This window comes from Streptomyces sp. NPDC007084 (genome assembly GCF_040703595.1).
Classification (GTDB): Bacteria; Actinomycetota; Actinomycetes; order Streptomycetales; family Streptomycetaceae; genus Streptomyces.
Window position 1 is genome coordinate 123,531 of record NZ_JBEYFY010000003.1, and the last position, 45,205, is coordinate 168,735.

The 45,205-nt window shown below is 69.5% G+C and carries 37 protein-coding genes and 4 pseudogenes; 23 read left to right on the forward strand and 18 right to left on the reverse strand.

Annotation, left to right across the window (positions count from 1 at the left end; translation table 11 throughout):
• Nucleotides 1-42: 42 nt before the first annotated feature.
• Nucleotides 43-732 (forward strand): hypothetical protein, encoded by a 690-nt coding sequence (locus AB0912_RS04110; RefSeq protein ID WP_366696379.1) that lies wholly within the window; start codon nt 43-45, stop codon nt 730-732.
• 89 nt (nt 733-821) lie between these two features.
• On the opposite strand, the gene AB0912_RS04115 is transcribed toward AB0912_RS04110, so the two are convergent.
• Both AB0912_RS04115 and AB0912_RS04120 read right to left on the reverse strand, forming a co-directional pair.
• Nucleotides 822-1,931, reverse strand: a complete 1,110-nt coding sequence (locus tag AB0912_RS04115) for a glycosyltransferase (protein WP_366696380.1) — start codon at nt 1,929-1,931, stop codon at nt 822-824.
• Complete coding sequence (locus tag AB0912_RS04120) at nt 1,928-2,467, reverse strand: WcaF family extracellular polysaccharide biosynthesis acetyltransferase (protein ID WP_366696381.1); 540 nt, start codon at nt 2,465-2,467, stop codon at nt 1,928-1,930. The genes AB0912_RS04115 and AB0912_RS04120 overlap by 4 nt, the downstream gene beginning before the upstream one ends.
• Before the next feature lie 122 nt (nt 2,468-2,589).
• Between AB0912_RS04120 and AB0912_RS04125 the strand changes: the two genes are divergently transcribed.
• A complete protein-coding gene (locus AB0912_RS04125) occupies nt 2,590-4,146 on the forward strand; it encodes an O-antigen polymerase (protein ID WP_366696382.1) in 1,557 nt (518 codons plus the stop codon).
• A 248-nt stretch (nt 4,147-4,394) separates the two neighbouring features.
• On the opposite strand, the gene AB0912_RS04130 is transcribed toward AB0912_RS04125, so the two are convergent.
• Genes AB0912_RS04130 through AB0912_RS04140 form a run of 3 tightly spaced genes read right to left on the reverse strand, consistent with a single transcriptional unit; the run spans nt 4,395 to nt 8,595 of the window.
• A complete protein-coding gene (locus AB0912_RS04130; protein ID WP_366696383.1) occupies nt 4,395-5,708 on the reverse strand; it encodes a hypothetical protein in 1,314 nt (437 codons plus the stop codon).
• Complete coding sequence (locus tag AB0912_RS04135) at nt 5,705-7,393, reverse strand: lipopolysaccharide biosynthesis protein (RefSeq protein ID WP_366696384.1); 1,689 nt, start codon at nt 7,391-7,393, stop codon at nt 5,705-5,707. The genes AB0912_RS04130 and AB0912_RS04135 overlap by 4 nt, the downstream gene beginning before the upstream one ends.
• Nucleotides 7,390-8,595 (reverse strand): glycosyltransferase family 4 protein, encoded by a 1,206-nt coding sequence (locus tag AB0912_RS04140; RefSeq protein WP_366696543.1) that lies wholly within the window; start codon nt 8,593-8,595, stop codon nt 7,390-7,392. The genes AB0912_RS04135 and AB0912_RS04140 overlap by 4 nt, the downstream gene beginning before the upstream one ends.
• Nucleotides 8,596-9,039: 444 nt before the next feature.
• On the opposite strand from AB0912_RS04140, the gene AB0912_RS04145 reads away from it, so the two are divergent.
• Entirely contained in the window at nt 9,040-9,519 is a 480-nt protein-coding gene (locus AB0912_RS04145) for an adenylyltransferase/cytidyltransferase family protein (RefSeq protein WP_366696385.1), read from the forward strand.
• Here the strand turns inward: AB0912_RS04145 and AB0912_RS04150 are convergent.
• Nucleotides 9,479-10,168, reverse strand: coding sequence for a CDP-alcohol phosphatidyltransferase family protein (locus AB0912_RS04150; protein ID WP_366696544.1), 690 nt, complete (start codon nt 10,166-10,168; stop codon nt 9,479-9,481). The two genes, AB0912_RS04145 and AB0912_RS04150, sit on opposite strands and share 41 nt — an antisense overlap.
• A 351-nt stretch (nt 10,169-10,519) precedes the next feature.
• On the opposite strand from AB0912_RS04150, the gene AB0912_RS04155 reads away from it, so the two are divergent.
• From AB0912_RS04155 to AB0912_RS04175, 5 genes are all read left to right on the forward strand, one after another.
• Nucleotides 10,520-11,380: a class II fructose-bisphosphate aldolase gene (locus AB0912_RS04155; protein ID WP_366696386.1), complete on the forward strand. Its 861-nt coding sequence runs from the start codon at nt 10,520-10,522 to the stop codon at nt 11,378-11,380.
• Nucleotides 11,381-11,384: 4 nt separating this feature from the next.
• On the forward strand, nt 11,385-12,188 hold the full coding sequence (locus AB0912_RS04160) for an HAD-IA family hydrolase (RefSeq protein WP_366696387.1): 804 nt from the start codon (nt 11,385-11,387) through the stop codon (nt 12,186-12,188).
• The gene (gene dhaL, locus AB0912_RS04165) at nt 12,185-12,841 is read left to right on the forward strand and encodes a dihydroxyacetone kinase subunit DhaL (RefSeq protein ID WP_366696388.1); all 657 of its coding nucleotides are present in this window, start codon (nt 12,185-12,187) and stop codon (nt 12,839-12,841) included. The genes AB0912_RS04160 and dhaL overlap by 4 nt, the downstream gene beginning before the upstream one ends.
• Before the next feature lie 66 nt (nt 12,842-12,907).
• Entirely contained in the window at nt 12,908-13,903 is a 996-nt protein-coding gene (gene dhaK / locus AB0912_RS04170; RefSeq protein WP_366696389.1) for a dihydroxyacetone kinase subunit DhaK, read from the forward strand.
• Between the two features lie 166 nt (nt 13,904-14,069).
• On the forward strand, nt 14,070-15,080 hold the full coding sequence (locus tag AB0912_RS04175) for a YdcF family protein (protein ID WP_366696390.1): 1,011 nt from the start codon (nt 14,070-14,072) through the stop codon (nt 15,078-15,080).
• A gap of 163 nt (nt 15,081-15,243) precedes the next feature.
• Here the strand turns inward: AB0912_RS04175 and AB0912_RS04180 are convergent, their stop codons facing one another.
• Nucleotides 15,244-16,584 carry a VCBS repeat-containing protein gene (locus AB0912_RS04180; protein WP_366696391.1) on the reverse strand — a complete coding sequence of 447 codons (1,341 nt, stop codon included), beginning with the start codon at nt 16,582-16,584 and terminating at the stop codon, nt 15,244-15,246.
• A 312-nt stretch (nt 16,585-16,896) separates the two neighbouring features.
• On the opposite strand from AB0912_RS04180, the gene AB0912_RS04185 reads away from it, so the two are divergent.
• The 3 genes and pseudogenes from AB0912_RS04185 to AB0912_RS04195 all read left to right on the forward strand — a co-directional run.
• Complete coding sequence (locus tag AB0912_RS04185; protein ID WP_067385923.1) at nt 16,897-17,067, forward strand: hydrophobic protein; 171 nt, start codon at nt 16,897-16,899, stop codon at nt 17,065-17,067.
• Between the two features lie 358 nt (nt 17,068-17,425).
• Entirely contained in the window at nt 17,426-17,779 is a 354-nt protein-coding gene (locus AB0912_RS04190; protein WP_366696392.1) for a PRC-barrel domain-containing protein, read from the forward strand.
• A gap of 155 nt (nt 17,780-17,934) precedes the next feature.
• Nucleotides 17,935-18,615 (forward strand): annotated as a pseudogene (locus tag AB0912_RS04195) (site-specific integrase); the annotation flags it as partial.
• A gap of 198 nt (nt 18,616-18,813) precedes the next feature.
• On the opposite strand, the gene AB0912_RS04200 reads toward AB0912_RS04195, so the two are convergent.
• The 5 genes from AB0912_RS04200 to AB0912_RS04220 form a co-directional block, all read right to left on the reverse strand.
• Nucleotides 18,814-19,281, reverse strand: coding sequence for an SUKH-3 domain-containing protein (locus AB0912_RS04200; protein WP_366696393.1), 468 nt, complete (start codon nt 19,279-19,281; stop codon nt 18,814-18,816).
• A 5-nt stretch (nt 19,282-19,286) separates the two neighbouring features.
• Nucleotides 19,287-19,625, reverse strand: coding sequence for a YwqJ-related putative deaminase (locus AB0912_RS04205; protein ID WP_366696394.1), 339 nt, complete (start codon nt 19,623-19,625; stop codon nt 19,287-19,289).
• Between the two features lie 267 nt (nt 19,626-19,892).
• Complete coding sequence (locus AB0912_RS04210; protein WP_366696395.1) at nt 19,893-20,180, reverse strand: hypothetical protein; 288 nt, start codon at nt 20,178-20,180, stop codon at nt 19,893-19,895.
• Nucleotides 20,173-20,511 carry a hypothetical protein gene (locus tag AB0912_RS04215; RefSeq protein WP_366696396.1) on the reverse strand — a complete coding sequence of 113 codons (339 nt, stop codon included), beginning with the start codon at nt 20,509-20,511 and terminating at the stop codon, nt 20,173-20,175. The genes AB0912_RS04210 and AB0912_RS04215 overlap by 8 nt, the downstream gene beginning before the upstream one ends.
• A gap of 157 nt (nt 20,512-20,668) precedes the next feature.
• Nucleotides 20,669-21,346, reverse strand: coding sequence for a hypothetical protein (locus AB0912_RS04220; protein WP_366696397.1), 678 nt, complete (start codon nt 21,344-21,346; stop codon nt 20,669-20,671).
• A 111-nt stretch (nt 21,347-21,457) separates the two neighbouring features.
• On the opposite strand from AB0912_RS04220, the pseudogene AB0912_RS04225 reads away from it, so the two are divergent.
• From AB0912_RS04225 to AB0912_RS04235, 3 genes and pseudogenes are all read left to right on the forward strand, one after another.
• Nucleotides 21,458-22,156, forward strand: a pseudogene (locus AB0912_RS04225) (replication initiator); the annotation flags it as partial.
• Between the two features lie 2 nt (nt 22,157-22,158).
• The gene (locus tag AB0912_RS04230) at nt 22,159-22,386 is read left to right on the forward strand and encodes a helix-turn-helix domain-containing protein (protein ID WP_366696398.1); all 228 of its coding nucleotides are present in this window, start codon (nt 22,159-22,161) and stop codon (nt 22,384-22,386) included.
• Nucleotides 22,386-22,799, forward strand: a pseudogene (locus AB0912_RS04235) (site-specific integrase); the annotation flags it as partial. The gene AB0912_RS04230 and the pseudogene AB0912_RS04235, both read left to right, overlap by 1 nt.
• Nucleotides 22,800-23,230: 431 nt before the next feature.
• Here AB0912_RS04235 and AB0912_RS04240 read toward each other — a convergent pair.
• The 3 genes from AB0912_RS04240 to AB0912_RS04250 all read right to left on the reverse strand — a co-directional run bounded on the left by AB0912_RS04240 (nt 23,231) and on the right by AB0912_RS04250 (nt 24,955).
• The gene (locus AB0912_RS04240) at nt 23,231-23,632 is read right to left on the reverse strand and encodes a type II toxin-antitoxin system death-on-curing family toxin (RefSeq protein WP_366696399.1); all 402 of its coding nucleotides are present in this window, start codon (nt 23,630-23,632) and stop codon (nt 23,231-23,233) included.
• 130 nt (nt 23,633-23,762) lie between these two features.
• Nucleotides 23,763-24,233 (reverse strand): NUDIX domain-containing protein, encoded by a 471-nt coding sequence (locus AB0912_RS04245; RefSeq protein ID WP_366696400.1) that lies wholly within the window; start codon nt 24,231-24,233, stop codon nt 23,763-23,765.
• A 2-nt stretch (nt 24,234-24,235) separates the two neighbouring features.
• Nucleotides 24,236-24,955 (reverse strand): XRE family transcriptional regulator, encoded by a 720-nt coding sequence (locus AB0912_RS04250; RefSeq protein ID WP_366696545.1) that lies wholly within the window; start codon nt 24,953-24,955, stop codon nt 24,236-24,238.
• 281 nt (nt 24,956-25,236) lie between these two features.
• Here AB0912_RS04250 and AB0912_RS04255 point away from each other — a divergent pair, with 281 nt between their 5' ends.
• Nucleotides 25,237-25,479, forward strand: a complete 243-nt coding sequence (locus AB0912_RS04255) for a hypothetical protein (protein WP_172450863.1) — start codon at nt 25,237-25,239, stop codon at nt 25,477-25,479.
• On the forward strand, nt 25,467-25,712 hold the full coding sequence (locus AB0912_RS04260; protein ID WP_365595182.1) for a hypothetical protein: 246 nt from the start codon (nt 25,467-25,469) through the stop codon (nt 25,710-25,712). The genes AB0912_RS04255 and AB0912_RS04260 overlap by 13 nt, the downstream gene beginning before the upstream one ends.
• 559 nt (nt 25,713-26,271) lie before the next feature.
• Here AB0912_RS04260 and AB0912_RS04265 read toward each other — a convergent pair.
• The gene (locus AB0912_RS04265; RefSeq protein ID WP_366696401.1) at nt 26,272-27,141 is read right to left on the reverse strand and encodes a GntR family transcriptional regulator; all 870 of its coding nucleotides are present in this window, start codon (nt 27,139-27,141) and stop codon (nt 26,272-26,274) included.
• A gap of 176 nt (nt 27,142-27,317) precedes the next feature.
• On the opposite strand from AB0912_RS04265, the gene AB0912_RS04270 reads away from it, so the two are divergent.
• The 6 genes and pseudogenes from AB0912_RS04270 to AB0912_RS04295 all read left to right on the forward strand — a co-directional run bounded on the left by AB0912_RS04270 (nt 27,318) and on the right by AB0912_RS04295 (nt 32,923).
• Nucleotides 27,318-27,671 (forward strand): hypothetical protein, encoded by a 354-nt coding sequence (locus AB0912_RS04270; RefSeq protein ID WP_366696402.1) that lies wholly within the window; start codon nt 27,318-27,320, stop codon nt 27,669-27,671.
• Nucleotides 27,668-29,071 (forward strand): cell division protein FtsK, encoded by a 1,404-nt coding sequence (locus tag AB0912_RS04275; protein ID WP_366696403.1) that lies wholly within the window; start codon nt 27,668-27,670, stop codon nt 29,069-29,071. The genes AB0912_RS04270 and AB0912_RS04275 overlap by 4 nt, the downstream gene beginning before the upstream one ends.
• A 35-nt stretch (nt 29,072-29,106) precedes the next feature.
• The gene (locus AB0912_RS04280; RefSeq protein WP_366696404.1) at nt 29,107-29,859 is read left to right on the forward strand and encodes a DUF2637 domain-containing protein; all 753 of its coding nucleotides are present in this window, start codon (nt 29,107-29,109) and stop codon (nt 29,857-29,859) included.
• 146 nt (nt 29,860-30,005) lie between these two features.
• Nucleotides 30,006-31,451 carry a replication initiator gene (locus AB0912_RS04285; RefSeq protein ID WP_366696405.1) on the forward strand — a complete coding sequence of 482 codons (1,446 nt, stop codon included), beginning with the start codon at nt 30,006-30,008 and terminating at the stop codon, nt 31,449-31,451.
• A complete protein-coding gene (locus AB0912_RS04290; RefSeq protein WP_366696406.1) occupies nt 31,451-31,678 on the forward strand; it encodes a helix-turn-helix domain-containing protein in 228 nt (75 codons plus the stop codon). Before AB0912_RS04285 ends, AB0912_RS04290 begins: the two co-directional genes overlap by 1 nt.
• A pseudogene (locus tag AB0912_RS04295) lies at nt 31,678-32,923 on the forward strand (tyrosine-type recombinase/integrase). The gene AB0912_RS04290 and the pseudogene AB0912_RS04295 overlap by 1 nt, the downstream one beginning before the upstream one ends.
• Nucleotides 32,924-33,037: 114 nt before the next feature.
• On the opposite strand, the gene AB0912_RS04300 reads toward AB0912_RS04295, so the two are convergent.
• Entirely contained in the window at nt 33,038-33,547 is a 510-nt protein-coding gene (locus AB0912_RS04300; RefSeq protein ID WP_355092502.1) for an SUKH-3 domain-containing protein, read from the reverse strand.
• On the reverse strand, nt 33,547-40,479 hold the full coding sequence (locus AB0912_RS04305; protein WP_366696407.1) for an RHS repeat-associated core domain-containing protein: 6,933 nt from the start codon (nt 40,477-40,479) through the stop codon (nt 33,547-33,549). The genes AB0912_RS04300 and AB0912_RS04305 overlap by 1 nt, the downstream gene beginning before the upstream one ends.
• Nucleotides 40,480-41,147: 668 nt before the next feature.
• On the opposite strand from AB0912_RS04305, the gene AB0912_RS04310 reads away from it, so the two are divergent.
• Nucleotides 41,148-45,059, forward strand: coding sequence for a hypothetical protein (locus AB0912_RS04310; protein WP_366696408.1), 3,912 nt, complete (start codon nt 41,148-41,150; stop codon nt 45,057-45,059).
• Nucleotides 45,060-45,205 lie beyond the last annotated feature (146 nt).

The window sequence follows — 45,205 nt, forward strand, 5'->3', positions numbered from 1 at the left end:
GCCCGCCTTCATACCCGGCCCGCTCGGGCCGCAGGAGCCACCATGCACACTCGTACTCTCCGGTCCCTCCGGCGCGGTGCCGCCGTCGGCGCCCTCGTCGCGCTGCTCGCGCTCTCCGGGTGCAGCTCGGACGACGGTTCCGACGCGGCGGCGAAACCGACGCGGAGCATCTCCGACGACCAGGCGGCCGGTGTCCCGGACGACCAGGCGAGCCCGGCCCCCGAGGAGTCGGCGAGCCCCTCCAAGGGTCCGGTCCTGCCCGACGCGAACCTCACCCCGGCCACCGGTTCCTTCACCGCCAAGGAGAAGAAGTACCTGCACGGCCGGGTGCCGAAGAACATGGACCCGGCCGCCGTGCTCCAGGTCGGCCAGGAGACCTGCCAGCGGGTCGAGCGCACCGCCGCCCACGACAAGGACGCGGCGATCGGCGCGCTCATCGCCGGGGACCTGCCGTCCGCCGACGGCGCGATCGCCCAGCTCTGCCCGAAGCAGCAGCCGCTGCTGGACAAGGCCGCGACCGGGTTCGCCGACGGCACCCGCAAGAACCCCGCGCCGGGCACCTATCGCGCGCTGACCAGCGCCGAGGGCTGCACCTGGAAGGCACTGGGCGCGGGCGACAAGGTGCTGGCCTCGGGGCCGGGCCCGGACGCCCCGAAGAAGATCACGGCGAAGGTGCCCTCCGGGACCCGTACGTTCGTCTCCTCGGGCTGCTACGCCTGGCTGCCCGCGTAGCGAGCGCGGCCGTCCCGGTCCGGTCGGCCGTTGAAGGGCGGTCGGGGTCCGGTGCGGAGCCGGACTGCGGCCGCCCTTCAACGGCGTTTCTACGCCCGCTCGTACACGTCGAGGAGGGTGCCGAGGACCGCGTCCATGGCGAACGTCTCGGCGGTGAGCTTGCGGGCCGCCGCCGACGCGGTGCGCCGGGCGTCCGGGTCCAGCAGGCCGAGCACCGCCGGGGCGATGCCGTCCGGTCCGCTCACCACGCGGCCGGCGCCGGCCCGGTCCACGTCACGGGCCAGGCCGTTGGAGTCGGTGACCACGACGGGCGTACCGACGGCCATCGCCTCCAGGACCGACATCGGGAACGGTTCGTCCACCGACGGCAGGACGTACACATGCGCCGCGCGCAGCTCCTCGGTCATCCGGGCGCCGTCGAGCGGCCCGGGGCAGCTCACCCGCTCCGCGAGTCCCAGCTCGCCGATCCGCCTTTGTACGGCGGCGAGTTCACCCTCGTCGGGGCCCGCGACGACGAACGTCGCGTCGGGGTGCCGGGCGAGGATCGCGGGCGCCGCGTCCACCAGGTCGACGGGCCGTTTACGGGCCTGGAGCCGGGCCGCGTACAGGATGCGCGGCGGCCCCTCGGGCGCGGGTCCCTCGGGCTGGGCGGGCACGCCGTTCACCAGGCGGACGGCGCGGGCGAGGCCCGTACCGCCCACCACGGCCTCCAGGTCCCGCAGTTCACGGGTGGTGAGGTGCAGGACGGCACTGGCCCCGCGCAGCACCCGCCGCACGGCGACCGCGTCGAGGAGCTTCGCGGAGCGCCGCTCGCTCGGGTCGACCATGCCGTGCGTCTGGAGGACCAGCGGTTTCCCGGCGCGCAGCGCGGCGAGCGCCACCGGCAGGGTCACCAGGTCGCGCGCCAAGTGCACATGGACGACGTCGGCCTGCCGTACGAGGCGGTGGGCGCCCGCGAGCAGCGACGGCGAGGTCAGTCCGCTGAACCCCAACGGCAGGATTCTGCGGGCCTGGTGGAGGCGGGCGGGCACACCCTCCACCTGGTCGGGCAGGGGCCCCTCGAAGCCGTCGGCGAGGGCGGTGAGCCGGGCGTCGTGCCCGCGCTCCCGCAGCCCCTTGCAGAGGTTGAGGGCGACCCGGACCGGGCCGCCGAAGGCGTGGGTCGGGCTGTGCAGGGTGACCGCGTGCAGCACTCTCACGCCGGCTCCTCGACGGGCCGGCGCCGGTTGTCGGCGGTGTGCAGGGTCAGTTCGGGCAGGTCCTTGTGGAGGACCGCGCCCGCGCCGACGACGGCGCAGCGGCCGACCTTCACCCCGGCGAGGACGGTGGCACGGGCGGCGACCCAGGCTCCGTCGTCGACGGTGATCGGCGCGTTGCGGTAGCGGAAGTCGGCGGCGCGGTGGTCGTGGCTGCCCGTGCACAGCATGGCCTCCTGCGAGACGCACACATGGGCGCCGAGGGTGACCGGCTCCAGGTTGAGTATCCAGGCCCCCTCGCCGATCCAGGTGTGGTCGCCGACCGTCAGCTTCCACGGCCACAGCACGCGCACCCGGTGCCGGATGAGCACGCCGGTGCCGATCTCGGCGCCGAAGGCCCGCAGCAGGGCCGTCCTGACCCGGGCCGGGGTGAACCACGCCATGAACAGCGTGTTCATCACCGCGAACCAGAGCGCCTGGACGAGTATCCCGCGCCCCTTGTCGTATCCGGCCAGTGTGAAGGCCGGGAGATCACGCATCGATCCATCCCCCCAACAGCGTCTCCCCGGACGCTACTTCGCCACACTCTAGTAGCTGGCCGTTCACCGCAGGCCAGGGCTCGTTAGACTGCCGCCGGGGATCTCTTCGGGGCGGGGGCGCCATGACGCAGCAGACGGACCACGGCACGACCGGTGCGTCCGGCACGGCGGGCGCGAGCGACGCGCCCGGTACGGCGGGCACGGCCGGTGCGTCCGGGCCGGCGGAGCGGGGCTGGCAGGCGGCGGTGCCGCCGTTCCGGCCGCGCACGCTCCTCTCCCGCGCGCTGTCGGTGCCGCTCGTCCTCGGTTTCGCGGTGTTCCTGCCGCTGCTGGTACTGGTGCAGCCCGGCACGGGCCTGCACGACTCGGCGCTGTGGCTCCAGCTCGCGCTCACCATGTACGCGGGCATCCGGCTCTCGACGATGATCCTCTCCAGCCGGCGCAAGCTGCTCGCCGGTTCGTTCTGGCTGTTCGTCTACATGGCGATGGGGGTGGCGCCGCTCGCGCAGGCGGTGCTCGGCCGGACGCCGACGCCGGTGGTGGGCGCGCGCACCGATCTGACGGAGGCGGTCGCGCTCGTCCTGATCGGCTGCGTGGCCTTCGACATCGGCACCCTGCTGGCCCGGCAGCGGCCCGAGCGCAAGCGGGAGGACAAGCTGCGGCCCGCGCTGGTGCACCGCCGCCGGCTGTATCTGCTGACCCTGGTCGCCTTCCTCGGCTCGGCGCTGCTCGTCGTCAAACTCGGCGGCCCCGCGGTGTTCTTCACCAGCCGGCAGGAGATCATCAGCAGCGTCCAGGAGGCCGGGCTCTCGCAGGCGGACTCGCAGGCCGGGCAGGCCATCGTGCGGGGCTTCGGCACCGTGCCCGCGCTGATCGCCTGGCTCGCGTACACGCGCTGGCTGGTGACCTCGCGCAGGGCCCGCCGCTCGGTGGTGGTCATCGCGGTCTGGGGTGCGCTGGCCGCGCTGAACGCGGTGGTCAACAACCCGATCTCCAACCCGCGTTTCTGGTTCCTCACCGTGCTCTTCTCGCTGCTGTTCACCGTCTTCCCGGTGAGCGCCGCCTTCTACCGGATCGCGCTGAGCCTGGGGGTGATCGTGGCGCTGGTGGTCTTCCCGTTCGCGGACCGCTTCCGCTACGACGACGCCAACTACCGTCCCGTACAGACGACTTCACCGCTGGAGCCGCTGGCCCTGAAGGACTACGACCAGGTCGGCATGTTCGCCAACACCATCACCTACGTCCGGTCGGGCAGCGGCCACACCTTCGGCACCCAACTGGCCGGCTCGGTGCTCTTCGCGGTACCCCGCTCGGTGTGGCCCGACAAGCCGATGGACACCGGCGTCATGGTCGGCCAGTGGATGGGCGCGACCAACACGAACCTCTCCTCGCCGGTGTGGGCCGAGCTGTGGATCGACTTCGGGCCGGCCGGCATGGTGGCGGGGCTCGTGGCGATGGGCTACGCGGCGGCGCGGGTTGACCGGCGCTACGCCCGCCGCGCGGTGCGCAGTTCCCGGCCGGGCAGCCTGATCGCCCTGGTGGTCCCCCTGGTCGCCGGCTACTCGTTCATCCTGCTGCGGGGACCCTTGCTCCAGGCCTCGGGCCGGGTCGCCATCGCGATGTTCTGCATCGCCCTGATCACCACGTTCCGCCAGGACCGGGCGACGGGGCTGCGCTGAGGGGGCGACCCCGAGGGGGGGGTGGGGGGTGCTCTGACGGTGCTGCGCTGCGAGGCCCCTGACCGGGGTGCCCTGACGGGGGCGCCGTGGCGGCGGGTGCCCTGGCGGCGGGTGTCCTGACCGGCCGGGTTCGGCGGGCAGCCAGGGTCCGGCGGGCCTGACGGACGAGGAGGTGCTGCACCAGCTCGTCACGCTGCTCCGTACTCAGTTCGGTCGCGGCCGGGGAGCGACGGCGGCAAAGCCGCCCCTCAGCTCGCCGGAACCGTCGGTGCCGCCGACGCCGGGGCCGCTTCCTCGGTCCGCAGGCGGGCGACCCGGGTCCAGGCCGCCAGGGCCTTCAGCGCGGAGCCCGCCGCCAGACCCCAGGCCGCTCCGAGCGCCGAACCGGTCAGCAGATAGCCGGCGAGCATCAGGACGACCGAGAGCAGCGAGAACACCACCTGCACCGACAGGGTGGCGCGCGGGCTGAGCACGCGCAGGGTCACCAGAGCGCAGGTGCCGAGCCCCATCACCGCGTACTGCGCGCCCGACGCGGGCAGCAGAGCCGCCGCCGACTGCCAGGTGGCGCCGAGGAGTTGGCGTCCGGCCCGGTCGGGAAGGGCGTACAGCACGAGCCCCCAGCCGAGGCCGACGGCGCTGAGCAGGAGGCCGAGCAGCGCCGCGGCGCGGGTGGTGGCGCGCCGGCCGCCGAGCCGGTTCAGCAGGGGCGGCCCGAAGGCGTTGACGGAGTTGAACAGGACGTTGAGCGGCCCGAAGAGCGTGGTGGCGCCGCGCAGGGCGCCGACCGCAAGCGGGGCGGCGAACAGGCCGAGGCCCAGTACGGCGAGCTGGCTGGAGGCGTTGCCGACGGCGAACTCCACGACGAAGCGCTGCCCGAGGTGCCCCCGGCGCACATAGGGCCGCAAGTCGGCCCGCGCGCCCCGGACATGGGGCCACAGCAGCCGCAGGCCGAGCAGCAGCGCCGGAAGCGCCGACACGCCCCACACCGCCACCAGGAGCCCGGGCGAGGCGTGCCGGGGCTGGAGCAGCAGCGCGGGCACCACGCACACCAGGCGCAGGGTGTCGGCAGCCAGGGCGAGGGCGGGGCGGCGCAGGGTGGAGAAGGCGTAGCGCAGGCCGTCCTGGACGAGGACGAGCGGCAGGACGAGTCCGAGGGCGAGGAAGGCTCCGCCGGGCCCGCCCCAACTCCCCGTCACCGCACCGGTGATCGCGCCGACGGCGGCGAGGAGCAGCCCGCCGGCGGCGGAGCCGAGCGCGGTGAAGGTGATCGCGGAGCGGCACGCGGCGCCGGTCGTGGCGGTGTCGCCCCGGGTCAGCACCACGGCCTGGCCGACGTAGGCCATGTTGAGGCCGAGCAGCACCGTGAAGGTGAGGTACACCATCGAGAAGGTGGCGAAGCCGTGCGCGGTGGAGACGCGGGCGGCGATCACCAGCACGGCGATGTTGGTGAGGCTGGACGCCGCCTGGTCGAGCACCGAGGCGAGGGCGGCCGCCGACCGCCGCGGGGTGCGCGGCGGGCCGGACGGCTGCTCGGACGGCGGCTGTTCCTCGGGCGCGGTCACCGGTCCCCCGAGCGGACGGTGCGCAGCGCGACCGTGTCGCTGCCGTCGCCGTCGAAGTGCCGCTCGGGTTCGGGGGTGTTGACGCGCTCGGGGGCGGGCGCCGGCTGGCTCTTGGGCGCCCGGCGCGCGCTGCCGCGGCGGACGACGGGCGTGCGGCCCCGGGAGTCGCTGTGCGTGACCGCGCCGAGGACGGTGCCGCCCGCGCCGACGATCAGCTCGCGGATACGGGTCAGGTCGGAGCGGTGCACGGTCCGCGGATCGCAGACGATGAGCACGCCGTCGACACGGTCGACCAGCGCGAGGGCGTCGGCGTAGGCGAGGACGGGAGGCGCGACGACCACGACGGTGGCGTCCGGGTCGTCGGCCTCGGCGATCAGCCGGGTCGTCCGGGCGGAGGTCAGCGCGCGCGGCACATTGCGCACCCGCTCGCCCGGGACCAGCCCGAAGGCGCCCGACTCCCCCGCGTCGACCATGAGTTGGCCCCGGCTGGGCCACTCGCCCTCGGCCTGCTCGCCGCTGCGGCTCCAGCGCGGCCGGGAGGCGGAGGTCACGTCGAGCCGCTCGGAGAGCGACGGCGTGCGCAGGTCCGCCTCCACCAGCAGCACGTTCTTGCCGGTCTCGGCGAAGGAGGCCGCGAGGTTGACCGCGACGGCCACGCTCGACTCCATGGAGCCGCGCGGGGCGACGACGAGCAGCCGGCGCCGGTCGGCGAACCGCTCGTCGTAGGCGAGGCGGAAGGCGATCGAGCGGTACTCCTCGGCGGCGCGGGAGTCGGTGTGGCCGACCACCAGGGTGCCCGCCGAGCCGCGCGGCAGCGCGCCGAGGACGGGACCGCGGACCGCGCGGGCCACGTCGCCGGCCGAGCGGGGCGCCGGGTCGAAGACCAGCCGCACCCAGGCGCCGAGCAGGCCGAGACCGACGCCGACCAGGCCGCCGAGGCCGAGCGACAGCGGCAGTCCGGGGCCGTCGGACGAGGAGGGCACCGTGGCGTTGCGGATCACGTTGGCCGGCGTCATGTCGAGCGCCTTCAGGCTGGTGATCTTGGAGCGCAGGTCGGTGATGCGGTTGAGCAGGTTGGCCTGCACGGCGTAGGCGGAGTCGGCGGCCGAGCCGTCGGGGAGCTGCTTGATCCGCTGGGACAGCTCGTCGTTCTGCTTGGCGACCGGGTTGAGCTGGTCCTGCAGGCTCTTGAGCATCGAGTCGCGGACGGACTCCCACTGGTCCTTGCGCATCTCGATGTACGACCGGGTGAGGGCGTTGGCGCGGCGCGCCGCCTCCTTCGGGTCGGACGCGTTGTACGTGAAGTGCAGCACGAGGGTCTGCGGCGGGTTGGTGACCTGGAGCCCGTGCTGGAGCTGGTCCACCTGGCCGGGGCCCATCTTGAGCCTTTTCGCGGCGCCTTCGGCGACCGAGCGGCTGAGCGCCGTCTGCCGCTCGGACCCCATGTTGAGCGCCTTGTCGCTGGAGAGCGTCGGCGCGAAGGGGTCGCTGGTGGGGGCGCGGAGCACGATGTCGGTGGTGGCGGCGTAGCTGTCGGCGCCGGTGACGCCGAGCCAGGCTCCGGACAGCAGTCCGATGCCGATGCCGCCGCCTATCAGCCACCGGTAGCGCAGCAGTTGGCGGAACTGCTCGCGCAACTGCTCCGGCTCGTCCTCCCCCCGGACGGGAACGTGTGTCTCGTTCACCTTCCAAGTCCCCCCATTGCCTCGTCGATCAGCGCGTCGATGCGCGCGAGACCCGCCTCCCGTGACAGATGGGCCGCTACGTGGCGCGGACCCGCCGCGCCCAACTCGTCCGCCATCTCCGGATCTTCGGCGAGTCTACGCACCGCTGCGAGAAACTGATCAGGATTCTCCGGTTCCACAACCATTCCGGCACCGGATCGCAGCACTTCGCGGGCCGTTCCCCCTTCGGCGGCGACCGAGGCTACGACCGGGCGCCCGGTGGCGAAGTAGGAGGTGAGCTTGGAGGGGACGCTCATGTCGAGGACGGAGGCGCGCTGGGTGACGGCGAGGACGTCGGCGGCGGCCAGCACGTCCGGGAAGCCGGCGTCGTCCACCGGCGGCAGGAACTCCAGGTTGGGCAGGTCCCTGGCGAGGGCCGCGAGGTGCTCGCGCTGGTTGCCGTCGCCCATCAGGACGATCCGTACGGCCGGGTCGCGGCGGGCGGCGTCCACCAGCACCTCGAGCCCCTGCTTGAGGCCCATGTTCCCGGAGTGCAGGACCACGGTCTGCTCCGGCCGCCAGCCGAGCCGCTCGCGGGTACGCTCACGCGGCGCCGAAGGGGCCTGTATGTGCGACCAGTTGGGCACAAGCCGGATGCGGCCGGGGTCCACGCCCATGGCCTTCACCCGCTCGAGGAAGGTCTCGTGGATGACACCGACCAGCGTGGCCCGCCGCAGCACCCAGGACTCGGCGCGCTCGGCCAGTTCGGCGGCGCGCCCCCCGCCCTGGATGCCGGACTGCGCGGCGGCGGCCCCCATCAGGTCCTGCACGACCGGGACGTACGGGGCCCGGTGCCGGGCGGCGATACGGGCGCCGAGCACGCCCCCGGCGAGGCTGGGCAGTTGGGCGAGCACGGCGTCGAGGCGGCCGGTGCGGGGCGGCGCGACCATGCCGTGCGCGAGTATGGAACTCTCGAACAGGGCCCGGCGCAGGGCGCTCTGGCGCGGCGGCACGCTGTGCCGCCTGCGGTGCACGGTGACCCCGGCCCGGCGCTCGGTGGCCCGCCAGACCGTGCGGTAGTCGGGGTCGAGGCTCCAGGACGGGTAGTGCGGGAGCCCGGCGAGGACGTGGGTGTCGTGGCCGTGGCGCGCCCAGTGCTCGGCGATGCCGGTGGCGTACGGGCCTATGCCGGTGTGCTCGGGCGCGTAGTTGGTGGAGACCAGCAGCAACCGGCGTCCGGACGGGGTGACTTCACCGTCCCGGCCGGCCCGCCCGGCGGCGTCCGGCGCGGCGCCGCTCTTCGTGCCGGGCGTGCTGTTGACGTCCGGCTCGTCGGTGCGCTGCACCGGTACGGACCCCGCCGGAGCGGCGATCCCCGTGCCGCTGCGGTCACGACGCTCGTCGTGGGTGTCTGTCACGCGAAGAAACCTTCCCCCCGGCCGCCTCGGCGGCCTCCCCTGTGTGATTGCGCCCCACGGGCCCCGATGCCCTGTCGGGCCCCCGGTGCCCCACGGGACCCCCCGGTCCCCGCGCCGGTCGGAAGTGACCCAGGACGCACCCTAATTGTTCACCCACCCTGCACCATGCATGAACGCTATCGTCAAAGTCCGCGCATCCCCCGGAAAGGGGTGCGCCCTGGGGGCCGAAAACGAACAAGGGGGGCACTTGTGCCATCGAGCAAGCCGTACCGCGTGGGCTACGCACCGGGCGCCTACGATCTCTTCCACATAGGGCACCTGAACATCCTGCGTCACGCACGCGCCCAGTGTGACTACTTGGTGGCCGGCGTCGTCTCCGACGAGATGGCCGAACACGCCAAGGGCAGACTGCCGATGATCCCGCTGGTGGAGCGGCTGGAGATCGTCCGGAGCATCAAGTACGTCGACGCCGCCTTCGTGGAGACCGTGCCGGACAAGCTCCAGACGTGGAAGCAAGTCCGCTTCGACGTGCTGTTCAAGGGCGACGACTGGCGGGACACCCCGAAGGGCGAGCGGCTGGAGCAGGACTTCGCCGCGGTGGGCGTGGACGTCGTCTACTTCCCGTACACCGTGCACACCTCAAGCACCCAGCTCCGGCGCGCCATCGACGCCCTCGACGGGAGCCGGTTCAACGACGAACTGCGGACAGCTCCCGGAACCACTTGGTGAGAAAAGCGGCCAGGAAGAGCGCGGCGGCGGCGGCGAGGGCCGTGTAGGCCCACCGGAAGGCGCTGCCGCCGCCGAGCAGCAGGAAGACCAGGCAGAACACCCCGTGGTCGACCGGGAGCAGGGCCACCGCGCGCACCGTGGAGGGCTCGGCCCGGTCGCCCGGGACCGCCTTGGGCTTGAGCTTCTCGGTGAGCAGCCCGCCGAAGAACGTGACGACGGCGGCGAGCTGGAAACCGAGCGGCACCAGCAGCCAGGCATCGGCTCCGGTCCCGAAGTGGCCGGGGTTCCGGTAGAAGGTGATCAGCACGGCGGTGTGCAGTGCGGTGATCTTGGCGCAGTCGACCACGTGGTCGAGCCATTCACCCGCCGGGCTGCCGCCGCCGCGCAGCCGGGCGAGCTGCCCGTCGGCCGAGTCGAAGGCGAAGCCGACGGCGAGCCCGAGCCACACCACGAGACCGGCGGCCCAGGTGGGCGCGGCGAGGGCGGCCGTCACGACCGCCGCGAAGCTGAACACCGCGCTGATCAGGGTGACATGATTGGGCGTCAGCCCGATCCGGTACGCCCCGGCGGCGAGATACCGGCCCACCGGCCGGTTCACGAACCGCGAGTACAGCGATACGCCCTTGGCGCTCTTCTGCGCGGACTTCAGCCGTATCAGCGCGGACGCCGTGTCGTCGGGCGCGGTGCTGTCGGGCGCGGTGCTGTCGGACGCCGTGTCGTCGGGCGCGGTGCTGTCGGACGCCGTGCCGCTGGACGCCGTGCCGCTGGACGTCGTACTGCTGCTCATCGATCCCCCCGGACCTCTGTGACCTCACGGCCTCCCCGGCCGCTCCCCTGATCCACATCATCACAGCAGTCACCGCGCGATGGCGAACGATCGCAAAACTGACCGGAAACGAAACGCGTCGGAAAACTGACGCAAAGTGACGGACACCAAAAGTGGCGGGGCGCCGTCGACGGGCGTGGAATGGAGGGGTGGGGCCGTAAACGTGGAGGCGTCGTGGGTGTTGCACCGCTGACCGAGATCCTCTCCGGGCCGTTCGCCGAACGCTACGCCGTACCGGCCATCAACGTGTTCAACGACCTGACGATGGAAGCAGTGCTGGCCGCGGCCGTGGAGAAGCGCTCGCCGCTGATCGTCCAGACCTCCGTCAAGACCGTGAAGTCGATCGGCGGTGACGTCCTGTACGCGATGTGGACCGCCATGACCGCCGGGATCGACGTGCCCGTCGCGCTGCACCTCGATCACTGTCCGGAGCGGGAGGTCATCACGGAGTGCCTGCGGCGGGGCTGGAACTCGGTTCTCTTCGACGCCTCGAAGCTGCCGGTCGAGGAGAACATGCGGCAGACCGTCGAGGTCGTCGCGGAGGCCCGCTCGTACGGGGCGGCCGTCGAGGGCGAGATCGAGTCGATCACCGGCGTGGAGGACGGCGTCGGCAGCGACACCGCGGCGGAGCAGCAGTCCCTCGAGGTCGCCCTGGAGTTCCTGCGGACGACCGGCGTCGACGTCTTCGCCCCCGCGATCGGCAACGCCCACGGCTCGTACAAGCAGGCCCCGGTGCTCGACGCCCAGCGGGTGTCCGACATCGTCGCGGCCCATCCGGTGCCGATCGCGCTGCACGGCGGGAGCGGGCTGTCCGACGAGCAGTTCCACGACCTGATCTCCCGGGGCTGCGCGAAGGTCAACATCTCGACCGCGCTCAAGGAGAAGTTCATGCAGTCCAGCCTGGCCTTCCTGGAGACGGCGGCGGAGCGGCGGAAGTGGGACCCGCCCTCGCTCTTCAGGTCGGTGCGGCAGGACGTCATCGACATGACCGGCTCGCTGATGACCCTGTTCGGCAGCGCCGGCCGGGTGGGCTGACACCGTGCCCGCGCTGGTCTACGACTGCGACGGTGTCCTCGCCGACACCGAGCGCCACGGGCATCTGCCCGCTTTCAACGCGACGTTCGAGGAGTTCGGGCTGCCGGTGCGCTGGAGCGACGCCGAGTACGCGGAGAAGGTGAAGGTCGGCGGCGGCAAGGAGCGCATGAAGACGCTGCTGACGCCCGAGTTCGTCGCCGCCGCGGGTCTGCCCGCCGACCCGGCCGCGCTGGAGGCGGAGGTGGCCCGCTGGCACCGGCGCAAGACCGAGATCTACACCGGGATCATCCGCTCCGGCACCATCCCGCCGCGCCCCGGAGTGCGGCGGATCGCCGAGGCGGCATACGCGGCGGGCTGGACCCTCGCGGTCGCCTCCACTTCCGCCGAGGCGTCCGTCCGCAGCGTCCTGGAGCTGGCCATGGGCCCCGAACTGGCTTCCCGGTTCGGGGTGTTCGCCGGTGACGTGGTGCAGCGCAAGAAGCCGGCCCCGGACATCTACGCGTTCGCCGTACGCCGGCTCGGCCTCGACCCGGCGGAGGTCGTCGCGATCGAGGACAGCCGCAACGGCATGCTCGCCGCCCTCGGCGCCGGGCTCGCCTGCGCCGTCACGACGAGCGCGTACACCGGCGAGGAGGACTTCACCGGCGCTTCCCTGGTGGTCACCTCGCTCGGCGACCCGCCGCCGCGGGAGACCGTCACGCGGGTACTGAACGATCCCCTCGGGGTGCACCCCGGCCCCTGGGTGGAGCTGGCGGACCTGGCCGTCCTGCTCGCGGCCGGGGACACCGTCGAGTCAGGAGAGTCATGACCACGCCATCGACATCCGCCGACGACCTCGCCTTCGTCGTCCGGACCATCGCCCGGACCGCGCTCGACAACGAGAAGGCCTTCGGTGACCTGGACGCCGTCGCGGGCGACGGCGACTTCGGCTTCTCGCTCGCCCGCGGCTTCGAGATCGTCCTCGCGGACTGGGACACCCTCGACGCGCAGACACCGTCCGAGTTCCTGAGGAAGGTCGCCATGGTGATCTCCAAGCGGGTCGGCGGCACCTCGGGACCCCTGTGGGGCACGGCCTTCCTGCGGGCGTCGACGACCGTGAAGGACCGCGACGAACTGGACGCCTCGGACGCGGTCACCATGCTGCGGGCCGCCGCCGAGGGGATCAAGGCACGCGGCAAGTCCGACCTCGGCGACAAGACCCTGCTGGACGCGCTCATCCCGCTGACCGACGCGCTGGAGCGGCGGACGGCAGAGGGCCAACCGCCCGCCACGGCGGTGGAGTTGGCCGAACTGGCGGCAACGACGGCTCGTACCGCCGCCGACGCCACGACCCCGATGCGGGCCCGCCGCGGCCGGCAGAGCTACACCGGCGAGCGCAGCATCGGCTCGCCGGACCCCGGCGCGGTGGCGGTCGCGGTGATGGCGGAGCGCGTGGCGGCCGAGTGGGAGGCACGCGACTGACCCTGGGCGGCACCGTCGCCCGTACCGCCCCCGGCACCCGGGCGACGAGATCACGAGGAGCACGCCATGAAGAAGTTCGTCAACGACCCGAAGGACTACGTCGCCGAGATGCTGGAGGGACTGGCGCTCGCCAACCCCGACACGCTCACCTACGTCCCCGAGTACAACCTGATCATGCGCGCCGACGCCCCGCGCGAGGACAAGGTCTCCATCGTGCAGGGCTCCGGCTCCGGTCACGAGCCGGCGCATGTGATGACCGTGGGCAAGGGCATGCTCGACGCGGCCTGTCCCGGCGACGTGTTCGCGGCGCCGCCCGCCGACTTCGTCTACGAGACGGTCAAGCGGGTCGCCTCCCCCAAGGGCGTCCTGCTGCTGGTCAACAACTACACCGGGGACCGGATGGCCTTCGAGATGGCCGAGGAGCTGTCGCAGGCCGACGGCGTGACCGTACGGACCCTGTTCATCGATGACGACGTGGCCGTGCAGGACTCGACGTACACCGTCGGCCGGCGCGGGGTGGCCGGCAACTTCTTCGTGATGAAGGCGGTCGGGGCCGCCGCCGAGCGGGGCGCGGATCTCGACGAGATCTACGCGATCGGCGAGAAGGTCAACTCCGTCACCCGCACGATGGGCATGGCCCTCACCGCGTGCACCCCGCCCGCGAAGGGCTCGCCGCTCTTCGAACTCCCCGACGACGCGGTCGAGATGGGCGTGGGCATCCACGGCGAGCCGGGCCGCGAGCGGGAGAAGCTCCAGCCGGCGAAGGCGATGGTCGGCGAACTGGTCGACGCCGTCGTGGACGACCTCCCCTTCACCTCCGGCGACTCGGTGGCCCTGATGGCGAACGGCCTCGGCGGCACCCCCATCGGCGAGCTGTACCTGGTCTACGGCCTGGCCCACAAGCAGCTCGCCGAACGCGGCATCGACGTGTGGCGCAGCTACGTGGGCGAGTACTGCACCTCGCTCGACATGGCGGGCGCGTCGATCACCCTGGTCCGCCTGGACGACGAGATCAAGGGCCTGCTGAGCGAGCCGGCGGAGATCCCGATCCGGGTGTTCTGAGGGGGTGCGGTGCGCGGGCGGGGCGGGCCGTGCGGCACGGGGTGGGCCGGTTCCGGTAAGGCGCGCGGGGCGGGGGCGGCGGCGGGGGGGCGGGGACAGCGCGGGGCGAGGGCGAGGGCAGGGTGGCCGGTCGGCCCGCGCCACGCCGGCCCCGTAGCATGTGCGCATGCTGGCCCTTGCACCGTCGTTCGTCTGCTTTTTCCTGTTCTGCATAGGTGTGGTGCGAGACCGCCGCCGAGTGAGCAACGCGGTCCTCCTGGGCCTGTCCGTCGTCTTCGCGGCGGTGGCGCTGTTCCTGCAACTGGCCTCCGAGAAGGCACGGTTGGGCCATGACCTGGCCGTCGCGCTGCTGACCCTCGCGGCGCTCGGCATCGTCACCCTGGCGTGGTTCCTCATCGCCAACGGGATCACCATGGTGCGCAAGGAGGGCAGGAGCCCGGCGAACCTGCTGTCCCTGGGAGCGGGTCTCGCGCTGGTCGGCCTGCTCGCCCTGCTGGTCACCGCGCTGGTGCTGCACACGCACACGCTCGTGGTGGCGGCGGCGACGGCCGTCGCGCTCACCGGCTACGTCGCCTTCCTGTTCCTGTGTTTCCTCTGCTACGGCGCGCTGTACGGGCGTCTGCGCCTGCGGCGCCAGGCGGACTACGTGGTGGTCCTCGGCTCGGGCCTGGTCGGAGGAACCACCGTGCCCCCGCTGCTGGCCGGCCGCCTCGACCGGGCCCGCAGGGAGCACGCCCGCCTGTCACGGAAGGGCCGGCGCCCGGTACTGATCACCTCCGGCGGCCAGGGACCCGACGAGAAGCTGCCGGAGTCCCACGCGATGGCCGACTATCTGATCGCCCAGGGTTTTCCCGCCGACCTGATCGAACGCGAGGACCGCTCGACGACCACGGACGAGAACCTGACGTTCAGCAAGGCCCTGATGGAGAAGGCCAATCCGGACTACCGGTGCGTGATCGTCACGAACAACTACCACGTGTTCCGCGCCGCGGTGACCGCCCGCCGCACCGGCGTCCGGGGCCATGTCATCGGCGCCCCGACAGCCTCGTACTTCTGGCCGAGCGCCATGATCCGCGAGTTCGTCGCCCTCCTGGTCGCCTACCGCCGCACCAACGCCGCCCTCTTCCTCCTGGTCCTGCTGAGCGGCCTGTTCATCTGGTGGCTGGGCTGGCCGTAGACGTCCGGTAGACCGGGGGCGTTACGGACAGGGCCCAGCCGTACGACGTCAACCACCACCTCCGCCCTCGGCGGCTCCGCCCGCTCCCGTGGCACGAAAGACGTGGCGCGGGGCGGCCCGCTTCACGAAGATCCCGCCGTCACCGACGACAACGGGCGTGTGCTTACGCGCCGTGGTCCTCGCCGGGGGCGGCCGGGAAGGACGCCTCGTCGCGGGCGGTGCCGTCGGTGATCCACCATCTGTCCCCGCCGAAGAGGGCCAGTTCCGCGCGGCCGTCGCCGTCCCAGTCCTGGACGGCGAAGAGCGTGCCGTCGACGGGACCGTCGTCACCCGGCGCGGAGCGCCTGACCGAGCGCCACGGCTTCGACCCGACCCCGTGCTCGGAGCCACCCCGCAGCACCTCGAACCGCGCGTCCCCGGTCTCCTTCTTCTTGGTGAGCTGTACGGCCAAGTCGTCGCAGCCGTCGCCGTTGAAGTCCCCGGCGGCGAGCCGGGTGCCGAAGCCCTCCTTGAAGTCGCCGCCCTCCACGGTGACCCACTTCCCCGGCTCCTTGCCGTAGCGGACGCCGACGTGGCCGCGGCGGTGGGGGGTGCCGACCTCGTCGTCGCTGTCGACGAAGCTCCGTCCGACGGCCACGTCCTGGCGTCCGTCGCCGTCGAAGTCACCGAAGACGACGTTCTCACCCTCCGGCAGCCGCTCGGGCTTCTCGCTCAGTCCGCCGGCGGTTCGGGCACCGCCGGTGAACAGCAGAGGCGGGTCCCAGGGAGAGCCGTAGAGCGCGAGATCGGTGGCCCGGTCGCCGTTCGCGTCGCCCGCGACCAGCACGGGTGACGCGCCCTCGTGGACCGGGCTGGGGATCTCCACGGTCCGGGCGGGGGCGCCGGAGCGCTTGAACGGCCCTTCGAGGACGACCAGTTCCTGGTCCTCGTTCGAGAACCTGAAGGCCGCGAGGTCGGTGTGGCCGTCCCCGTCGAAGTCGCCGGCGATCGGGGCGGTGCTGTATCCGCTGCCCGGCAGGGGGACGCGCCCGTGCCCCCCGCCGGCCCGCGGGCCCTTGGAGCCTCCCCACAGGATCTGGGCCGCGCCGCTGACCACGAGATCGGCGTGACCGTCCCCGTCCAGGTCGGCGACCGTGGGCTGCCACGGGTCGTCGCCCGTCTGGACGTCGTCCGGCACACCGAGGTCGTCGCGGCTGAGGACGGTCGCGCGGTCGTGGTCCGGACCGTGCGCGGAGCCGGGCACGACGATCACGTCGAAGTTCTCCGTGTCGGCGATCTCGTACACCAGGTCGGCGAAGCCGTCCCCGTCGAGATCGGGGGTCGGGGGTCGGTCCCCGCGCGCCGAATCGACGGGACGGCAGGGGCTGTTGGGCACCGAGGGCACACCGTCGGACGGGAGAAGGACGAGGAACGCCACCACCGCCACGACGACGAGGCAGGCCACTACGGCGTGCCACACGCGCAGGTGACGGAAGAACGAACCGCCCGCTGTCGAAAAGTGCATCAGCCCACTGCACGGGGGTGGACGCGGCCCGCACAAGGAAGCCGATCACTTTGTTACGAGGGTGATGCACGCGCCGGGCCGGGCCGCGTGGGGCGGATACCGCGGGCCCACCGGGAAGGGCGGATACCGCGGGCCCACCCGAAACGGAAACGCACGAGTTGGCGCCCCCGAAGCCCCGCACGCTATCCCCATCCACCACCTGCCGCCCGCCACCCGCCACCCGCCACCCGCCACCCGCCTTAAAAGATAAATAAGACCGGCAGGCATGGAGATCGACGCCCGGGGCACACGATGGTCCGGAGGTTGATAACTATGGTTCCTATTCTTCTTGTTCTTCTGCTCGCCCTGATCCTCTTCGGTGCCGGTTTCGCACTCAAGGCCCTGTGGTGGATCGCCGTGATCGTGCTGATCGTGTGGGTCCTGGGCTTCGTGATCCGCCCGACGGCAAGCGGCGGCAAGCGTGGCCGCTGGTACCGCTGGTAGACGGGCTGAACAGCACTGCCGACATGGGTGGGGCCCGGCGCTTCGGCGCCGGGCCCCACCCATGTCCGCTCACGGAAGCTGCCGGGCGATGTGGGTGATTGTTCCGTTTCGGGGTACCGGGAGGGCGGTGGCCGGGGGCGGTCGTGACGCCAGGAACCATGGCCCTCCAACACGCCGTCCCCGGTCATCGTCTCTTTTTCGCGGCCCGCGCGCACGAGGTCAAGAACTCGCATGTGTGAGGTCAAGAACCCGGGGAACTCGGCGTATTGAAGGAACGTCACCGAATTCGATGACACCTGAAAAGCCTCCACCGTACGACTGTGGACGGCAACGAAATTCGATGAGGGAGCCGTACTTTATGAGTGACAACATCTGGGGCTACCAGCCGACCACCGGCTACACCGCGGGCACCGACCTGACCGGATTCAAGGTCGAGGCTACCGACGGAAGCATCGGCAAGGTCGACAAGCACTCGGACGACGTCGACTCCTCCTACCTCGTCGTCGACACCGGCGTATGGATCTTCGGCAAGCACGTCCTGCTCCCGGCCGGCACCGTGAAGTCGGTGGACCTGGACGAGCACAAGATCCACGTGGCCCTCACCAAGGACCAGATCAAGAACTCCCCGGAGTTCGACAAGGACAAGCACGTCGGCGACGCCGGCTACCACGAGCAGGTCGGCGGCTACTACCAGACGCAGCGCGGCATCTGACCGCAGCGGCAACCCAGAGTGGGGCCCACCGGACTTCTCCGGTGGGCCCCACTCTCATGAACGCAGACGCGCGGGCCCGGCCGAACAACCGGGTCGCCCCGTGCGGGTCCGCGCCAGGCGATCGCCCCGACCTTTAGGACGGCCGTCCGACCTGTCTCCAGGACGCCGAGATCCCGCGCAACGTCGCCCGCAACGCCCGCACCAGCACACCCCGACCCCGCCGCTTCGAACCCCTCACCGCCGACGAAGCCCGCACGTTCCTGGCCACGACGAGCGGCCACCGGTTGCAGCCGCTGTTCGAGCTCGCTCTGCACACCGGACTCCGCAAGGGCGAACTCCTCGGCCTGCGCCGGGAAGACCTCGACCTCCGCACAGGGACCGCCAGCGTCCAACGCTCCCTCCAGCGCACCCGCACCGACGGTCTTACACATCTACCCACCAAGACCAGGGCGTCCGAACGCCGTATCGCCCTCCCGACCGAATGTGTTCGCTCTCTCAAAGAGCACGAGGAGCGACAGGCCAAGGAGCGCGAGGCCGCAGGGTCGGCCTGGCAGGACAGTGGCCTCGTCTTCACCACACCGGCTGGTCGGCCTCTCGACCCCGCCAACCTCACGCGGCACTTCCGCAGCTTCCTCAACCGGGCCGGGCTCCGGCTCATCCGCTTTCACGACCTCCGGCACTCGACTGCGACGCTGCTTCTGGAGCAAGGCGTCGACCTCGTCGTGATCAAGGAGCTGTTGGGTCACGCCCACATTGGGGTCACCGCCGGCGTCTACGCCCACGTCCGTCTCCGCCTCCAACGCCAAGCCATCGCCCCCCTCGGCGACGCACTCGATGCGACCGACGACGACCTGGTGACCCAGCCACCACAGCCGTCGTCCGCTGACGTTGCCGTCACCGTTGCCGTCAAACATCGCAGAGCCCTCATCGACATTGCTGTCGATGAGGGCTCTGCGCGCCTTTTCAGGGTTCTGAGTCCTCAGCCGAGAGGCGTCGAATTTCACATGAACCAAATTTCAGCAAGGTTGCGGCAATCAGTGAAGCATCCACTCGCCCAATGGGATTGGTCGGATCCCATCCTTCATCATCGAGAACATCGCATTGCGATCTTCCCCATATTGATAGACCGACGAATCGAACCCTGCATAGAACCTTCCATCGCTTCCCGAGTACACGGTCAGATGGAAGCTGTCCACTCCAATCGGGAACAGAACGGTGCCAGCCACCTCTGCGCATCGGCGAGCCACGTCCGCATCACGGCTGGTACATACGGCGGACGGATCGAAATGCGTCCAACTTGAGATCCTCTCTCCTGCGATAACGAGGGCTGGAGGATGGTCGATCTTTAGGCTGAGGCATTCACCCATGAAACTCCTTGCCGCCTCATGACAGACGAAGCCAACACGCTCTAGACCTGCCACGACGGCATCCGTCTCACGGCGCGCCCCAGCTGCCTCCCAGCCAAACGGGCTGAGGAACTCCTCCAGCTCCGACTCGCGCATCCTTCTCACCTCGATAGGTCTGTCGCTCCGCGCCGAACAAGAACACTCTGACAGGATAGGCACGCCGCTTCTGGGGCACCCGTAGCACTGCGAACGGTCAGGAATTCGATGTCACTCAACCGTAGCGAGCGTCCGGCTTGATCCTCGAAATCGGCTCCATGTTCGGCGATCAGAGCATTGCAGGCCCGGATCTCGGCACAGTTGTCGGCTCCACGGCCAGCGATCTGCCCACCATCCGCAAGAGCGGAATCAATCTCGGGCTCGAAATAGGCTGGGCGGGACGAATGACCAGAGTGACCGGTGGAAACCATGTCGGTACCCCGGAACCGAGCTGCTGCGCTCATCGTGGCGTCCGCGGGTGCTGATTGCGCTGCCGCTCTAGCCTCAGGTCCGCAGTTATGCACCAGGACCGGCGTCGTCCCAGCCAGCACATAGTACGTGTGCTACGCGACCCCGCTCTACCTGCTTCTTTGCAGGTCAGCGTGTGTTTCGGGTTCTGCTGGCGTCCGTGGTTGTGCGGGGAAATCCGTGGTTGTTGCCGTCGCTACTGCCGTCAAGGGCTCGGGCGGCACGGTCGCGTTGCCGCTGGCGGCTGTCGGCGCGGGGGGACCCTACTGCCACGCGCCGGGTTCGGCGCGGACGAGAGCGCGGACGGTCTGCTCGTAGAACTCGTGGCCGCTCTGAGCGCAGTGTTCGGCGATCCAGCGGGTCAGGTCGTCCGGGGTATGCAGTGTGCCTGAGGTGGCGCCGCAGTTGTGCTCTCCGCCGGTGACGCAGACCGCCTCGAACTTTGGCAGCGCCAGGGGGTCGGGGACGGTGGTCACGTGGTACTCGCGGAAGCGGTAGCGCCCCCGAGAGACATTGCGCACTGGTGCGCCGGCGTTCGGAGAGTCAGGCATCCTCGGTCGCCTCTTCCTGATCCGGAATGCGCTGTCCGCGCGAGTCCGCGACCCTGAGCGCGTCCGCCAGGGCTTCCGTCAACCGGCAGGCCAGCCAGCGGTATTCGGTCGCCGACAGGGTTTTCGCGCCGGGCATCGTGGCGTCGCGGGCGTACTCCAACACTTCCTGGCCCATGCTGAGCTGTACCGTCTCGATGCTGTCGGCGAGGGCGGAGAGGTAGCCCCGGCCGTCGGTGCTCAGGTAGCAGGGCTTCCCCTCCGGGCTGGTCCACGGCAGTAAGCGGGGTCCTCCCGCACCCGACGCGGCGTCGTACAGCTCTCTGCGACGCATGCGGTCGGCATCGCTCCTGGGCTGGCTCACTGGGCACCCCCGGCCTGGGTCACTGATCGTGGACACAGTGACCGTAGGCACTGACTGATCGTCACCCCAGGCTGTAGCCATGGCAGTTCGCGACTCTTGGGTCACGAACTGCCACGCTGCGTGGCAGCTACCCGACAACGCCCAGGTAGTCGGCCATTTCGCGCATCTCTGTCGTGAGGGTGCGCTTGCGCTTGCCCAGGATCTCCTGCATGGTCTCGGCGGCCCCGTTCTGGTGCCGCAGCCACTGCGGGGCGGCTTCCCTGGCGCGGGTCAACTCGTCCATGGCGGCGGACAAGTCGCCGGTCCGGGTGTGGGCACGCGCCACATCGAGGGTGAAGCGGTTCCCGTCGTTGGTGCTGGGCCTGCCCAGGCGTTTCCACGCCTTGGGCGACAGCTCCTCCTGCTCGCCTGCCTTGCGCACCACCGCGCTGGAGTCGCCGACGACCATGTCGTCTTCGAGTGCCTTGACAGCGACGGTGACCGGCCCGAAGACGGACCAGTGCCGGGAGACGTTGCGATGCGCCGTCCCTACAGCGGTTGCCGCGACCCGGGCTGCCTGACGGTACTCCTTCGCCTCGTCGGGACGGTTGTTCCTCGCGGCTGCGGCGGCGGCCTCCATCGCCAGGCCGCCCCATACCGCGTAGTGGTCCGGCTCGGCCCCGGTGATCTTCGGCTCCACCGCGTCCATGCTCCGGGTGGCGACCTGTTCCGCCTCGTCCAACCGGCCCTGGCGCACCAGCAGCCAGCACATGCAGCCGACGCCCGAGCCCGACGCAAGCATGTCTCCGGCCTGACGGGCGTCCATGATGGCGCCGCGTACAGCGGCATACGCGATGTCGTACTGCCGTACCTGGGTGAGGTAGGTGCCGGCCAGACGCAGCGCCTCGGCACGGGCCAGCAGAGCCTGCCGGTGCTCACCGTCGCCGTGCTCACCGACGCCATCCGCGCCGCCGCGCCACGCGCCCGCATCTCCGTCGTCTCCGACGCGGTCGGGGAACGTGAACTCGGCTGGGGCCAGCAGCTAGACGTGCGCGAGATCGCCGCTTTCGGCACCGATGCCGAACTGACCGACCAGGCGGTCGCCGCGTACGTGGCGAAGTACGCCACCAAGTCCACCGACGCCTCCGGCACCCTCGGCCGTGCCCTGTTCTGCCGCCCCTGCCAGGGACGCGGCGCCACCCTCCTGCCCCACGGAACCCTGCTCCCCTGCACCACGTGCGACGGCACCGGACAGGCCCGGCCGCTGCCCCGCCTCGCCGTCGCCCGGCACGTGCGGCAGATGATCCGCACCTGCTGGGAGCTGGGCAAGCTGCCGGAGTTCGCCGACCTCAAGCTCTGGAAGTGGGCGCACATGCTCGGCTTCCGGGGCCACTTCTCAACCAAGTCCCGCTCCTACTCGATCACCCTGGGCGCGCTGCGCGCTGCCCGCCTCGCCTGGCGCACCGAACAGGCCCGCGCCCACGCCGGCCTGCCCGAGCCCGCCCCGGGCACCACGCTCGTCGTCGGCCAGTGGGACTACCTCGGCACCGGCTACAGCCCCGGCGCCGCGCTCCTCGCCGCCCGCGTCTGGCACCGCAGGGAACTGGAACGGCAGTTCACGGCCGAAGGGGGCTGATGATGGCCTCGCCTCAGACCACCGTCTCCTGCGCGGACGCGGCACCGGCGCTGGATCTGCTCACGGTCCCCCAGGTGATGGCCCGCCTCCAGCTCGGCCGCTCCGCCGTCTACGACCTGCTCCGCTCCGGCCAACTCGCCTCGATCACCCTCGGCCGCGCCCGCCGCATCCCCGCTCATGCGCTGGCCGACTTCATCCGCACCCGCCTCGACCAGGGAGCTGCCGCCTGATGACCACGCCCCGAGACACCAACACCTCCCGCCGCGTGCGCGCCAACGGCGACGGGACCGTCTACCAGCGCAAGGACGGCCGCTGGGAGGCCGCCGGGTACGTCCTCGCCCCCGGCAACACCCGTCGCCGCGTCCGCGTCTACGGCACCACCCGGAAGGAAGCCCTGGCCAAGCTCACCGAGAAGATCGCCACCAGCAACCGCGGCCTCCCCATCCCGTCAGCTCAAGGCAGCGCGGCCGCCTACCTGACCTATTGGCTGGAGAACGTCGCCGTCCACCGGCTCCGCGAGAACACCCACACCCGCTACGCCGCCTGCGTCCGCCTCCACCTCATCCCCGGACTCGGCACCAAGAAGATCGCCCGCCTCACCGCCAAGGACGTCCGTACCTTCCTCGACCGGCTCCGCATCACCTTCGCATCCAACGCCAAGCCATCGACGCCCTTGGCAACGCCTTCAGCCCGACGGATAACGACTCCGACGACCCACCCGCCGCAACCATCGTCCACTGACGTTGCCGTCACCGTTGCCGTCAAACACGGCAGAGGCCCCGCCGGAAGTTCATTCCGGCGGGGCCTCTCAACGCACCTACGAATACAACTCCAGCCATCCCCAATCACCAGGACACGTGCTCAGCTCTCGAAGGCAGTACTTCAGGCAATTCTGAAGAGTGGGTGCGTCCGTGCGGATCAATTCACGCCCACCCAGTCCTGGACCTGACATCACCATCGTCCAGGGCTTGTGTCCTGTTTGCATGCGCTCATGGTCAACCTTGAGGAGGACGCTGACGCCAGCCCTCCCCAGCTGATCCATTAGTAGCTCAATATCCACCATCACTACTCCCCTCAATACCCTCGCAACATCGAGGCAATCTCCCCAACATCCATGCTGTGGCCTGCCTTTTTGGGAGTGGCGACTCTGGATATAACACTCCACAGCTCATCCGAGGTTGGCCCGCTGGTGATGCCGTTGCGATCCATTAGCCGGGATACAACAGCATGAGCAGTTCGCTTATTTCCATTGTCGAACATGTGACTACCGGCAATGTCTCGAATCACCACGGCTGACTTCTCCCAGAAGCTACCATAGCGACTCGCGTTGATCATTACGTTCTCGGGAGTTCCGCGCTCCGCGACCATCCCGCCGAATCCGCGGTTGAGCTCAGTTATCTCATCCGGCGAGACGGGATTCTTGAAGCCGCCGCCACCGCAATTGTGGACGAGTACCGGAGTGGCCCCTGCCAGCACATAGTACGTGTGCTACGCGAAGCCTTTGACCTGCCTTTTCGCAGGTCAAGTGCGGTCTGCTGGTCCGGTGAGGTGCGTGGGTGTCCGTGGTTGTGCGGGGTTGTTGCCGTCGCTACTGCCGTCAGACGGTTCAGCCCAGGTACGGCTTCTCGCGTTGTTCCAGGAAGTGTTGGAGCCTGAGTCGTTGGGTGTGGTGCATCGGCAACCGCTCGATCTCTTCTGATGGCACAAACCGGAGTTCGGTGGACTCGTCGGAGATTGTCAGTTGGCCGCCGGTGATGCGGGCGGTGAAGCAGACGTTGAACTGACGGCGGACCTCGCCGTCGGTGTAGGCGATGATGTGTTTCGGGTCGGTGTAGGTGCCGACCAGGCCGGTGATCTCGACGTCGAGGCCGGTCTCTTCCTTGACCTCTCGGACGGCCGTGCCGGGCAGGGAGTCGGTGAGGTCCATGCCGCCGCCCGGCAGTGCCCACAGGTCGTTGTCCCGGCGGCGCTGGAGGAGGATGCGCCCGTGGTCGTCGGTGACGACGGCGGATGCGGCGACGACCATGCTGTTCGGCTTGGGCGCGTTGGGGTCGTCGTAATACTCGGTGCGGGCCACGGTCAGCCTTCCTCTCGTACGGGGGTTGCCGTCGCCCACACGGCGTCGAAGCTGTCGGCGTAGGTGTCGAACATGCCGCCTGTCTCGTGACGGCGAAGGTGCCACACGGGGGCTGCGTAGGCGTTGACGCCCCAGACGTGTGCGTTGACGAGTTGCTGGTCGTCGGCCCGGTAGAGGGAGTTGTAGAGCGTGGTGCCGTGGGTGCGGACTTCGATGCCGGGGGTGTCGGCGAGCGGCTTGTAGTGCATGAGCGCGAGGCGGCAGCGGGATTCGATGCCGTGGCCGAACCGCTCTTCCTGGCCGCGGGCTTGGACGTTTTCGCTGTCGGGGTCCCCGATCGCGATGCGGACGGTGCAGCCTTCGGCGGCGTGTTCGGTGAGGAGTTCGTTCAGCCGCGGGTACGCCTCGTGGAGGAAGACCGCCGCGTAGACGAGGATGTCGATCCGTTCCCGGGCTTGGGCCATCAGGTCGGTGAACGTCGAGACGGGGATGTCGGCCCGCTGTTCGTAGAGCGCGAGCAGTTCGGGGCTGATGGCGCGGGCGGGGCGGGCCTGGCGGAGCGCCGGCCAGAGTGCGTGCACGTCTTCTCCCAGGGCCTTGGCCGCCTGGAGGGCGGTGGCACGACGTGGGATACGCCCGAGGTTCACCCAGCGCTCGACCGACTTGGGGTCGACCTCGACCTGCTGAGCGAGTGCGGCGTACGTCCAGCCTCCCGCCGCCATGACGGCTCGTAGTCTCTCGTTCGGCACGAGTCTCCCCCTTCGTCCCAGGACGGCACCAGGGACGTTCTACACGGTGCGGGACGTCCCGAAGTGGGGTTTGGTGGAGGTTCCTTCGTCCTGGTGACCGGCGTGAGGATCGGTGCCGACCCTGCGGCACCAACAGGCCCAGGGCACGCATCAACGCCGCCGAGGAGCGTCACCGTGCGAATGAGCGCCACCCCATGTGTTCCCGCCCTGCGACTGGACGCCCGGTCGCGGGCCGCCTCGCCGGGGCGGTCACGATGACGGCCCCCACCCCTGATGCCGACGGGCACACCGTCTCGCCCGATGCCGGCGCCCTGGTGGTCGACCGGCGGAGCGGCAAGGTGGGCGTGGTGATGGGGCATGTGGGGACGTACGTGCAGCTTCGGCCACCGCGCGGTGGCCGGGAGTGGGACGTGCCGCCCGAGGACGTACGTACGCCGACTCCGACGGAGGAGCTGAGCGCGAAGGTGGCCGTGGCCAACCGGAGGTGGGGACGGTGACCCCTCGCTCGGTCCTGCGCTACGAGACCTGGACGCTCCAGCCCGACCGCGAGCCGGACGCGGAGCCGGTCCATTACGCGATGCAGTGCGCCGTGGACGGAGAGACCTCGCTGACAAGCGAGGACTTCGCCGAACCGCAGGACTGGGTACTCCGGCACTGCGGCCAGAATCCGTCCCACCACACCTACCGGGAGATCATCACCCGCCCCTGGCGGACCTGGCGCCAGACGTGACCCGCCTCGCTCGCCCAGGCGCCGCACTGCGCTGACCCACCCGACTCCCGTCCCTGCCGGGCGCAGCCGATCGAGGCTCCCCCGCACTCGTCAGCCCCGGCAGGGACGGGCCTCACGTACGTGCCGTGCCCATGGCTGTGGGGGTTCTGGCCTCTGCCACAGAAAGTCAGCCACGACGACGGGCTCGCCGACCGACCACCCGCCACGTGTGTCTCGCTCAACCCCGCACCGGCATCAGCCCCGTTATCTCCATCGTCACGGCCCCCAGCCAGGCAGCAAGCATGGGCGTCCGGGACGGCGCGAGCCCGCCGGGCGGCCTCTCAGGTGCCCGGCCAGCCTGCTGCTGAGGGGTCGGACCGGGGCTTCCGATTGGTGGTCCGGCTACGCTCCCGGGCTCTGCGCGCCGAGTGGTCGGCGGCCGTCGCCAGCGGGGCGGCAGACAGGAGCGGGCGGCGGTCGCCGACCGCCGGCGCGCGGCGGCCCGCGTCAGCGGGGCGCCCTTGATCAAGTAAAGAAACTCTGAACAGCTCACGCACTGATCGAGTTGCCCGGTCGATGGTCAGGGCCGCTGTTGCCGGCGCTTCTTCGATTCGGCCAGCGCGGTGTTCAGCTTCTCGCTCGGCGACATGTCCGGCTCGGCGTCGTCGTCATGCAGGGGTGGCAGGAACAGGCCGCGTCGGCTCTTCTCCCGCTTGACCTTCCGGCGCTCGCCGTAAAGCCGCTGATGCTCCTCCCGAACCACGTCCCATCGTCGGTCGAGCTCTGCTTCCCGCGCCAGCAGCTCCTCGTCGCTGAGGTCGGCGAACTCGGTGGCGGCCACACGTGCCTCGCGGGCGATCTCATCGCGCAGCAGGTAGTTCGTGATCGTCCCTTGGTGCTTGCCCGGCTCCGGTTCCTGGCGGACGAAAACACCACGTCCCTTGACCGCGTACACCAGCCCGTCCTGCTTAAGGCGCCGATAGGCGTTCTGCGCCGTGGAGTTGGCGACTTTGAATCGCTCTTGGATCTCCCGGGCGGGAGGGAGCTGGGAGCCTGGAGGGTAGGTGCCTTCCAGGATTTCCCGGCGGAGAATGTCGGCGACCTGGGCGTACGGCGGTCGGGGATCACCGTTGTAGATGACGTCGACTGGCCAGTCCGGCCCCGCGGCATCGGCTTCCTCATGATCACCGTCGACCTCTTCGGTGCTCCCGCCGACGGAGTCGCTGACGTAGCTGCCCCGGCCGAGCTGGGAGTAGACCAAGCCTTCCTGCTTGAGCACGCGCAGAGCGTTCTGGACGGTGGAGCTGGACACCCCGAACCGATCACCCAGCACGTTGGCCGAGGGCAGGCGCTCGCCGGAGCGGTACTCACCGTTCAGGATCGCGTCCCGCAGGGCCTCGGCGGCCTGGAGGTACGGCGGCCGGGAGTCCTCGTCCAAGGGCAGGGTCATGCCCCCACGGTATCGCCAAGCCGTAGCGATACAGACACATCCCCGGGTTCCCCACCTGACCGCCTCCCAACCTGATCGAAGTCACAACCTAATCGACCTTGCAAGTTGAGCGATCATCTCCTTATGCTCCATGTCGAGCCGATCAAGCGGCTCCATCGAACGAAGGGTGTGATGGCATGACCATGACTCGAATCCGTGTTGCCCTGCTGCCGTCGGCGGTGTGCATCGCGGGCACCGACCCGGCGCTGAAGATCAAGGACCAGCAGACTGGGGAGGTCGCCACGGACCGGGAGACCGGGGCGTCGCTGTACACGGTGACCGTGATGCTCATGGAGGACGGCCGGGCCGAGGTCCTGAAGATCACCGTCCCGGAAACCGGCCTGGCCGCCGGGCTCAAGCCGGGTGTGATGGTGCGGCCCGTGGAGCTGTTCGCGACTCCGTGGGCGCGGATCTTCAACGGTCAGCTCTCCGACGGCGTCGCCTACCGGGCCGCCCGCCTGGAGCTGGTGACGGTGGAGGCGGCCCAGTGATCCGCTTCGAAAATTCCGGGCCGGAATACGCACCGGACGCGCTGCTGGCCGTGGCCGTCCTGGTCGGCGTGTGGCTTCTGGTGACGGTGGGTCGCTACGTGCGGGCCGACCGGGGCACGCGGGTGAGCATGCGGCAGGCCCTGCGGGTGCGCTGGGGCTGGGTACGGCTCGCGCGGATGGCCGGGCTGACGGTCACCGACAAGACCCCGGGCCTGCTCGCACAGATCACCGTGCAGAAGGACGGCCCCGCCCCCGCGCCCCGAGTCCTGACGCCGAAGATCAAGGTGAAGCCGGACCGGTTCGGTGTGATCGTCCGGGCCCGGACGCTGCCGCAGGTCGGGGTGGAGGAGTACCAGAAGTCGGCGCGGTTCCTGGCGGACGCCTGGCGGTGCACGCGGGTGTCCGTCCTGCCGGACGGCCCCGGCAGGGTGGTGATCCGGGGCGTGCGCTCCGACCCGCTGACCACGCCGACCACGCACCGGCCCTCCGGCCTCCCGCCCGTGGACCTGACGCGCTGGGAGCTGGGCATCGACGAGTACGCCGCGAAGGTGTGCGTGTCCCTGGCCAACGTGCCCGGGGTGACGGTGGCCGGCGTCCCGGGTGCGGGCAAGACCTCGGGGGTCAACAAGTTCGTCTGTGACTTCGCGCCGTCTGCGTCCGTGCAGATCGCGGGTGCGGACGGGAAGGTGTCGCGGGCCTCGGAGGGCGACTACGCCGACCTGGTCAAGCGGATGTTCGCGCTCTGCGGAGACGATCTCGATGAGGCGAACGCGCTGTTCAAGCGCTTGGTGGAGCTGCGCAAGCGGCGTTCGGCGACCATCCGGGACGTGCTGGGCGTGAAGAACATGTGGCACGTCGGGCCCTCGCCGCAGTGGCCGCTCACGGTCCTGATCATTGATGAGGCGCACACGTACTTCCGTGAGTACAAGGGAAGCGACCCGGCCACGAAACGGCTGGCCGCGCTGACGGCGGAGAACGCCCGGCTGGTGGAGGACCTGGTCAAGAAGGGCCGCAGCGTAGGCATCCTGGTGATCCTGATCAGCCAGAAGACCACCGGCGACGCCATCCCCACCTTCATCCGCGACGTGTGCCCCATCGGGCTGTCCTTCGCGCAGAAGACCGTGGAAGCAGCGGTGGCCGCACTCGGTGACGACATCCGCAACTGGCCCGATGCCAGCCCGGTCACCTTGCAGGACCCCGCCTACGTCGGCGTCGCGGTCATGGCGATGCAGGGCCGCCCCGGCTACACCCGCATCCGCACCCCCTACGTCTCCGACACCGACGCCGCCCGCGTCGCCGAAGCCACCTCTCACCTGACCGCCGACCCCGCCCTGTGCCTAGACGCCCTCCTCGCCTCGACCGGCCGGACCACGGCACCCCGGCCGTCGCTCGCCAAGTAGCCCCGAAAGCCCACACCAGAAAGGAGGTTGAGGACATGGCGGAGGAACGGTTCACCCGGCGCACCGTGACCGTAGTCATGGCGGTCATCGCGACCCTGGCCTTCGTCTTCTCCTTCGGCAACGTCTGGGCACTCGCCCTGCGCCTCGGCGTCCCCCACCCGATCGCGCCACTGATCGCCCCCATGGTCGACCTGTCCGTCGTCGGGCTCCTGGTCGCCCTGCGCTTCCTCGCCCTGCGCGGCGTCACCAAGGCAGAGCTGAAGGCCGGCACCCGCCTGCTGCACCTGTGCGGCCTGCTCACCCTCGCCCTGAACACCGCCGAACCGCTGCTGACCGGACGCTACGGCCGGGCCTGCCTGGACACCGTCGCCCCACTCCTGCTCCTCGGCTGGGGCCACGTCGGCCCCGCCTTCCTCGCCAAGTTCCACACCCACACCCGCCCCAACCCGCACCTGGAGGCCACCGCCGCCACCCTTGCCACCGATCCGGTGCCCGACGTCGCACCATCACCCGAATCGGCACCCCCGATGGCCGCCCCGGACATCGCCGCCTCCCTGATCGAGGAGCTGGAACCCGCTCCGGCTCCGGCCGCCGCTCCGCCGGTCGCCGTCACCACGACGGGCCGACCCGCTTCCGGCCCCGCCCTTCCGGCCGCCCTGCTGGACGCGGCCCGGCGCATCGCGGACACCCACCGCGCCGAATACGGAACACCGATCACCGCCGCCCACCTGGGCGCGCGCATGGGCGTCGCCCTGCCGGTGGCCACCGCCGCCCTCGCTCAGCTCTGAGCCCCGGCCCTCACCGGCCGCATCCCCTTTCTCCACCCCACGCCCACCCGATGGGCCTGGTTCGCCATGCCCCGAGCACCAACACGCCTTCCAGTTCGGCTGGTTGCTGCTCGGGGCCACCACCCGACAGAAGGGACACGCCCCGAATGGTCACCCTGGACCTGCGCCACGTGGCAAGCCCCGCCGTACGGGACCTGCTCCACCTCGTCAACCAGCCCGACTTCGACCGCACACAGCAGCAGATCGAGCACCTCGGCGGCTGCACCGAACCCGTCCGCCTGACCGGCCACACCACCACCCTCGACACCACGACGGGTGAGGTCCTGCGCTCCTACACCACGTCCGCCGAACCCACGGGAAACCTGCTCACCACGTGCGGCAACCGCCGCGCCTCCCGCTGCCCGGCCTGCTCCCGCATCTACGCCGCCGACACCTACCACCTCATCCGCGCCGGCCTGTCCGGCGGCAAGACGGTGCCCGACGCCGTCCGCACCCACCCACGCGTCTTCGCCACCCTCACCGCCCCCTCCTTCGGCCCCATCCACAACCGCCCCACCACTCCCGGCGGCGACATCCGCCCCTGCCTCTGCCACAAGCTCCACGACCCCACGGACGCCCTGCTGGGGACGCCGCTGAACCCGGCGACATACGACTACACGGGCGCGGTCCTGTTCAACGCCCACGCCTCGGCACTGTGGGCCCGTTTCACGATCTACCTGCGCCGGGAGATCGCCGCCCGGCTCGGCCTGACCCAGAAAGCCGCCCGTGCCGTCCTGCGGATCTCCTTCGCGAAGGTCGCCGAGTACCAGAAGCGCGGCCTGGTCCACTTCCACGCCGTCATCCGGCTCGACGGCCCGAACGGCAGCACCCAGCCGCCACCCCCGTACGCCACTGTCGCCGTGCTCGCTGAGGCCATCCGGGCCGCAGCCGTCCGGGTCCGCATCGCGATCGAGTCGGACGCGGTCGGGGAACGCGAACTCGCCTGGGGCGAGCAGCTCGACGTGCGCGAGATCGCCGCCTTCGGCACCGACGCCGAGCTGACCGACCAGGCGGTTGCCGCCTACGTGGCCAAGTACGCCACCAAGTCCGCCGACGCCTCCGGCACCCTCGACCGCTCCCTGTTCTGCCGCCCCTGCCAGGGTCGCGGCGCCACCCTCCTGCCCCACGGCACCCCGCTCTCCTGCACCGCCTGCGACGGCACCGGACAGGCCCGCCCGCTGCCCCGCCTCGCCGTCGCCCGCCACGTCCGGCAGATGATCCGCACCTGCTGGGACCTGGGCCGCCTGCCGGAATTCACCGATCTCAAGCTCTGGAAGTGGGCGCACATGCTCGGCTTCCGGGGCCACTTCTCCACCAAGTCCCGCAGCTACTCCACCACCCTGGGCGCGCTGCGCAAAGCCCGCCGCACCTGGCGGTCCGAACAGGCCCACGCCCACGCCGACCTGCCCGAGTCCGACCCGACGACCACGCTCGTCATCGGTCACTGGGACTACCTCGGCTCGGGCTACAGCCCCGGCGCGGCCCTCCTCGCCGCCCACGTCTGGCACCGCAGGGAACTGGAACGCCAGTTCGCGGCCGAAGGGGGCTGCTGATGGCTTCGCCCCCGCTCACAGCCCTCGATGGTGCGGAAGCGGCCCCGGCGCTGGATCTGCTCACGGTGCCCCAGGTCATGGTCCGCCTCCAGCTCAGCCGATCCGCCGTCTACGACCTGCTCCGCACCCGCCAGCTCGCCTCCCTCACCCTCGGCCGAGCCCGCCGCATCCCCACCCACGCCCTCACCGACTTCATCCACACCCGCCTCGAACAGGAAGCCGCCTAATGACCACACCCCGCGACACCAGCCTCTCCCGCCGCGCCCGGGCCAACGGCGACGGAACCGTCTACCAGCGCAAGGACGGCCGCTGGGAAGCCGCCGGATACGTCCTCGCCTCCGGCAACACCCGCAAGCGCATCCGCGTCTACGGCACCACCCGCAAGGAAGCCCTGGCCAAGCTCACAGAGAAGATCGCCGCCAGCAACCGCGGCCTCCCTGTCCCGTCCGCACAGGGCAGCGTGGCCGCGTACCTGACGTACTGGCTCGACGCTGTCGCCGTCCACCAGCTCCGCGAGAACACCCACACCCGCTACACCGCAGTCACCCGGCTCTATCTCATCCCCGGCCTCGGACGAAAGAAGCTCGCCAAGCTCACCGCCAAGGACGTCCGCACCTGGCTCAACCAGCTCCGAACCGCCTGCCAGTGCTGCGTCCGCGGCCTCGACAGGGCCCGGGATGAGCCCTCTTGCTGCGCCGCCGGGAAGTGCTGCTCCAAGCGACTCTCACCGCTGACCCTGGCCTACGTACACTCTGTGCTCAAGTCCGCCCTGGAGCACGCCGTGCGTGAGGAGGAGATCCCGCGCAACGTCGCCCGCAACGTCCGCACCGGCACCCCACGGCCCCGCCGCTTCGAACCACTCACCGCCGACGAAGCCCGCCAGTTCCTCTCGACTACGCGCGGACACCGGCTGCACGCACTGTTCGAACTCGCTCTCCACACCGGACTCCGGAAGGGCGAACTCCTCGGCCTCCACTGGGAAGACCTCGACCTCGACGCGGGCACGGCCGCCATCCGCCGCACACTCCAGCGCACCAGCACCGGCGGGCTCACCACGCTACCCACCAAAACGCGCGCCTCCGAGCGCCGCATCGCCCTCCCCACCCGCTGCGTCCAGTCGCTGAAGCTCCACCACGAACAGCAGGAGCGCGAGCGAGAGGCCGCGGGCGAACACGTGGCAGCACGACGCGCACGTGTTCACCACAGTGCAGGGCAGACCGATCGACCCGACCAACCTCACCCGCACCTTCACCACGATCCTCCGCAGGGCCGGCCTTCGCCGGATCCGCTTCCACGACCTCCGCCACTCCACCGCCACCCTGCTCCTGGAGCAAGGCGTCGAACTCGTCGTGATCAAGGAACTGCTCGGCCACGCCCACATCGGCGTTACCGCCACTGTCTACGCCCACGTCCGACTCCGCCTCCAGCGAGACGCCATCGACTCCCTCGGCCGCGCCCTCGACCACCCCTGACATACGTACGGCAACGGCGGCGGACACCTGGGTGTCCGCCGCCGTTGCCGTCAACTACTGCCGTCAACCCGGCCAGAAGCCTCGTTACATGAAGCTCTACGCGGCCAAGATTCACTAACGAGAATCAGGTCTCGGCCAAGGATCGAGTCCCGGATCGGAGTGCAGACAGTTCAGTGGGCGATTCGCGCAGACCGCCAACTCTAGGGAGTCTTCAAAGGTGGCACCAAGCTCCCAGATCCAACCCATGCCAGCAGCAACCACCCTCCCCCCAGCTTCTACGAAAACGCTTGAATAACTGAGCCATTCACCGATGGGAAAATAGTCCCCACCGAGAACACTTTCCACCTCTGCCGCTAGATCACGCTGCCCTGATCCAGCGGCAATGGGATCGAAATTGTAAGGCTCGTCATTACTGAAGTTCGGGCCGACTCGATTTACCGGCTCGATTGAGAGCCCTCCCACTGCCGCGAGGATTTCCTCTGCCAATGGATGGGACCGGTAGCCTTCACCCTCAAGCGGCAAGGCCCATTGACCTGGGTCAACCTTCCTGTCTGCGCTCCATCCGGACGCAACAAGTGCCCCAAGCAGATCCTCGCTGAGCGAGTCGAAGCGAATCAGGGACATCAGTTGATCTCCAGGTCTTCCAGCAGTCGGCCACAACGACCACAGGGGTGAGCCGGTTCACCATGCCCATCCGTATTCGATGTTGGCATGGAGTTGTTCCGCGTCCTCACGGTTCGCATGGTTCCGCCCCTGATGGCCTCGGGACCTTCAGCCGCCTGGGCCTGAATCAGACAGTGCACCTCTGCGCATCCTCCATGATGCCCTGTCCGTTCGAGCGCATCCGCCAACGGCCCTTCCGCCTGCTGGCCATGCTTATTGCGGCCGTAGTACTTCGCCCCTGAAGGAGACGTGTACTCGGAGGCAAACTTCACACCAGGTTCGTTGCGGACGCTGTCGGCATAGTCGCCCAGGTTGCAGTTGTGAACGAGGACCGGCGTGGCCCCCGCTAGCACATAGTACGTGTGGACCATGCCGACGGTGAGGTCGTAAGTGAGCCCGTGCTGGTGGAAGTTGCGAATTCTGGTGACGGTGGCCGTGGTGCCGTTTGCGGTGTGGAGTTTCGTACCCGGTGTCAGGTTGTGGGCGTCAGTCCAGCGGTGGTGGGTCGCGTCCCAGAACGGGTGGTGCCAGGTGGTGGTGACGGACTGCCGGGCGTTCTGCTGCGCGAAGGCGTGGGTCTGACGCTGGTGAGGGGGCCCGCGGGTCGGTGCCGTGTCCAGGGTGAGGGTGGTGAAGTCCTTGTCCGTCGTGGTGACGATGACGTTCTGGACCTTCTCCGGAGACGTGACGCCGGTTTGCGGGTCTGTGGCAAGGACGGTGTCGCCAACCTTGACCTTGCTAATCGGTTGGGCAGACCCGTCCGCCAGGCGGACGCCGGTGTCGGGGGTGAAGCTGTGCACAGCGCAGGATTCGACGGCGTCGGCGCCTGCCCCTTCCGCCTTGCCGGCCTCCACCACGAAGCGTTCCGCTTCTACGGCGTCTTCGGCGATCTTGGCGGCTTCTTCTGCGTCCTTTACCGCGGTGTACGCGCGGTCTAGCGCGCGCCAGACCTTGAATGCTTCGACGCCGACTTTGATGGCTTTGAAGACTTTGCCCCAAGGGACGGCGGTGAGGGCGGTGTTGACGCAGCCCATGACGTCGCCCTTGGTGAAGCAGTTGTAGGCGTCGGTGAGGCCGATGACGTCTGCGACGAGGCTGAGGAGTTGGTGCTTGAAACCTGAGGCTTGCTTCTTGGCTGCCGCGGCTGCCGCGTCCGCTGTGGCTTTCTGTCGCTCGAGGGCGCGCTGTTCCGCCTGGGCGTTGGCCGCGCTGTTGCTGACGTCGGCCTTTTCTTTCTTGGCATTGGCCTTGGTGTTGTTGGGGGTACTGCCGGAGCCGGGGTGGTCCTGCATGGCCCGGTGCATGGATTCGGCGTCGGTCGGAGTGCCGTTTATGCAGGTGGGGCAGTTGCGTGTGGGGCAGTCGATGTCGGCGCAACCGCCGGTGGGGTCGGAGGTGGTGACAGGGGTGTCGTCGGCGTAGTCGTAGGCGTTCCAGGATTGCGGGGAGCCTGGGTCGAGGAGGGGGTCGGGGCTGAGAAACCGGCCGATGGACGGGTCGTATTCGCGGGCGCCGAGGTTGGTCAGGCCGGTGTTGTCGTCCTGGGTGCCGCCGACGTAGCCGCGTTGTCCGATCCAGGTTCCGCTCTGGTCGCGGGTCTCACCGAAGGGCTTGTACTGACGTCGGGTGACCTGCTGGGTCTGTGAGTCGATCGCGAGGGTGCCGGTGCCCTGGCGGTCGGGGATGAGATAGGTGTATTTGCCGTCAGAGGAGTGGGTGGCCACGGTCTGGCCGGCCAGGGAGATGTAGCGCACGCCGTCGGCGGTGGTGGCGCCCTTCTTGAGGGTGATCTCTTCATCGCCGGTGTAGAGGGTGGTGGCGTCCGGGCTGTGCCGGATGAGAAGGCTGCCGCCGGCGTCGTACAGGTATTTGGTGTCGCCGCTGGAGCCGGTCGAGGCCAGTTCCGCGAGGTGGCCTTCGTCGTCGTAGGTGAAGGTGTCCGTTCCGGCGCGGGTGGTGCGGGTCTGGACGTCGCCGTCCGCGTCGTACGTGTAGGCGTTGGTGGTGTTGGCCGCCGCGTCGCCGGGCGTCACCTTGTTCACCTCGGACACGGCGTGAGCCGGGCCCTTCCCCGCCGCGAACGGCTTGTAGGAGGCTGTCGCGTCGTGGGTGACATCGCCGGACGGGTCATGGTCCACCTGGGATGAACGGGCTCCCGTGGCGTCATAGGTCCATGACTGCCAGTACGGCGAGATGCCGCCGACGGTGGTGGAGGCTCCGGGCGCTGGGGTCGCCGCGCAGCCGTCGGTGGCCGTCCACGCGTCCTTCAGCCGCTGGGCCCAGTCGTAGGCGAAGCACTGGGTGTCGGTCGTGCCGGTCTGCAGTTTGTCGGTGATCTTGGTGATGTTGCCGGACGGCTGGTAGCTGTAGGTGCTCTTGTCTGCGATGGTGGCGCCGGACTGGGTGACGGTGGTGGAGTCCGTCAGGCGGCGGGTCTGGTCGTCGTAATTGCGGGTCTGCTGGGCGAAGTTGCCCGAGGTGCCATAAGTGAACTGGTAGGGCTCGTCGAACTCGGTGTAGCTGAGCTTTTGGACGTATCCCCACGTGTCGCCCGCGACGGCGGTGGGGCGGTTGAAGGCGTCGTAGGTGTAGCCGACGGTCTCTTGCGGCAGTTTGACGGTGGTCGGCACGGCGTCGGTGTACGAGGAGAGCGTGCCGGTGAGGTTGTAGTGGCTTTGCGTGGTGTACGTGCCCTGGAGCGCGCCTTCGGCGGCCGGGATGACGAGTTGGGCGGCCTGGGGCCAGCCGTGGCTGTCGTAGCCGGCGATCTTCTGGGTGTAGGCGGATCCGCCAGTGCCGCCGACGTAGCGGATGGAGGCGGTGGGCTTGCCCTTCTTGAGTGTGTCGTACGTCCAGGCGGCCAGTTCGTTGCCGGCCGCGGGTGCGACGCCGCCGGTGGTGTCGTATTCGGCTTTCTTGCGGCCCATCTCGTCGTACGCGTAGCTGATGGTCTTGCCGCGGTTGTCGGTCGCAGTCAGCAGTTGGCCGGCGTTGTCGTAGGTGGACCTGGAGGCGCCGGTGTCGGGGTCGGTCTGGGAAATGCGGCGGCCCAGGAGGTCGTATCCACTGCTCCAGGTGTGGCCCTGGCCGTCGTCCTGGCCGATCTGGTGGCCGGCCGCGTCGTAGGAGTAGGTGACGGTGTCGGCGGCGCCGGTGGCCGTGGTGCCGTGGTAGCGCAGCAGTTTGTCGAGCTGGCCGCGTGCGTTGGTGTACGTGGTGGTGGGTGTGGCGCCGAACGGCGTGGTGCCGGCGGACGGGGTGACGTCGACGCGGTCGGAGCCGGGGTAGGCGGTGGTGGTGCGCCAGGTCTCGGATGCGAAGTGGTAGGCGATCGAGGCGGTCGCCCGGCCCGCACCGTCGTAGAGAGTGCCGGTCTGGGACGGCGTCTGGTTGTCGGCCGCGTCGACGAGCGTGGCGGCGGGGGCGCCGTTGTTGTAGTACGCGTCGGAGGAGCTGACGGGCCAGCCGTGAGAGTCGTAGACGGTGTCGGTGATCGTACGGCCACCGTCGAGGGTCGCCGTCTGCGTCTCGCGCGGGCGCAGCATCGCGTCGTACAGGGAGATGGAGGTGCGGTAGGCGTTGTTGTCGTTGAGCGTCTGGGTGGTGACGGTCGAGGGCGCCGACGGCGTGAGGTTGTAGCTGTACTTGGTGTTGGGGTTGTTGTCGGTGGGGAATCCCGGGTTCCATACGGCGGTCAGGCGGCCGAGCGGGTCGTAGGTGCTCGTGGTGGAGTAGCCGGCGGCGTCGGTGGTCTTCAGGTCGAGGCCGCGCGCCGGGTCAAGCGTGGTCGTGGTGGTGAAGCCGGCGGTCTGGCCGGTGACCTTCGGCTGGGTGACCGAGATGGCGGTCGGGGACGCTCCCGTGGTGGGCGTGTACGTGGTGGTTGTCACCCGGCCGTCGGCATCGGTCTCGGTGAGTTCGCGGCCGTAGGTGTCGTAGCTGTTCCTCAGGGCCGTGATGTAGTGCGGGGTGCCGTCGGCGGCCACCGAGTCGGCCTTCTGCACCATCGTGACGTCGCCCTTGGCGGGCGTGGCGGTGTTGTCCGTGGAGCCGTCGAAGAAGGACAGGTCGTCGCTGAGCAGGTCCTGGGGGTACTTCGGTGTGGCCGAGCAGGAGACGGCGAGTTCCTGGACCCTGCGCGGCACCGGCAGGAGGTTTCCGGAGGCGTCGGTGGCGTACCAGGTGTGCGTGCACTTGTCGTCGATGGAGGTCGCGACGTCGCCCCGGTCGTCGACGCTCTTGGGCAGACCGGTGGCGCCGTCGATCGTGTAGTCGATCTCGGTGGTGCGTTTGGTGCCGTCGGCTTTGGTCGTGACGGTGCGTTCCCGCGCGGTGTTCGTGCGGCGTGCGGTCAGCGGGTCGAGTCCCGACTTCGTACGCGACTGGGTGGCGGTGGCCGTCGAACTCCAGGGATCGGTGATGCCGTCGGAGAGCAGCGCGCCTCCGTCACCGTTGTACGACTGTGCTTCGAAGGTCTGACCGGCCAGCCAGTCGGAGTCCTTCTGCGGATCGTCGTTGGCCGTGTCGTTGAGGGTGACGCTGCGGGTGCCCGAGGAGGTCTTGTCGCCGTCCATGCCGCGGAAGTACATCGCCCGGGACAAGGTGATCTTCGCCGGGGCCGTGCCCGTACGGATTTCGACGGTGCCGTAGCCGCGCCACTGGTTCCACGTGCGGTACTTGGCCTGCGTCTGGGGGTCGTCGTTGTAGTGCCAGGCCGGATCGCCGATGTAGGCGTAGGAGGTCTGGACGGGCAGGCCCCCGGCGGTGGGGTCCTGAAGGGTCACGGAGTTGACGAGGAACTTGTTGAACCAGTCGAGTTGCGGAGAGGTCTGTCCCGGCGGAGTCCAGTACTGCGGGTAGCAGCGGTAGGTGTTGCCGTCCTGGCTGGAGGGCAACACCGTGGTGCCCTTGCGGTGGCATTGGGGGGCGCTGTAGTTGACGGTGATCACCTCGCCGGATTCGGTGGTGACCGTGTAAAGCCGGTAGCGCGTGATCGGTTGGTAGCCGTCGAGGCCGTCCACGCGGTTGGCCAGTGCCTGACCGGCGAACTTGACCGGCGGCAGGGCAAGGCTTCCGCCGTCTTTACCTGTGTGCACGATCTGGCTCAGCCACAGCGACGGCGTGGTGGTGTCACCGGTGGACGGGAACGTGTGGGTCAGGGTCCAAGCGTCGACGTTGCTGTACGTGGTCCCGACCAGGGTCTGGGTACGGATCCCTGTCAGGCGCTTGGTGGTGAAGAAGGCTGGGCCGTGGTTGTTGCAGGTGCCCGAGGATGCGCAGGTCTGGTCGACGGGGACGTCGGGCCAGTGGGAGGCGTTGGCCGTGGTCATCTTCGATGTGGCGCAGTCGAAGTTTGAGTCGGCCAGGCATCGCTCGGAAGTATCGAAGAGAATCTGTGCGGCGGCCAGGGCGGTGGTGTCGTAGACCTTGCCGGCGAGTTGGCCGTACTGGATCTTCGAGAGGTAGCCGCTCCGTGCGTACGTGGTGGGGGTGGTGGAGTTGTCACGGCCGTAGTAGCCGGTCTCCGGGGTGTACCAGTAGCTGATGGCATTGCCATGCGGGTCGACGGTGTAGTCGAGGTTCCACCGGTAGCCCTGCTGGCACCAGGAGTTGGCGAACGTGCTGGCGTGGCAGGGCTCGCCGGTGTCGTTGCCGTAGACGGGTGTGGTGAACACCGAGTTGGTGGTGGCGTTGCCCGTCGCCCAGCCGGGGAGCCGGTTCTTGCCGAAGTAGTACTGGGTGCCGTCGGCGGTGGTGACGACGAAGTACTCGTTGTCGTTGTCTCCGTTGACCGTGTCGGTCTTGACCTCGATCTTCTCGCCGTTGTCGGCCTGCGGGTGCCAGCTGTTGGACTTGTCGTCGTGGACGAGCGTGTTGGACGAGCCGTTCAGCGACAGGGTCAGGGAGTCGACGTCGTCGGACCAGCACTCGTCCGAGGTCTTGGGCGAACCGTTCGCGGTGTCGTCGGAGCAGGATGCGTAGCTGCGCTCGACGAAGCCCGGTGAGTAGTCCCAGCCGTCGCCGATCCAGGAGGACTGGGCGTTCGTCGAGGAGGTACGGCCGTCCACGCCCTGGGAGCTGTAGTTCAGCGAGACGTTCGGGGTCAGGCTCCCGGGGACGTCGGGCACCGTGATCGGGTAGGTGTAGCTGAAGGCGCCGGTCGAGCCGCCGGCCGACCATTGGCCCGAGGGGGCCAGGGAGGTGGCCGCGTAGTTTCCGCCGCCCCCCGAGGCGGCGGCCTCCGCCGCGAGCACCACAGGCTGCGCCGTCGTCGAGGCGGCAAGGGTGATCTGGGCCGAGACTGTCTGCGTCTTGGTGTTGTTGGTCGAGGTCAGCGGCGTCCGCTTACGGCATGCGGCCGCCTGCGGTGTGGTCAGCGCGCAGGCGGGCAGCCGGACCAGTCGCAGGCGGCCGGCCCAGTCACCGCCGTAGGCGTCCTTGAACGCCGAGTAATCCAGGCCCACTTGAGTGGTGCCAGTCGACAGCGCGCTGTCTGGCTTGACCGTGAGAACGACGCCGCGCACCCCGAGCTTCCGCGCCGCGGTCTGCCCCGGCAGGGAGACGTGCACGCGCGCGCCCGACTTCGCCCGGCGGGCGCCCGTCGCCGGCGTAACGCTCACCGGGACGCCGTCAGCCTGCTTGGCGGCAACACCCTTTGCCGGAACGGCCAGTTCGGCTGTCCCCTTGGCGGGCCATGTCGTGTGCGCCGCGGCGGCGCTCCACCGCGCCATGTGCGGCATCTTCGCGGCCCTACCCTTGACCGGTGAGACGGGCACCGATCTTTCCTTCTTCGCCTTGACGGCGTAGTCGGGGTGCTGTCCTGCCGCGAGGGCGCCCGTCGGCGAAATGAATCCGGCGAGCAGGCCGAGCGTGCTGATTGCGATGATCCACAAAGCGGGCAGCCTGCGCATCCGCATGGTCTTCCCGCATATCCGCCACCGTGAATTTCGACGCACTCCGGCCCCCCATTTCCAGCGCATTTTCCGAAGAGCTATTCGATCAGATCACGGACGTCCCCTCACAGCCTCTTCACACAATCAAAAGGTATAGAAATCGCCATGGAAGGGCCGCCGTTCGACAAAAACGGGGTGCCAAAAGCATCAACTTCCCTACGAACGGCACCGATTATTCAGGATCTGCGACAACTGACACACCGCACACTAAACTTGTACACTCCATCCACACGACAGCCGAGTCCATGACACCGCGACCCTCCCGTCATCCTGTTGCTGCTTTCACGCGATTACGGATAACCTCCCTGGCGCCCACAGGCACTTTTCATTCGGACTAAATGGGGGGGCAGATGTCCGACATTTTCCGCTGGCGTTCCACCGCCAGCGCATTCACAAAGATCCCGCGAACAGCGGGCAGATTCCTCGTTCTCGCCACGGTCAGTGCGCTCTGCCTGACTCCGCTCGCCGCCCAGCCGGCCACCGCTGACTCCGCACCCGGCTCCGTCACAGATGTCGCAGCAGGCCAGCCAGACCTGACTCCGGCGCCATCGGACGGCATGAAGCCGCCGGCACCGACCGGCTCGCTGCGTCCAAGTGACGGTGGCGGAGTGACGACGACCGACGAGAGAGCCCTCGCCACGGCGCAGAGGCAGGCAGCGGCGTCAGGCCGGCCGGTACGCGTCGAAGCCCTCACCACGGAGACGGCCACCACGACGGTGGGCCCCTCCGGAACCGTCATCTACGACTCAAGCCTCCTGCCGGTAAGGGTACGCAGGGCCCACCGTTGGGTTCCTGTCGATGCCACGCTGATCCGCAACACCGACGGCACCTGGAGCCCTCGAGTTGCGGCCGAACCTCTCGCCCTGTCCGGGGGCGGTACCACACCGCTCGCCACCATGACCCACGGCAAAGCCTCGCTGGCCGTGTCCTGGCCCCACGCTCTGCCGACTCCCCACGCCTCCGGCGCGAGCCTGACCTATCCGGACGTGCTTCCGGACGTGGACCTGCGGATCACCGCCGACACCCAGGGAGGCTGGTCCGAGGTACTCGTCGTCAAGGAGGCGACAGCCGCCACCGACCCCGCACTCACGCGACTCGCCCTCACCACCGAGGCCAGGGGCGTCACCATCGCCGATGACGGCCACGGCAATCTGGCCGCGACCACTCCGAAGGGCCAGGTACTCTTCAGCGCGCCGCAGCCGGCGATGTGGGACTCCAGCGGCGTCGGCGCCGTACACGCCCGCGCGGAAGCGGGCCCCGCGCCCAAGGCCCGGGTCTCCCGCGTCCAGGGACGCCTGCACGGCAGGACCCTGTTTCTCCTACCCGACGCCAAACTGCTCCGTGATCCGCACACCCGCTTCCCCGTCTTCATCGATCCCACCTGGAATCCGCACTACGCCAGCGGCTCCAAGCAGCACTACGTCGAGACCCAGCAGGGCTGCCCCACCGCCAAGAACTATGACTCCACCCAGTACGGGGACCCCGGGGTCGGCTACAACAGCTGGTCCGGCTGCATCGGCGGCGAGCGCTCCTACTTCCAACTGGCCGTGCCCTCCAGCATCGCCGGGGCGCACATCGTGTCGGCCACGGTGAACGCCAAGGAGAACTATTCCGCGAGCTGCAGCCTCTCCTCCGACGTCTACCTCTACTGGTCCGGCGCCATCAGCTCGTCCACGACCTGGGACCACAAGCCCTCGCTGACCAGCAAGCTGGCCACCAAGAGCTTCGGCCCGGCCTGCACCAGCCAGCCCTCCGGCGGCTTCTCGGTGACGTCCACGATTGCCAAGGGCGCCGCCGCACACTGGAAGAGCTGGACCTTCGCCCTGGTCAACAGCAAGAGCGGCAGTGGTGACGGCAACTACTTCAAGCGGTTCGACAACAACCCCTCCATGTCGATCACCTACAACCACGTGCCCAACAAGCCCGGGACACTGGCCACCAAGGTCGGGTCCACCTCGCTCGGCTGCGGCACGAGTACCCCTTATCCCATCGTCGGCAAGACTCTGGCCACCACACCACCGACCCTGAACGCCACAGTCAGCGACACCGACAAGGACGCCCTGGCCGCCACATACTCGTACTGGGTCGGTAGTGGGAGTACGACCACGGCCACCAGCGCGACCGTCGCCAGCGGCGCGAACGCTCCCAAGCAGCTGTCCTCGTCGTTCATGAGCGGACTGGCCGACGGCAGCGTGGTCAGCTGGAAGGCCACCTCCAGCGACGGGGAGGACACCTCATCCACTTCGGCGACGTGTCACTTCACCGTCGACCTGCACAGCCCCGCCCAACCGTCCGTCAAGACCGCAGACAGCCTCTACCCGGAGGACTCCCCCAGCACCACCGCCGCCGGCACCCCCGGCAAGTTCACCCTCTCTGTGAACCCGGGCAGCAGCGGCAACAACGCCTCGAAGTTCCTCTACGGTCTCGACGCGGCCCCGCCGACCTCCAACACCCCTGCCGCACAAACCGCGACGGCAACCAACAACGCCGCCACGATCACCGTTACCCCCGTAGCGCCCGGCACGCACACTCTCTATGTCTACGCCGTCGACTCGGCCGGCAACGTCTCCTCCCAGCAGCAGTACGAGTTCACCGCGCTGGGGCACGCCCCCAAGACGTACGCCAGCCTGCAAGCCGCGTTCAACAACACCGCCGCCTCCGATGACGGCAACCACAAGACCGCCGACGCCGACGGTGTGGGAGCCTCGCTCTCACTGCAGGACCTGAAGGCGGCCGGCTGGCAGCCCGGTGGCAAGATCACCGTGGACGGCGCGCCCTTCACACTGCCCAACTTCGGCTCCGCCGGCGGCGACAACGTGATGGCCGCGAACCAGAACATTCAGATGAACGGCGCCAGGGGCCAGGCCCTCGTCTTCCTCGGCTTCTCGACCTATGGCTTCGTCGGCTCCCAGCACCAGCAGGAAGACGTCACCAGCCCTGTCGTCCCCGACAACACCAACACCTCGGCCACCAACTGCAGTCTGGGCAACGGCACCTATGAGGACTGTGTCACCCCGCAAGGATCCATCACCTACGGCGACGGCTCGGCGCAGCACTACTACCTGACCATGCCCGACTGGGTCTACGGCTCGGACTCCCTGGCCGCCGTAACCTTGCCGCACCGCAACACCGCGACCTCGCAGGAGACCCGTAGCACGAACATCTATGCCTTCGCGGTCCCGCTCAAGGCCGGTGCCACCCTCGACTCGGTGAGACTGCCCGACCTGGCCGCCGCCGCACGCAAGTACGTGCCGGGGATGCACATCATCGGCATGTCCGTGCGCGACACCGCGACCGCTCCCAACGGTGCCTCATGGACGGGAAGCTGGAGCGCACCCTCTGAAGAGCGGTTCCAGTTCTCCGGCAACGGCGCCTTCAGCAACCAGACCATCCGCACCGTGACCCAGACCAGCGCGGGCGGCGACAACGTCCGACTGCGACTGTCCAACGCCCTGGGCACCGACCCGCTCACCCTCGACCACGTCACCGTCGCCCCTTACCACAGCGGCGCGACAACCGCCTCCACTCCCGTCGACGTGTCCTTCGCTGGAGGCAAGTCCGTGGTGATCCCTGAAGGCGGTGAGCTCTACAGCGACCCGATCTCGCTCACCATGAGCCCCGGTACCTCACTGACCACCAGCATCCACCTGGTCAACAAGGTGAACTACCTGGTCATGCACCCCTGGGCGGCCACGGACACCCTCAGCTACATCAGCGCCTCCGGGAGCGGCGATCACACCGCGGACACAGCCGACACGGCGTTCATGGGGACCGGCACCACCTCCGGCCGCTTCTCCGACATCCTCACCGAAGTCGACGTCACCACCTCGGATCACCGCCCCACCGTGTCCGTACTGGGCGACGGTCTCATCAACAGCCGCACCACGGGCAACACCGCGGGCTACAACACCTCACGCTTCAACCAGTGGCTGTCCTACCGGCTGCGCACCAACACCGACGGCATCCCGGACTACGGCGTCGTCGCCTCCGGCATCGAGAACAACTACCTCGGCACCGACCAAGGCGCGGGCGCGGGCGGCCGCGCGGCGGTCACCCGCCTGGACCGGGACATCCTCTCCATCCCCAACATCCGCACCGTAGTGGTCACCCAAGGCTTGGAGGACATCGTCGCGGGCCACGACGACGTCGACATCGACAACGCCCTCGGGCTGCTCCGCGACCAGCTCAAGGGATGGGGCGTCAAGGTCGTCTTCACGACGCTGACGCCCTGCACCGGCTACAGCGCCTGCACCAGCGCGGTGGACCAGAACCGCATCGACACGAACACCTGGATCACCGACCAGTTCGATCTCACATCCCCCACCCTGAGTTCGATGGACGCGGAGGCACTCGTATCCGTCCCCGACCCCACCAGCACCGCCGACCCGCAAGCACTGAGACTCGGCAACGACCCGGCCCCCGCCGACTTCGACTCCGGCGACCACGTCAACCTCACCCAGGACGCCTACACCACCATCAGCAACGCCTACGACCTGGCCTCGCTCGGGCCAGACGCCTGACGCAGTGACACCATCCGGGTGCACGCCACAGCTTCGGCACCCAGACGAGCCGGCGGGGGTTGGCCCCCCCCAGAGGGGGGGGGACGCCCCCCGGTTACCGCCACGGGGGGGTGGGGGGGGTGGGGGGGAGGGCGCCCGCGCCGCGG

What these genes read in the sequence shown, in the direction of transcription:
- AB0912_RS04215 (WP_366696396.1), bottom strand. Translation starts at nt 20,511, where the DNA reads ATGCGTCGCAGAGAGCTGTACGACGCCGCGTCGGGTGCGGGAGGACCC.
- AB0912_RS04280 (WP_366696404.1), top strand. Translation starts at nt 29,107, where the DNA reads ATGGCGGAGGAACGGTTCACCCGGCGCACCGTGACCGTAGTCATGGCG.
- AB0912_RS04205 (WP_366696394.1), bottom strand. Translation starts at nt 19,625, where the DNA reads ATGAGCGCAGCAGCTCGGTTCCGGGGTACCGACATGGTTTCCACCGGT.
- AB0912_RS04125 (WP_366696382.1), top strand. Translation starts at nt 2,590, where the DNA reads ATGACGCAGCAGACGGACCACGGCACGACCGGTGCGTCCGGCACGGCG.
- AB0912_RS04300 (WP_355092502.1), bottom strand. Translation starts at nt 33,547, where the DNA reads ATGTCCCTGATTCGCTTCGACTCGCTCAGCGAGGATCTGCTTGGGGCA.
- AB0912_RS04220 (WP_366696397.1), bottom strand. Translation starts at nt 21,346, where the DNA reads ATGGACGCCCGTCAGGCCGGAGACATGCTTGCGTCGGGCTCGGGCGTC.
- AB0912_RS04180 (WP_366696391.1), bottom strand. Translation starts at nt 16,584, where the DNA reads ATGCACTTTTCGACAGCGGGCGGTTCGTTCTTCCGTCACCTGCGCGTG.
- AB0912_RS04175 (WP_366696390.1), top strand. Translation starts at nt 14,070, where the DNA reads ATGCTGGCCCTTGCACCGTCGTTCGTCTGCTTTTTCCTGTTCTGCATA.
- AB0912_RS04255 (WP_172450863.1), top strand. Translation starts at nt 25,237, where the DNA reads ATGACGGCCCCCACCCCTGATGCCGACGGGCACACCGTCTCGCCCGAT.
- AB0912_RS04285 (WP_366696405.1), top strand. Translation starts at nt 30,006, where the DNA reads ATGGTCACCCTGGACCTGCGCCACGTGGCAAGCCCCGCCGTACGGGAC.
- AB0912_RS04230 (WP_366696398.1), top strand. Translation starts at nt 22,159, where the DNA reads ATGGCCTCGCCTCAGACCACCGTCTCCTGCGCGGACGCGGCACCGGCG.
- dhaK (WP_366696389.1), top strand. Translation starts at nt 12,908, where the DNA reads ATGAAGAAGTTCGTCAACGACCCGAAGGACTACGTCGCCGAGATGCTG.
- AB0912_RS04210 (WP_366696395.1), bottom strand. Translation starts at nt 20,180, where the DNA reads ATGCCTGACTCTCCGAACGCCGGCGCACCAGTGCGCAATGTCTCTCGG.
- AB0912_RS04265 (WP_366696401.1), bottom strand. Translation starts at nt 27,141, where the DNA reads ATGACCCTGCCCTTGGACGAGGACTCCCGGCCGCCGTACCTCCAGGCC.
- AB0912_RS04110 (WP_366696379.1), top strand. Translation starts at nt 43, where the DNA reads ATGCACACTCGTACTCTCCGGTCCCTCCGGCGCGGTGCCGCCGTCGGC.
- AB0912_RS04290 (WP_366696406.1), top strand. Translation starts at nt 31,451, where the DNA reads ATGGCTTCGCCCCCGCTCACAGCCCTCGATGGTGCGGAAGCGGCCCCG.
- AB0912_RS04190 (WP_366696392.1), top strand. Translation starts at nt 17,426, where the DNA reads ATGAGTGACAACATCTGGGGCTACCAGCCGACCACCGGCTACACCGCG.
- AB0912_RS04270 (WP_366696402.1), top strand. Translation starts at nt 27,318, where the DNA reads ATGACCATGACTCGAATCCGTGTTGCCCTGCTGCCGTCGGCGGTGTGC.
- AB0912_RS04120 (WP_366696381.1), bottom strand. Translation starts at nt 2,467, where the DNA reads ATGCGTGATCTCCCGGCCTTCACACTGGCCGGATACGACAAGGGGCGC.
- AB0912_RS04200 (WP_366696393.1), bottom strand. Translation starts at nt 19,281, where the DNA reads ATGCGCGAGTCGGAGCTGGAGGAGTTCCTCAGCCCGTTTGGCTGGGAG.
- dhaL (WP_366696388.1), top strand. Translation starts at nt 12,185, where the DNA reads ATGACCACGCCATCGACATCCGCCGACGACCTCGCCTTCGTCGTCCGG.
- AB0912_RS04250 (WP_366696545.1), bottom strand. Translation starts at nt 24,955, where the DNA reads ATGGCGGCGGGAGGCTGGACGTACGCCGCACTCGCTCAGCAGGTCGAG.
- AB0912_RS04185 (WP_067385923.1), top strand. Translation starts at nt 16,897, where the DNA reads ATGGTTCCTATTCTTCTTGTTCTTCTGCTCGCCCTGATCCTCTTCGGT.